At 74.8% G+C, this 57,326-nt stretch carries 44 protein-coding genes and 1 pseudogene (1 of these 45 running past the window's edge); 19 read left to right on the top strand and 26 right to left on the bottom strand.

Features of this window, described 5'->3' with window-relative positions:
- Positions 1-1,142, bottom strand: partial view of an aminotransferase class V-fold PLP-dependent enzyme gene (locus tag ACWDYF_RS20850; protein WP_381744352.1) — the 5' portion only. It extends 103 nt beyond the left edge of the window; only the first 1,142 of its 1,245 coding nucleotides appear in the window; its start codon is at positions 1,140-1,142; its stop codon lies off the left edge, out of view.
- A gap of 404 nt (positions 1,143-1,546) precedes the next feature.
- Between ACWDYF_RS20850 and ACWDYF_RS20845 the strand changes: the two genes are divergently transcribed.
- The 3 genes from ACWDYF_RS20845 (at position 1,547) to ACWDYF_RS20835 (ending at position 3,780) form a co-directional block, all read left to right on the top strand.
- The gene (locus ACWDYF_RS20845; RefSeq protein WP_381744353.1) at positions 1,547-2,749 is read left to right on the top strand and encodes a cytochrome P450; all 1,203 of its coding nucleotides are present in this window, start codon (positions 1,547-1,549) and stop codon (positions 2,747-2,749) included.
- Positions 2,746-3,036 carry a ferredoxin gene (locus tag ACWDYF_RS20840; protein WP_389464793.1) on the top strand — a complete coding sequence of 97 codons (291 nt, stop codon included), beginning with the start codon at positions 2,746-2,748 and terminating at the stop codon, positions 3,034-3,036. The genes ACWDYF_RS20845 and ACWDYF_RS20840 overlap by 4 nt, the downstream gene beginning before the upstream one ends.
- Positions 3,037-3,174: 138 nt before the next feature.
- Positions 3,175-3,780: a TetR/AcrR family transcriptional regulator gene (locus tag ACWDYF_RS20835; protein ID WP_389464795.1), complete on the top strand. Its 606-nt coding sequence runs from the start codon at positions 3,175-3,177 to the stop codon at positions 3,778-3,780.
- Positions 3,781-3,798: 18 nt separating this feature from the next.
- Here the strand turns inward: ACWDYF_RS20835 and ACWDYF_RS20830 are convergent, their stop codons facing one another.
- From ACWDYF_RS20830 to ACWDYF_RS20820, 3 genes are read right to left on the bottom strand one after another with little or no spacing between them, the layout of a single operon-like run.
- Positions 3,799-5,292, bottom strand: a complete 1,494-nt coding sequence (locus tag ACWDYF_RS20830; protein WP_389464798.1) for a glycosyltransferase — start codon at positions 5,290-5,292, stop codon at positions 3,799-3,801.
- On the bottom strand, positions 5,289-6,107 hold the full coding sequence (locus ACWDYF_RS20825) for a glycosyltransferase family 2 protein (protein WP_389464801.1): 819 nt from the start codon (positions 6,105-6,107) through the stop codon (positions 5,289-5,291). The genes ACWDYF_RS20830 and ACWDYF_RS20825 overlap by 4 nt, the downstream gene beginning before the upstream one ends.
- 41 nt (positions 6,108-6,148) lie before the next feature.
- On the bottom strand, positions 6,149-7,345 hold the full coding sequence (locus tag ACWDYF_RS20820) for a glycosyltransferase family protein (protein ID WP_389464804.1): 1,197 nt from the start codon (positions 7,343-7,345) through the stop codon (positions 6,149-6,151).
- A gap of 570 nt (positions 7,346-7,915) precedes the next feature.
- Here ACWDYF_RS20820 and ACWDYF_RS20815 point away from each other — a divergent pair.
- The 5 genes from ACWDYF_RS20815 to ACWDYF_RS20795 all read left to right on the top strand — a co-directional run bounded on the left by ACWDYF_RS20815 (position 7,916) and on the right by ACWDYF_RS20795 (position 12,245).
- Positions 7,916-8,587 (top strand): ABC transporter ATP-binding protein, encoded by a 672-nt coding sequence (locus ACWDYF_RS20815; protein ID WP_389464806.1) that lies wholly within the window; start codon positions 7,916-7,918, stop codon positions 8,585-8,587.
- Positions 8,584-9,264 carry a hypothetical protein gene (locus tag ACWDYF_RS20810; RefSeq protein ID WP_389464809.1) on the top strand — a complete coding sequence of 227 codons (681 nt, stop codon included), beginning with the start codon at positions 8,584-8,586 and terminating at the stop codon, positions 9,262-9,264. Before ACWDYF_RS20815 ends, ACWDYF_RS20810 begins: the two co-directional genes overlap by 4 nt.
- Positions 9,265-9,470: 206 nt before the next feature.
- On the top strand, positions 9,471-10,556 hold the full coding sequence (locus tag ACWDYF_RS20805) for a hypothetical protein (RefSeq protein WP_389464812.1): 1,086 nt from the start codon (positions 9,471-9,473) through the stop codon (positions 10,554-10,556).
- A gap of 58 nt (positions 10,557-10,614) precedes the next feature.
- Positions 10,615-11,430 (top strand): geranylgeranylglyceryl/heptaprenylglyceryl phosphate synthase, encoded by an 816-nt coding sequence (locus tag ACWDYF_RS20800; protein ID WP_026252855.1) that lies wholly within the window; start codon positions 10,615-10,617, stop codon positions 11,428-11,430.
- Positions 11,427-12,245, top strand: a complete 819-nt coding sequence (locus ACWDYF_RS20795) for a Moenomycin biosynthesis protein MoeN5 (RefSeq protein ID WP_389464816.1) — start codon at positions 11,427-11,429, stop codon at positions 12,243-12,245. Before ACWDYF_RS20800 ends, ACWDYF_RS20795 begins: the two co-directional genes overlap by 4 nt.
- Positions 12,246-12,270: 25 nt before the next feature.
- Here the strand turns inward: ACWDYF_RS20795 and ACWDYF_RS20790 are convergent, their stop codons facing one another.
- From ACWDYF_RS20790 to ACWDYF_RS20760, 7 genes are all read right to left on the bottom strand, one after another.
- Positions 12,271-13,863 carry a carbamoyltransferase C-terminal domain-containing protein gene (locus ACWDYF_RS20790; protein WP_389464819.1) on the bottom strand — a complete coding sequence of 531 codons (1,593 nt, stop codon included), beginning with the start codon at positions 13,861-13,863 and terminating at the stop codon, positions 12,271-12,273.
- Positions 13,860-15,224 carry a glycosyltransferase family protein gene (locus ACWDYF_RS20785; protein WP_389464822.1) on the bottom strand — a complete coding sequence of 455 codons (1,365 nt, stop codon included), beginning with the start codon at positions 15,222-15,224 and terminating at the stop codon, positions 13,860-13,862. Before ACWDYF_RS20785 ends, ACWDYF_RS20790 begins: the two co-directional genes overlap by 4 nt.
- The gene (locus ACWDYF_RS20780; protein ID WP_018569827.1) at positions 15,214-16,725 is read right to left on the bottom strand and encodes a B12-binding domain-containing radical SAM protein; all 1,512 of its coding nucleotides are present in this window, start codon (positions 16,723-16,725) and stop codon (positions 15,214-15,216) included. Before ACWDYF_RS20780 ends, ACWDYF_RS20785 begins: the two co-directional genes overlap by 11 nt.
- Positions 16,726-16,891: 166 nt before the next feature.
- Entirely contained in the window at positions 16,892-18,409 is a 1,518-nt protein-coding gene (locus ACWDYF_RS20775; protein WP_389464826.1) for an asparagine synthetase B family protein, read from the bottom strand.
- Complete coding sequence (locus tag ACWDYF_RS20770) at positions 18,406-19,626, bottom strand: glycosyltransferase family protein (RefSeq protein ID WP_389464829.1); 1,221 nt, start codon at positions 19,624-19,626, stop codon at positions 18,406-18,408. Before ACWDYF_RS20770 ends, ACWDYF_RS20775 begins: the two co-directional genes overlap by 4 nt.
- Positions 19,616-21,550: an asparagine synthase (glutamine-hydrolyzing) gene (asnB, locus tag ACWDYF_RS20765; protein ID WP_389464832.1), complete on the bottom strand. Its 1,935-nt coding sequence runs from the start codon at positions 21,548-21,550 to the stop codon at positions 19,616-19,618. The genes ACWDYF_RS20770 and asnB overlap by 11 nt, the downstream gene beginning before the upstream one ends.
- 17 nt (positions 21,551-21,567) lie before the next feature.
- Positions 21,568-22,638 (bottom strand): NAD-dependent epimerase/dehydratase family protein, encoded by a 1,071-nt coding sequence (locus ACWDYF_RS20760; RefSeq protein WP_389464835.1) that lies wholly within the window; start codon positions 22,636-22,638, stop codon positions 21,568-21,570.
- Between the two features lie 328 nt (positions 22,639-22,966).
- Here ACWDYF_RS20760 and ACWDYF_RS20755 point away from each other — a divergent pair, with 328 nt between their 5' ends.
- Entirely contained in the window at positions 22,967-24,691 is a 1,725-nt protein-coding gene (locus tag ACWDYF_RS20755; RefSeq protein ID WP_381744367.1) for an ABC transporter ATP-binding protein, read from the top strand.
- The gene (locus ACWDYF_RS20750; RefSeq protein ID WP_389464839.1) at positions 24,688-26,610 is read left to right on the top strand and encodes an ATP-binding cassette domain-containing protein; all 1,923 of its coding nucleotides are present in this window, start codon (positions 24,688-24,690) and stop codon (positions 26,608-26,610) included. The genes ACWDYF_RS20755 and ACWDYF_RS20750 overlap by 4 nt, the downstream gene beginning before the upstream one ends.
- A gap of 12 nt (positions 26,611-26,622) precedes the next feature.
- Here the strand turns inward: ACWDYF_RS20750 and hemA are convergent, their stop codons facing one another.
- A complete protein-coding gene (hemA, locus tag ACWDYF_RS20745; protein ID WP_389464841.1) occupies positions 26,623-27,849 on the bottom strand; it encodes a 5-aminolevulinate synthase in 1,227 nt (408 codons plus the stop codon).
- 247 nt (positions 27,850-28,096) lie between these two features.
- Here hemA and ACWDYF_RS20740 point away from each other — a divergent pair, with 247 nt between their 5' ends.
- Complete coding sequence (locus ACWDYF_RS20740; RefSeq protein WP_389465118.1) at positions 28,097-29,659, top strand: long-chain-fatty-acid--CoA ligase; 1,563 nt, start codon at positions 28,097-28,099, stop codon at positions 29,657-29,659.
- 509 nt (positions 29,660-30,168) lie between these two features.
- On the opposite strand, the gene ACWDYF_RS20735 is transcribed toward ACWDYF_RS20740, so the two are convergent.
- The 3 genes from ACWDYF_RS20735 to ACWDYF_RS20725 form a co-directional block, all read right to left on the bottom strand.
- Positions 30,169-31,140 (bottom strand): trypsin-like serine peptidase, encoded by a 972-nt coding sequence (locus ACWDYF_RS20735; protein ID WP_389464843.1) that lies wholly within the window; start codon positions 31,138-31,140, stop codon positions 30,169-30,171.
- Between the two features lie 133 nt (positions 31,141-31,273).
- Positions 31,274-32,038: a glucose 1-dehydrogenase gene (locus ACWDYF_RS20730; RefSeq protein WP_389464846.1), complete on the bottom strand. Its 765-nt coding sequence runs from the start codon at positions 32,036-32,038 to the stop codon at positions 31,274-31,276.
- 82 nt (positions 32,039-32,120) lie between these two features.
- Entirely contained in the window at positions 32,121-32,906 is a 786-nt protein-coding gene (locus tag ACWDYF_RS20725) for an SDR family NAD(P)-dependent oxidoreductase (RefSeq protein WP_381744375.1), read from the bottom strand.
- Between the two features lie 160 nt (positions 32,907-33,066).
- Here ACWDYF_RS20725 and ACWDYF_RS20720 point away from each other — a divergent pair, with 160 nt between their 5' ends.
- Positions 33,067-33,705: a TetR/AcrR family transcriptional regulator gene (locus ACWDYF_RS20720; RefSeq protein WP_389464851.1), complete on the top strand. Its 639-nt coding sequence runs from the start codon at positions 33,067-33,069 to the stop codon at positions 33,703-33,705.
- 123 nt (positions 33,706-33,828) lie between these two features.
- Here ACWDYF_RS20720 and ACWDYF_RS20715 read toward each other — a convergent pair whose 3' ends face one another.
- The 3 genes from ACWDYF_RS20715 to ACWDYF_RS20705 all read right to left on the bottom strand — a co-directional run bounded on the left by ACWDYF_RS20715 (position 33,829) and on the right by ACWDYF_RS20705 (position 37,529).
- Complete coding sequence (locus tag ACWDYF_RS20715) at positions 33,829-35,166, bottom strand: dicarboxylate/amino acid:cation symporter (protein ID WP_389464854.1); 1,338 nt, start codon at positions 35,164-35,166, stop codon at positions 33,829-33,831.
- A gap of 333 nt (positions 35,167-35,499) precedes the next feature.
- On the bottom strand, positions 35,500-36,438 hold the full coding sequence (locus tag ACWDYF_RS20710) for a serine hydrolase (protein WP_389464858.1): 939 nt from the start codon (positions 36,436-36,438) through the stop codon (positions 35,500-35,502).
- On the bottom strand, positions 36,435-37,529 hold the full coding sequence (locus tag ACWDYF_RS20705) for a LysR family transcriptional regulator (RefSeq protein ID WP_389464863.1): 1,095 nt from the start codon (positions 37,527-37,529) through the stop codon (positions 36,435-36,437). Before ACWDYF_RS20705 ends, ACWDYF_RS20710 begins: the two co-directional genes overlap by 4 nt.
- A 141-nt stretch (positions 37,530-37,670) precedes the next feature.
- Here ACWDYF_RS20705 and bla point away from each other — a divergent pair, with 141 nt between their 5' ends.
- The gene (bla, locus tag ACWDYF_RS20700) at positions 37,671-38,606 is read left to right on the top strand and encodes a class A beta-lactamase (protein WP_389464866.1); all 936 of its coding nucleotides are present in this window, start codon (positions 37,671-37,673) and stop codon (positions 38,604-38,606) included.
- 103 nt (positions 38,607-38,709) lie between these two features.
- Here bla and ACWDYF_RS20695 read toward each other — a convergent pair whose 3' ends face one another.
- Positions 38,710-39,600: an alpha/beta fold hydrolase gene (locus ACWDYF_RS20695; protein WP_389464870.1), complete on the bottom strand. Its 891-nt coding sequence runs from the start codon at positions 39,598-39,600 to the stop codon at positions 38,710-38,712.
- Positions 39,601-39,704: 104 nt separating this feature from the next.
- Here ACWDYF_RS20695 and ACWDYF_RS20690 point away from each other — a divergent pair, with 104 nt between their 5' ends.
- Entirely contained in the window at positions 39,705-40,136 is a 432-nt protein-coding gene (locus ACWDYF_RS20690) for a winged helix-turn-helix transcriptional regulator (RefSeq protein WP_389464873.1), read from the top strand.
- 7 nt (positions 40,137-40,143) lie between these two features.
- Here ACWDYF_RS20690 and ACWDYF_RS20685 read toward each other — a convergent pair whose 3' ends face one another.
- On the bottom strand, positions 40,144-41,622 hold the full coding sequence (locus ACWDYF_RS20685; RefSeq protein ID WP_037890494.1) for a glutamate-cysteine ligase family protein: 1,479 nt from the start codon (positions 41,620-41,622) through the stop codon (positions 40,144-40,146).
- 365 nt (positions 41,623-41,987) lie between these two features.
- On the opposite strand from ACWDYF_RS20685, the pseudogene ACWDYF_RS20680 reads away from it, so the two are divergent.
- Positions 41,988-42,248 (top strand): annotated as a pseudogene (locus ACWDYF_RS20680) (SDR family oxidoreductase); the annotation flags it as partial.
- A 97-nt stretch (positions 42,249-42,345) separates the two neighbouring features.
- Here the strand turns inward: ACWDYF_RS20680 and ACWDYF_RS20675 are convergent.
- Both ACWDYF_RS20675 and ACWDYF_RS20670 read right to left on the bottom strand, forming a co-directional pair.
- On the bottom strand, positions 42,346-43,917 hold the full coding sequence (locus ACWDYF_RS20675; RefSeq protein ID WP_389464878.1) for an amidohydrolase: 1,572 nt from the start codon (positions 43,915-43,917) through the stop codon (positions 42,346-42,348).
- 137 nt (positions 43,918-44,054) lie between these two features.
- Positions 44,055-45,548, bottom strand: coding sequence for an APC family permease (locus tag ACWDYF_RS20670; RefSeq protein ID WP_389464881.1), 1,494 nt, complete (start codon positions 45,546-45,548; stop codon positions 44,055-44,057).
- A gap of 150 nt (positions 45,549-45,698) precedes the next feature.
- Between ACWDYF_RS20670 and ACWDYF_RS20665 the strand changes: the two genes are divergently transcribed.
- Positions 45,699-46,304, top strand: coding sequence for a TetR/AcrR family transcriptional regulator C-terminal domain-containing protein (locus tag ACWDYF_RS20665; RefSeq protein WP_381744385.1), 606 nt, complete (start codon positions 45,699-45,701; stop codon positions 46,302-46,304).
- Positions 46,305-46,346: 42 nt separating this feature from the next.
- On the opposite strand, the gene ACWDYF_RS20660 is transcribed toward ACWDYF_RS20665, so the two are convergent.
- Positions 46,347-48,542 (bottom strand): SpoIIE family protein phosphatase, encoded by a 2,196-nt coding sequence (locus ACWDYF_RS20660; protein ID WP_389464886.1) that lies wholly within the window; start codon positions 48,540-48,542, stop codon positions 46,347-46,349.
- Between the two features lie 180 nt (positions 48,543-48,722).
- Between ACWDYF_RS20660 and ACWDYF_RS20655 the strand changes: the two genes are divergently transcribed.
- Positions 48,723-49,172 carry a DUF523 domain-containing protein gene (locus ACWDYF_RS20655; protein ID WP_381744387.1) on the top strand — a complete coding sequence of 150 codons (450 nt, stop codon included), beginning with the start codon at positions 48,723-48,725 and terminating at the stop codon, positions 49,170-49,172.
- A gap of 216 nt (positions 49,173-49,388) precedes the next feature.
- Here the strand turns inward: ACWDYF_RS20655 and lanL are convergent, their stop codons facing one another.
- Positions 49,389-52,271, bottom strand: a complete 2,883-nt coding sequence (gene lanL / locus ACWDYF_RS20650) for a class IV lanthionine synthetase LanL (RefSeq protein ID WP_389465121.1) — start codon at positions 52,269-52,271, stop codon at positions 49,389-49,391.
- 246 nt (positions 52,272-52,517) lie between these two features.
- Between lanL and ACWDYF_RS20645 the strand changes: the two genes are divergently transcribed.
- Both ACWDYF_RS20645 and lpdA read left to right on the top strand, forming a co-directional pair.
- Positions 52,518-53,408 (top strand): DMT family transporter, encoded by an 891-nt coding sequence (locus ACWDYF_RS20645; RefSeq protein WP_389464890.1) that lies wholly within the window; start codon positions 52,518-52,520, stop codon positions 53,406-53,408.
- A gap of 124 nt (positions 53,409-53,532) precedes the next feature.
- Positions 53,533-54,930, top strand: coding sequence for a dihydrolipoyl dehydrogenase (gene lpdA, locus ACWDYF_RS20640; RefSeq protein WP_381744390.1), 1,398 nt, complete (start codon positions 53,533-53,535; stop codon positions 54,928-54,930).
- A 91-nt stretch (positions 54,931-55,021) separates the two neighbouring features.
- Here lpdA and gap read toward each other — a convergent pair whose 3' ends face one another.
- Positions 55,022-56,020 carry a type I glyceraldehyde-3-phosphate dehydrogenase gene (gene gap / locus ACWDYF_RS20635; protein WP_389464895.1) on the bottom strand — a complete coding sequence of 333 codons (999 nt, stop codon included), beginning with the start codon at positions 56,018-56,020 and terminating at the stop codon, positions 55,022-55,024.
- 158 nt (positions 56,021-56,178) lie between these two features.
- Entirely contained in the window at positions 56,179-57,135 is a 957-nt protein-coding gene (locus tag ACWDYF_RS20630; RefSeq protein ID WP_389464898.1) for a GlxA family transcriptional regulator, read from the bottom strand.
- Positions 57,136-57,326: the final 191 nt, after the last annotated feature.

Raw genomic sequence — 57,326 nt, 5'->3', positions numbered from 1 at the left:
ACCCGCAGGTATCCGATGCCGTCGAAGCTGGTGAAGGCCGTCTCCGCGCCCAGTTCGGCGGGGGCCCGGTCGCGCAGCGCGTCCGCCGCGAGCCGGCTGGTGCCCAGCGGCTCGGGCAGCCGGACCAGGCGCATGCCGGGCACGGGCATGCCGACGTCGGCGCTCGGCACCCCGGCCGCGGATCCGGCGAACGCGGCGCCGATCACCCGGGCGCCGTACTCCGCCAGTTCGTCCATGTAGCGGCGGGCCGCCGCCCAGCCCCAGGTGTGCTCGACGAAGTCCAGCGCGACGGGCGCGGCGAGCGGTCCGGTGGCGTCCAGGGTGCCCTGCTGGTCGAAGCGGTCCGGGAACGGTTCGTGCGCGGCCCAGGAGTCGATCAGCGGGTGGAGGCGGTCGCGCAGCGGACCGCGGGCGACCAGCGCCGCCGTACCGCGGGGCGCGCAGCCCCACTTGTGGAGGTTGCCGACCCAGGCGTCGCAGACCAGCCCGTCCAGCGGGGCGGCGAGCAGGCCGGGCGCGTGCGCGCCGTCCACGAGCAGTGTCACGCCCCGCCGGGCCAGCTCCGCCCCGATCCGCTCCACCGGCATCCTGCGCGCCGTCGCGGAGGTGATCTGGTCCAGCACCACGAGCGCGACGCCGTCGTCGGCCTCGGCCGTGACCGCCTCGTACGCCTGCTCGGCACCGGCGGCCAGCGGCACCCGGGCGGTGCGCACCCGGCGGCCCCAGCGGCGGGCGAGGCGTTCGGCGCCCATGGTGACGGCGCCGTAGCCGTGGTCGGTGACGACGATGTCCCCGCCGGGGCGCTCGGCCAGGGCCGCGTAGACGACGCTGGCGCCCGCGCTGGCGTTCGGCACCAGCGCGAGGTCCGTGGCGTCGGTGCGCAGATGGCCGGAGATCGCGCCCCGGGCGGCGGCGATCCGGCCGGGCAGGCGCGGGAACCACACGACGGGCGCCCGCTCCATCTCGGCCCGCAGCGCGTGCTGCCGCTCCTGCGCGACGAGCGGGACCGCGCCGAAGGAGCCGTGGTTGAGGTGCAGCAGGGCCGGGTCGAGGGACCAGGCAGCGGCGGCGGGCCGGCCGTCCGCCAGGAGCAGGGGGGCCGGCGCGGTGGCGGTCGCGGCCCTGGTCTCGGTCTCGGTCACGTCACTCCCGCTTCCCCGGCGCCCGCGGCGGCCCCCGGGACTCGCGCAGCCGGGCCGCCCGGCCGCCTGTTCCGGCTCGGTCGGTCCGCACACCCTACGTGCCGCAGGCGCGCCCGCCGCCGCCGGTCCCCGGCCGCCGCGGGGGTCCGGCCGGTCCGGATACGGCCAACTGAAATGCGTCCGAAAGCAATATTGCATCCGACTGCAAGATTGCCTACGGTCGAATACGGACGAAATGTGATGCTCCGGGCGGCCGCGGGGCGGACGGGGCGCCCCGCCCGGACCGCGTACGACCAGGCACGACAGGTCAGGCGCGACAGGACAGCACGACGGGCGGGACCACCGTCCCGGCGCCCGTCCGGAGAGCCCTTGCAGATGGTTTCCCCCACGAGAGGCGGCACCTCATGGCCATCAGCGATCCTCACCCGTTCCCCTTCCAGGAGACCGACGAACTGCTCATCGAGCCGCGTTTCGAGGAGCTGCGCGCGAGCGAGCCGCTGTGCCCGGTGCGCCTGGCCCACGGCGAGCCCGCCTGGCTGGTGACCCGGTACGAGGACGTGAAGACCGTCCTGGGCGACGCCCGGTTCAGCCGGGCCGAGGCGACGGCCCGGGACGAGCCCAGGACGCGCTACCACCGCGGTCTGCCCGGCAACATCCTGGCGTTCGACCCGCCCGAGCACACCCGGCTGCGCCGGGTGGTCGCCAAGGCGTTCACCGCGCGCCGCGTCGAGGAGCTGCGGGCGCGGGCCCGGACGATCTCCGACGACCTCGTCGACGCGATGACGGGTCGCGGCGCGCCCGCCGACCTGGTGGCCGACTTCGCGCTGCCGCTGCCCGTCACGGTCATCTGCGAACTGCTCGGCGTGCCCGTCGAGGACCGCACCCGGTTCCGCCTCTGGTCGGACGCCCTGCTGTCGACCACCCGCTTCACCCCCGAGGAGGTCGAGCGCTACGCCGACGAGCTGTCCGACTACATGGCCGCACTCGTCGCCGAGCGGCGCAAGGAGCCCAGCGACGACCTGCTCGGCGTGATGGTGGCGGCACGGGACGAGCAGGACCGGCTCTCCGAGGAGGAGCTGGTCGCCATGGGCGTCAGCGTCCTGGTCGCCGGGCACGAGACCACCGCCAGCCAGATCCCCAACTTCGTGTACACGCTGTTCGAACACCCCGCCGAGCTGGCCCGGCTCCGCGCCGACCCGGACCTCGTGCCGCAGGCCGTGGAGGAGCTGATGAGGTTCGTGCCCCTGGGCAGCGGCGGTGTCGCCCGCTACGCCCTGGAGGACGTCGAGCTGAGCGGCGGCGTGGTGCGCGCGGGCGAACCGGTCGTCGCCTCCAACGCGTCCGCCAACCGCGACACCGCCGTCTACAGCTGTCCCGAGCGGCTCGACCTCACCCGCAAGGAGGCGTCGCACGTCGGCTTCGGCCACGGCCCGCACCACTGCCTGGGCGCCCAACTGGCGCGTATGGAACTGCAAGTGGCCCTGCGCACCCTGCTCGGGCGGCTGCCCGGCCTGCGCCCGGCCGGCACCGGCGAGGACTTCGTGTGGAAGACGGGCGCCGGGGTGAAGGGCCTCCAGAAGATGCTCGTGACCTGGGACCCGTCATGACCGCCCGGGACGGCCTGTGGGAGCGGGGCGCACCGGCACCGGCACCGGCGCCCGGACCGGACGAGGAGGCGTGGCGGGTGCGGGTCGACGAGAAGGCGTGCATGGCCACCGGCATCTGCGCGGGCGTCGCACCCGGGCGCTTCCGGGTCCGCGACGGCGCCTCGCACCCGGAGGCGGAGATCACCGCGCCCGCGCCGGAACTGGTCGACGCGGCCGAGTCCTGCCCCATGGAGGCGATCCTCGTGACCGATCGCGACTCCGGTGCCCGGATCGCCCCGCAGGAGTAGCGGGCGGCGGGAGCGGCGCGCGGCGCGGCGGCGGGCGTCACCGCCGGCCGCCGCGCCGCGCGGGTCCCGCCCGCCGGGCCGCACCGGTGGCGCCCGGCGCCCGGCCGCCCGCGCCGCCGCTGCGACTACGCTACGGCCATGAGCGGCGAGGCGAGGGTGTCCCACCGGGAGCGCAGCAAGGCGAGACGGCGGGAGGCCATCAGGCGCTCGGGCATGCGCCTGTTCGCCGAGCAGGGCTACGACGGCACGACCATCGCCGACATCGCCGAGGCGGCCGACGTCGCACCCCGGACGGTCTCCCTGTATTTCCCCTCCAAGCACGACATCGCCCTGTCCGTGCCCGACGAGATCGCGGCCCGGCTCACCACCGTCTTCAAGGACCGGCCCGACGCCGGGTTCCTCGACGTCGTCGACACCTGGCTGCTGGGCGAGGCCGACGCCCTGGACCCGGAACTCGTCACGCTGCTCACCGCGATGTACGAGGCCAACCCGGCTCTCCGGGCGCACGGCAGCAGCCAGATCACCGAGGCCGTACGCATCACGGGCCCCGCCCTTGCCGCCGCCACCGAACTGCCCGCCGACCACCCGATGAACGCGGTCGTCGGCGCCGCCGTGGGCGCCGCCCTCAGCCAGTACTTCGCGACCATCCTCCAGAGCGAGGACGCCGGAGGCACGCACCGCCGGTTCATGGCCTGTCTGCACGCCCTGATCGACACGGCCCGGCAGGGCGCCCCCGGCACCTGAGGGCGGACGCCCCCGCGCTCACAGATAGGCGACCCCCTGCTCCACGCTGCCCGCCAGGAAGCCCGCGAGCCGGGCGCCGTAGCGGACCCAGCGGCGGCGCAGACCGGGGGAGCGGGCGAGGTCGGGGGAGTGCAGCAGCAGCCAGGACCAGTTCATCAGGACGGTCGTGCCGTCGCGCCGCCGGAACCCGGCGTGCCGGTAGGCGTCGTACAGACGGGCACCGGAGCGGCCGTAGTTCCACTTCTGCCGGGCCAGGGAGGACAGTTCGGCACGCAGCCGGTAGTGCATCCGGGCGTCGGGGGCGTAGCCGAGCCGGTGGTGGGACAACCGGACCCGCCACGACAGGTCCATGTCCTCGCCGCCGCCCACATAGTTCTCGTCCCAGCCGCCGACGGCGTCCAGCACCTCTTTCCACGCCGCGCAGTTGGCGCCGCGCGCGAAGGGCAGGAAGTCGGTCTGCGCGGTCATCGGCAGCGGCTGCTCGTCTGCGTGGGCGGGGCTGAGCAGGGCGGTGTCCAGGCTGCCGCCGATCAGCGCGGCGTCCGGCGCCGCCGCGGCCAGCGCCGCGAGCCAGCCCTCGGCGGCCACGTCGTCGGCGTCGCAGAAGGCGATCAGATCGCCGCGCGCCTCGGCGGTCCCGCGGTTGCGGGCGTAGCTCTCGCCCGCCCGGTCGCGGGCGTCCACGATCCGCAGCGCGGGCAGCACCGCACGCGCGGCGCGGGCCACCTCGCGGGTGCCGTCCGCCGAGCCGTTGTCGACGACGAGGACCTCCCAGGGCCCCTCGTACGTCTGGCGGCCGAGGGCGTCCAGTTGGGCGGGCAGCGTGAGCGCGCCGTCGCGCACCGGGAGCACGACCGAGACCAGTTCGGGGCGGCGGCCCGGCCGGGGCGGCTCGCTGTCCCCTTCGGCGGCGCGCGAGCCCAGGGAGGCGGCGCGCAGGACGTCGGCGCGCGCGGCACGGGCCGCCGCGCCGGTGGCCGCGCCCTCGCCGGTGCGGCGGCGCACCAGCAGCCGGGGCACGGTGACCCTGGCGTACCGGCCGCCGCCGCGCACCGGTCCGTCCGGCTCGCCGAGCAGGTCGCGGCGCACCGCGTAGGCGACGTCGGCCCCGCCGGGCACCTCCGGCGGCAGCGTGATGCCGTCGATCAGACCGCTCTCCCGCAGCCGCAGCACACCGCACTCGATCAGGGCCGCGTCCTCGGCAGCCGCCCGCGCCAACTGCTCCAGCCAGCCCGGCAGCACCTCGTCCCGGCCCTGGAGGAACGCCACGTACGGGGTGCGCGCCGCACGGGCCGCCGCCGTACAGGCGTCGCCCGCCGCACCGGGGGCCGCGCGGACCGGGCGCACATCGGCCGCCTCCGGCGCCGGGCCGCCCCCGGTGACCAGGACGACCGCGGCGGGCGGCGGCGACTGCCGGGCCACGGACCGCAGGGCGGGCTCCGCGTCGCCCTCGGGCGCCGCCACGACCACGGTGAAGTCCGCCGCGCTCACGGTGCTCGTCCGCGCGCTCATCCGGCCGGTGCCACCGGGTGCAGGGTGAACTCGACGTCGTTGGGCGGGGCGACCAGCAGCGGCAGCAGCTCCTCGCGGGTGCGGGCGGCGCGGCGGCGGGCCTCCTGCGCGTTCATGGCCTCGGTGTAGGCCCGGCGCCGCGCGGAGCCGAAACCGGTGTCCGGCGCCTGGGTCAGGGAGTCGGGCCAGATCCGGTAGCGGTACAGGACACGGCGCACGCTGCGCAGCCGGAACAGCCGGGCCGCCCGGAGATGGAAGTCGGTGTCCGCGCCCAGCCGCACGGTGCCGTCGAAGCCGCCGAGCCGTTCGAGCACCTCGCGGCGCACCACGCTGGAGGGGTGCAGCAGGACGGTCGAACGGCCCAGCCGCAGCCACAGGTTGCCGTTGCGCGGCATCCGGCGCCGCCCCGAGCCGTGCCCCTCGGCGTCGATGTACTCGTAGGCGCAGCCGACCAGATCGGCCCGGTCCCGCTCCAGCAGGGCCAGTTGGTGGCGCAGCCGGTCCGGCATGCTGATGTCGTCGGCGTCCTGGAAGGCCACGTAGGGGGTGTCCACCCGGCGCAGCACCTCGTTCTTCAGGCGCAGATGCCCGACGTTGCGGGAGGCGCGCAGGACACGGAGGCGGGGGTCACCGGTGTACGGGCGCAGCGCCTCGGTCCAGCTCTCGCCGGGCGTGCAGTCGTCGACCACGACCAGCCGCAGATCGGGCCGGTCCTGGCCGAGGACCGAGGCGACGGCGGCGCCCAGATAGGCCGCGCAGTCGTAGTGCGGCAGGATGACGGTCACCGCCGGATCCCCCTGTGCCGTTGCCCGCACCGCAGTCTCCTTCCCGGGCCGCGCCACGCGGCCGTCCCATGTCAGTGCCCGGCCGCCGGTACGGCCCCGGGCCGCCCCTCGGCCGCCGGGCTGCGGAAGTCACCGTCGTCGCCCCACGGCACCTGCCGCAGCGGGCGCCCCAGGGCGCCGCGGGCGGCCAGGCCCGCGGCGACCGAGCAGAACCACGCCGCCTGCACCGCCTTGACGGCCCACCGCTTCGCGCCCCGCACCGGTCCGCCGGAGCCGTCCCAGGGCGCCAGCGGCCACAGGCCGTGGAAGAGGACCTCGGTGAGGTAGACGCGAGCGGCGGGCCACGGGTGGTCGGCCGTGCAGGTCACATGGCTGTACAGGGAGCGGCGCAGCCGCCGCAGCGTGTCGTGGGCGCGGCCCACCCGGTAGAAGGAGCCCCGCGCCTCGGGCAGCACCTCCAGGTCGTGCCACGGATCGGGCGCGGCCGGGTCCAGGAGGGCGAAGAGCACATGGCCGTCGTCCGCGAGCCGCCGGGCCGGGATGCCCCCGGCCAGGACATCGGCGGCCACGAGCATGCAGGCCGCCGCCGGGTACGGCGCGGGCGGCGCCGTCACCCGGGAGACGCGGTCCATGGTCAGGGCGGCGGCCGAGGCGCGCGGCAGCGCGGACAGGTGCGCGCCGACGGCGCCGGTGGCACCGCGCTCCAGGAAGCGGTCGACGAGCCGGACCAGACAGCCCGGGGCCAGCCGTACGTCGTCGTCGGTCCACAGCCAGCCCGTGTGCCCCAGCGGCCGGGCCAGCCGCAGCGCCGCGTTCACGGTGCGGATCTTCCCGGGACCGGGCAGCGCGAAGCCGACCACGTCCGGCGGGGCGGGCGCGCCCGCCCGCACTGTCCCGGTCTCGTTCCCGGCCCCGGGCCCGGTCAGCTCGCGCAACCGGCGCACCGCCTCGGCCAGTTCTCCCGGGCCGTACTGCATTCCGAGCCAGAGCGTCAGCGGCAGCTCCGGGCGGGCCGCGCGGACTTCGGCGAGCGCGGCCAGCACGTGCCGCAGCGCGGTGCGCTGTTCAGCGGGACCGCAGCGGGCGACATAGGTGGGCAGCAGCACCCCGAGCCCGCCGCCGGGCAGCGAGGCCGGCGCGTCGTGGCCGGGCAGCACCCGGCCGCCGCGCACCAGCGCCACCGGTCCGTCGGGCGCGGGCACCGGATCGAATCCGCGGGCCACCGCGCGCTGCCACCACAGGCGGCCGTCCTCGATGCCCCCACGCATACCCGTCCCTTCGCCGGACCCACGCCCCGCGGGGCGAGAAGGAGTGGATTTCACGACCGCCGCATCACGCGGGGAATACGGCGGATTTCGACAGGGCGACGGGCGTACGCTAACCAGCGCCGCCGACTGATCACAAGAGCGGGTGTCCCGCGCACTCCGGTGGAGGGCGCTCTGGCCGAAATGACCGTGGTGCGGTTGTGTGTTTTCGGTGAATTCGCCGGACAGCCGCCGGAACACCCGGAGGAGACCCTGGCCGAATTCCATGGGAAGGCCGACGAGAATGCATGGAACGGATCAAGAGAACGACCGAAAAAGGCCCGGATGATTTTTACCCGGGGCACGCGATACGCGGGACGGAAGAAGTGGCGCACGGGTACGGCGGAACCCGCGGCGGCGGACCGGTCCGCCCGGGTCCGGCGCCCCGGCGGCGGGCCGGACGGGCCGGGTGCGGCACACTGGCCGTCCGGCATCCGGCGACCCGGCCCCAGCCGGCCGCGGACCCGCAACCACCGGCACACAGGCCCGAGTTCCGCGCCACGCGCCGCGGGCGACGGCGGGAGGGTGACACCCATGGAGTACGCACCGAACGCCGCACAGCGGCCGGCGGGCACGTCCGGCGACGCCGGACGCGACGTCCTGCTGCACGCGCGCGGCATCGTGAAGCGCTACGGCCGCCGCCGCGTCCTGGACGGCGTCGATCTCGCGGTCCGCTCCGGCGAGGTCGCGGCGGTCGTCGGCAGCAACGGGGCGGGCAAGTCCACGCTGCTGAAGATCTGCGCCGGGCTCGTCCGTCCGGACAAGGGACGGGTCACCGTCGCCGGACGGCTCGGCTACTGCCCGCAGGACGCTGGTGTCATGGACTTCCTCACACCGCGCGAGCACTTCACCCTCTTCGGCGCGGGCGCCGCCATGAGCCGCCCCGACGCCGACCGGCGCGGCCGCGAACTCGCCGCCCGGCTGGACTGGCCGGTGGCCCGCACCACCCTCGCCAAGGACCTCTCCGGCGGCACCCGGCAGAAACTCAACGTCGTCCTGTCCGCGCTCGCCGACCCCGAGGTCCTGCTGCTCGACGAGCCCTACCAGGGCTTCGACCGCGGCTCCTACGTCGACTTCTGGCAGAACGTGTGGCGCTGGCGCGAGGAGGGCCGGGCGGTCGTCGTCGTCACCCACCTGCTCCACCAGCTCGACCAGGTCGACCACGTCCTGGACCTCACCCCCGCGACCCGGGGGGCCCGCCGGTGATCCGCACCCTGCGCATGGCCGAGATGACGCTGCGCGAACTGCTGCGCCGCCGCGGCGTCCTGGGGCTGCTCCTGCTGGTGCCGCTGGTGTTCTACCTCGGCCGGCACGACCAGGCCGGGCAGGCCATCCGCTTCGCCAGCCTCGGCGTCGGCTTCGCCGTCAGCACCGCCGCCCTCTTCTCGGCCGTGACCGGCCGTCAGCTCGCCCCCCGCCTCGCCCTGTCCGGTTTCCGGCCCCGCCATATCTTCCTGGGCCGCACCCTCGCGCTGACCGTCGCCGGACTGCTCGTCTCCGCGCTGTACGCCGTCGTCGTGACCACCGACCAGCAGGTGGCGCACCCGCAGGCCGTGGCCGCCGAACTGGCCCTGACCACGCTGGTCGCGGTCCCGCTCGGACTGCTGCTCGGCCTGGCCGTGCCCCGGGACCTGGAAGGGACCCTGCTGCTGATCTGCGTCATCGGCGCCCAGATGGTGGTCGACCCGGCCAAGAGCGCCGCGAAGGCGCTGCCCTTCTGGTCCACCCGGGAGATCATCACCTACGCCGTGGACGGCGCGGCCGACGGCTCCCTCACCTCCGGAACCGCGCACGCCCTCGTCGTGGCGGCGCTGCTCGCGGTGGCGAGCGGCACGGTGATGTCCGTACGGCTGCGCCGCCGCGCCCACATGCGATTCGTGTGAAGACCCCGCACGCGGTGTTCTCCTCGGCGGTGCCCGGCCGGTACGCTCCCGGCCCGGCACCGCCGGTGTGTTTCCGCCCGGGAAAATCCGGCCCTACCTCGCCCAAACGAACGCGTGTAGGATCGGGAAATCCTCCGGCCGCCGCCGCATGAGCGCGCGCCGGCTCGGTGGCCCGGCTCGTCGCCTCTCCGCGGAAAGGAGAGTACGTGAACGGCGCTCAGCGATTACCTCTCGATGAACCGGTGCGGCAGGCCCTGTCGGCGGCCACCGAATTCCTCCGGTCGGCCCGCGACGAGAACGGCTGGTGGAACGACTACGAAGTCCGCGGCCCCGGACAATTCTGGGCCACCGCCTTCGTCGGTGCCTCCCTGGCGGAATTGCCCGAAGGACCCGCACGCGCAGCGGCGGCCGGGGCATGGCGGCTGCTGCGCGGCTCCCGGGGCCCCACGGACGGCTGGGGCTACTGCCCGAAGGTGCCCGGCGACGCCGACATCACCTCCTGGGTCCTGCGCCTGGCCGAGGCACTCGGCGAGGACGACGACCCCCGCGCCGGTGAGGGATACCGCTTCGTGGCCGCCCACCTCCAGCCCGACGACGGCGTCTCCAGCTATCTGCCCGAGACCGCTCAGCCCTTCCTGGAACGCGTGGCGCCCCGCTGGGACGCCTGGTACGCGAGCCACCCCTGTGTGACCGCCGCGGCCGCCGGACTGCGCGGACTGCCGGTGCGCGCACGGCTCCTGGACCGGCTCCGCCGCATCCAGCGCCCCGACGGCGCCTGGCCCGCCTACTGGTGGCCCGACCGCGAGTACCCCACGGCCCTGGCCGCCGAGGCGCTCACCGCGGGACGGCCCGCACCGCCCAGCCCCTACGCACGCCACGCCGCCCGCTGGGCCGCGCGGCGCATCGGCCCGGACGGCGCGGTGCGCACCGCGCAGGAACCCCGGGGCTCCGCCTTCGCCACCGCCTTCGCGCTGCGCGCCGTCACCGCCGGGGGCGGGGCCGCGACGGCGGACGCCGGACACCGGGCGGTGCAGTACCTGACGGACAGTCAGAGAGCGGACGGCAGCTGGCATCCCTCCGCCTGGTGCCGGGTCCCCGGCCCCACCGAACGCGACCCCGACGCACGCGAGCGCTGGGAGCGCGGCCGCAGCGGCAAGGCCGCACTCGGCTCCCTGGTCCTGGACAACAACGCGCTCTACACCACCGCGTCCGTCGTCGCCGCACTGGCCAGAGCCGGTGCCGCCGTCGCCCCGCCGGCCCCGCGGCGGCCGGACCACGCGCCCCGCGCGTGACGGCGCCGGGCGCACCCGGCGACCGGACCCACGACCGGACGACAAGGGGGTAAGGCCGGTGAACACCACACCGCACCCGGTCCCGCACGACCCCGTCCGCACGGCGCCACCACTGCTCGGCCCGGGGGACGTCCTCACCCGGCTGCGCGGTCACGCCCGCGGACCGGTGCACATCATCGACCCGTTCAAGGTGCCCCAGGAGGAGGCCGTGGAGAAGGCCAAGGTCCTCGACGACCTGGGCTTCCCCGCCCTCATCCTGGCCAGCACCGACTACGAGTCCTTCGAGACCCGTATGGACCCCTACGTCGCGGCGATCAAGGAGGCCAGCTCCCTTCCGGTGCTGCTGCACTTCCCGCCGCGCAAGGGCCTGGGCTTCCCGCTGGCCCGCGGCGCCGACGCCGTGCTGCTCCCGGCCCTGCTCGGCTCCCGCGACGACTACTACGTCTGGAAGAGCTGCCTGGAGACCGTCGCCGCCCTGCCCGGCCGGGCGGAGCGCGCCGACTGGCCCGAACTGCTGCTCACCGTCGCCCTCACCTTCGGCGAGGACCGCAGGACCGGCGACCTGCTCGGCACCGTACCGGTCGCCACCGCGGGCACCGAGCAGATCGACCGGCACATCGCGGTCACCCGCAGCTTCGGCTTCCACCTGGTCTACCTGTACTCGCGCCACGCACGGGTGCCCGCCGAGGTGGTACGCCGCTTCCGCGACCGGCTCGACCCCGGCCAGATCCTCTTCGTCAGCGGCAACGTCCGCCGCCGCGAACAGGTCGACGCCTATCTGGAGGCGGGCGCCGACTACGTGGGCTTCGCCGGGGCGCTGGAACACCTGGACTGGCGCACCACCCTCACCGAGATGGCGGGAGGCACCCGGTGACCCTGACCCTGCCCGACCCGTACACCACCGCCATGCTCGCCACCGAGTCCGCCAACCGCGACCGGGTGACGGACTTCGTCGCCCGCAACGGCGGATCGCCCGAACTCGTCGCCCACACCGCCGCGTTGCGGCTCTATCTGCGGGTGCCGCACTTCCTGACCGAGTGGATCGGCGACCCGCCGCTGCGCGCCCGGGTCGCCCGCGCCCTCGCTCTGGACATCGTCGCCATGAAACTGCTCGACGACCTCATGGACGACGACACCGGGCTGAGCCGCGTCGAACTCGCCTGCCTGTGCCTGCATCTGCACCTGACGGCACTGCGGGAGATGTGCGCCCTCGCCGAGGACCCCCGGTCCGTCACCGACCTCCTGGAGCACGACTTCACCACCGTGTGCACCGGCCAGATCCGCGTCAAGAGCCACCGCGCCCGCGACCTCGACGGCTGGCGGGCCGGTGCCAGCACCTACGGGGCGTCCTTCCTCGGCTGCTACGGGGCGCTGGCCGCGATCTGCGGCCGGGCGACCGGATCCGTGGGCCCCGCCCGCCGCTTCGCCGAGGCGTTCGGCACGATCATCACCATCGCCGACGACCTCACCGACTACGACCGCAACGGCGAACGGGCCGGGAACCTCGGACACCTGATGCGCACCGGCGCCGTTCCCGCCGCCGAAGTCGCCGCGCTGCTCGGGCAGTTGCGGGCCGACGCCCTGGACGCGGTGCGGGAGCGGCCGGCCGCCCTCGGCCTGGAGGCGGTGACCGAGCTGTACACCACCGACGTCCTGGACCGGCTGCTCCCGCTGCACACGGTGCCCTGACCGCCGCGCGCGGCGCGGCGGCGGCCTACCGGGATCCGTCCCGGTGGGCCATCACCTCGTCGAAGACATACAGGTCGACGCCGCTGTCCGCGAAGTCCTCCAGCACCTGCGCCGCCGTGTGCGCGATGGCCCGGCCGGGCCCGTTCAGGGACGTGTTGATCAGCGCGGGCACCCCGGTGGCGGCCTCGAAGGCGGCGAGCAGCCCGTGCAGCCGCCGCTCGCCCGGCCCCAGGGTCTGGACGCGGCAGGTGCCGTTGACATGCCGGGCCTCGGGCGCGGTCCCCTCCGGCAGCAGATACTCGAACAGCATGTACGGCGAGGGGTGCGCGCCCGGGAACAGCTCGGCGAAGCGCTCCTCGCGCATCACCGCGCCCAGCGGCCGGTACCACTCGCGCCGCTTCAGCTCCTCGCTCATCCGCTTGCGCATCCCCGGCACCGCCGGACTGCCCAGCAGGGAGCGGTGTCCGAGCGCGCGCGGCCCCAGTTCGGCTGCGCCCTGCGTGTACGCCACCACACCGCCCTCGGCCAGCACCCGCACCACGGCCCCGGCGTCGTACTCCCGGGGCGTCAGACCCGCGGCGTCCAGCGCGTCCAGGACGTCGGAGCGGGCCTCGCCGGTGCCGTTGCCGTAGACGCCGACAGGGTCCGGCCGCTGACCGAGCACATAGGTGAGCGCGTACACCCCGGCCCCCGCCAGATGGCCCGCGTCGCCGCAGGCGGGCGGGATGGTGAGGTCCCGGCCGAAGGCGGTGCGCAGCGCCGAGTTGGCGACGATGTTCAGCGCGCAGCCGCCGCCCAGCGCCAGCGGTCCGACCCCGGTCGCGGTGCGGGTGGCGTACCGGTCGAGGACCGCGTGCACGGCCTCGGTGAACAACTCCTGGAAGGTGGCCACCACATGGGCGGCTGTCTCGAACTCCGGGGCGAACTCGGGCCGCAGTGCGAGCCGGGCCCGTACCTCCTCGGCCAGGCCCAGATCGTGCATCACGCGCGGGTCGACGGCCGCCAACTGCTCGCGGACGGCCGGATCGGGAGTGCCGTAGCCGCCCAGCGCCATCACCTTGCCGGCCACGCTCGGGCTCTTGCCGAAGCCCAGCAGGTGGCCGATGGCCGTCCAGCCGAAACCGTTGCCGTACCAGGGCAGCGGGTCCTTGGCGAGCCAGGTCAGCTCCGTGCCGTCCACCCGGAACAGGGAGCTGCGGGTGAGCTGGCCGCGGCCCTCGTTGACCAGGACCAGGGTGCCGTCCTCGTGCCCGGCGTAGTGCGCGGCCAGCGCGGCGTGCGACACCTCGTGGGTGACGACCACGCACTCCACCCGCCGCCCCAGCAGTTCGCACACCGTGCGGTGGTGCGGCGCACCCGCCTGGATGCGCCGCATCGCCTCGTCCAGGTCGGGGATCTTCAGCAGCGCGCTGCGCACCGGTGTGCTCACCGCGACCAGTGCGATCCCGTCCGCGTCCACACCCGGCTGGGACAGCACATGGCGCAGGGCGATGTCGCTGCGGTGGTCGTGCTTGACCCGGGTGAGCCGTTCGGTCTCGACGGCGAACGCGAGCCGGCCGTCCTCGAAGTAGCCGACGCCGGTGTCGTGACCGGCGGAGTGCAGGGACAGTACCTTCATCGGCGCTCCTGGTCAGCGGGGGAGGGGGTGCGGACCGCCGAGTACGGGGCCCACTCGATGCGGCGCAGCGGCCGTCCGGCCAGCCCGCGCAGGTACAGTTCGGCGCCCACGCCCGCGAACCACGCGAAGTACAGCCACTTGACGGCCGCTTTCCGCACGCCGTGCCGCAGCCCCCGGGAACCGTCGAAGCCGGTCAGCGGCCACAGCCCGGAGAACAGGACGTGCCGGAAGTAGTACCGGGCCACCGGCAGCGGCCAGTCGGCGAGGTCCACGAGGTGGTTGAGCAGCAGCCGCCGGATCCGGCGGCGGGTCTCGCCCGCCGGTCCGGCGACGAAGTAGTGGCAGCGGGCGTCCGGTACCAGCCGCAGCCGGGCGAGCGGATCGGGCAGGTCCGGGTCGAGCAGGCGGAAGCAGATGTAGCCGTCGTCGGAGACATAGCGGCCCGGCAGCCCGCCGGACACCACGTCGGTGGCGACCAGGATGCAGCAGCCGTGCGGGTAGGTGGTCGCGGGCGCCGCGACGGCCTTGGCGCGGGCCAGCAGCCTTGAGGTGGCGAACTCCTTGGTGTGCGGCACCTTCGTGGCGCCCACCGCGCCCCGGCAGCCGGCCGCCAGGAAGTCGCGCGTCAGCCGGGCCAGACAGCCCTCGTCGAGCGTCACGTCGTCGTCGACCCAGCCCACGCCGACGCAGCCGAGCGCCTCGGCCACCTCGATCGCGGCGTTGAGCGTACGCGGCTTGCCCGGACCGGGCAGCGAGAGGCCGCACACCGGCAGCCGGGGCAGCCGGTCCCGGGCCCGGCCCACCAGCGCCCGCAGCCGCCGCAGCGCCTCGCGCTCCTCCTCGGCGCAGGACCACTGCATGCCCACGAAGAGCGCGAACGGGGCCTCGGGGTGCGTCGCACCGGCCTTCGCGAGCTGGTCGAGCAGGGCGTCGAGCCGCTGCTCCTGCTCGGCGAGCGTCCCCCGCGCCACGTACGTCGGCGCGACCAGCGCCAGCGCGGGCGGCACCTCGCGCCGCAACGCGGCGGCCACGGCCCGTACTTCGTCCGGGGCCGCGAGGGTGCGTCCGGTGCCGTCCGGCGCACCGGACGTGTCCTGCCCGCCCTGCCCGGCCTGCCCGCCGGGCTCCTTCGGGCCGTCCCGGCCGTCCCGGCCGCCGCCGTCGTCGTCCGGCAGGACGTGGCGGACCGGCACGGCCCAGGACGGCGGCGGGCGGAAGCCGCGGGCCATGGCGCGGCGCGGATGGCGCAGCCACCAGGGTTCGGCGCGGCGGGCCGGGGAGCGGGCGGGGAGCGGGGTGTTGAGGCGGGGCGGCGGGCCCGGGCGGGGGCGGGTGTCCGGGCCCGGCGCGTCAGAAGTCACGGTCGGTGTTGGAGGTCGACCGGGCCAGGCTGCGCAGGCCGTCCAGGGTGTTGCGCCACTGGCCGGTCGCGGCCATGTGGCCCAGCAGCGGCTTCACCATGGTGCGGCGCAGGAAGAACGCCCGGTAGGCGGCCTGGGCCCGGTGTTGCGCGTCGGGCACCAGATAGCCGATCCGGCTGTCGAACTCGCCCTGCACGAACCTGTCCCAGTAGTCCTTCGGGATCCGGCCCGCGGCCACCGACTCGGTGTGCAGCGGGGTCCCGGGCAGCGGGGTCGCCGTGTAGAAGCTCGCGTAGTCCAGCGGGATCCGGCAGGCGAGGTCGATGGTGCGCCGGAACTGCTCCCGGCTCTCGTCGAGCCAGCCCACGATGAAGTAGCCGAACCCCTTGATCCCGGCCTCGTGCGCCGAGGTGACGGCCTTCTCGATCTTGGCGATGTCGCTCTCCTTGCGCATCCGCCGCAGGATCTCCGGGTCGCCGTGCTCGATGCCGAAGCGCAGCCGCACGCACCCCGCCCCGGCCATCGCCTTCAGCAGCGGCTCGGGCACCAGGTCCACTCGGGTGGGCGCCTCCCAGCGCACCTTCAGGCCCTGTTCGCCGATGAGCGCGCAGATCTCCCGGACCCGGCCGCGGTGCAGGGTGAACACGTCGTCGTAGAACATGATCTCCTTCACCCCCCAGCGCTTCTTCAGCTCGGTCATCTCCCCGACCACGTCCTCGGGGCTGCGGTACATCGACTTCTTGTCGACGGCCTGCTTGAAGCAGAAGCTGCACTTGAAGGGGCAGCCGCGGCTGGAGATCATCGTGGCGAACGGCCGGGGCGCCATGATCGAGTAGTAGCGGTCCATGGGCAGTCCGCCGCGCTCCGGCCAGCCGACCTCCTCCAGGTTCACCATGGGCGCCGCGCCGCCGTCGCTCTCGCGGCTCACCAGACCGCGGATGCCGTCGGGCCTGTCGCCCTGCTCCAGCGCCTCGGCCAGCTCGGGCATGATCGTGATGCCCTCGCCGACACCGACGTAGTCGATGCAGTCGTGGTGCAGGTTCTCGCGCGCGTAGACCTCGGTGTGCGGGCCGCCGAGGATCACCTTGGCGCCGGTGCTCTTGGCCACCTGGCAGGCCTCGACGGCGCCGGGCAGTCCGGGCGTGGTGGTGCTGACGCCGACCAGGTCGGGCGCGAAGTCGGCGAGCAGGCGGCGCAGTCCCTCGGCGTCCAGGCCGAGGGCCGGGGTGTCGACCTGGATGACGTTGTGGAAGCCGGCCGTCTTCAGCGCGGTGTGGATGTAGCCGAGCCCGAGGTGCGGCAGCACTCCGGCCCGCTTCTGGATCTGGGTGATCTGACGGGTGTTCAGGCACAGGTCGTGATGGCGGACCAGCGCGATGCGCAGACCGCGGCGGCGCCAGCGGGGCAGTCCGGGGCGGGCCGCCGGTGCCGTGGCGGCGGTCGAACAGCTGCCCGACCCCGCTGTCGGACCGGTGCTGATGACGGGCAGTGTCTTCCGCATGGTGTCCCCTCCTTCGGGGGTCGTGCCGGACCGGCCGGTGGGGATCACCGGCGCGTCCGCTCGGCGGGCGCGGTGCAGGAACGGCGGGAAGCGCAGGCAGAGCAGGGAGAGCAGGCAGAGCAGAGGAGAGCCGGGGTGTGCTGGGGTGAGCAGGGTGTGCGGGGGTTCAGGAGGCCCCGGGCGCGTGTCCGGACGCCAGGGACTCCAGCTGGAGCAGGTACAGGGCCAGCGGCTGGAGGCGGCTGACCCGTCTGGGCGCGCCGGGCCCGCGCCCGGCGGCCAGCAGCCGCGGCAGGACCCGGTCCCCGCCGCGCCGCCAGCCCGGCTCGGCCCACACCGTGTGGCCCAGCAGCCGCGCGAGGTACGCCAGCCGGTGCGCCACCAGCGACGGCCCGTGCCGCTGCGGCACGGCGGAGGCGAAGCCGAGACCGGCGTGCTCCGGGAAGGCGCGCAGCAGCGCCCGGTCGTGCAGCGTGCCGTCGATCTGGTGCGGGTGCGGCACCGAGGACAGATGGTCCACCAGGGCGTGGTCGAGGTAGGGGGTGTGGATCAGGAGCCGGTCGCCGCCGAGCGCGAAGGGGGCCAGCGCGATGGAGCGCCGGGTGCGGTTGTGGAAGAAGAAGGAGCCCAGCGGGAAGGCGGCCGGGGCGTGCCGGGCGAGTTCCGCGGCCAGCCGGTCGCGGGCGCGCGCCCTGCTCCACAGCCGGGCGGTGCGCGGTCCGAGCAGGTGCTCGACATGGGCGCCGGTGCGGCCCGCCGCCAGCAGCCGGTCGGCGAGTTCCGGCAGCGCGGCCGGATCGTAGGGGTTCTCCCGGATCAGCGCGATGCTCGGGTTCTGCGCCAGCTCGCCGCCGCCGAGCCCGTCGTAGGACAGGCCGCCGCGGCGGCGCAGAAAGGCCAGCAGCGGCAGCGTCCAGGCGCCGTCGAGGGTGCCCATGCCCTGGCCCGGGTTCGCGGTCAGCTCGGCGCGGAACTGGGAGCGGGGCCGGGGCAGGACGCGGTGCGGCAGACCGAGCCGGGCGGCGAGTTCGCCGGCCACCCGGGCGTCGGCGCCCGGGTCGGGCGGGAACTTGGCGCCGCTGACGCAGAGCCGGGGAGGCGCGCCCTGCCGGCACAGTTCGAGCAGGATGTGCCGGGAGTCCCGGCCGCCGCTCAGCGGGAGGTCGTAGGGCTCCTCGGGCAGCCGCCGGGCCACGGCGGCGCGGAAGAGGTCGACGAACCCGTCCACGGCCTCGTCGCGGGTCATCGCGGCGGGGCCGGGCGGCGGGGGCGCCGCCGAGCGGACGCGCAGCCCGCCGTCCGACCAGGTCAGGGTGGCGGCGGGCGGCAGCGCCCGGACGGCGGCGAAAGGCGTGTCCTCGCCCAGGAAGAAGCCGAGGCGGACGAAGACGGCCAGGGCGTCGTGGTCCAGCGCGGCGGGCTCCCCGGGGACGAGCAGGGCGAGCGGGTCGGGCGACAGGGCCAGGGAGTCGGCGCCGGCGCGGTAGTACAGCGGATGGACGCCGAACCGGTCGTTGCGGGCGCGCAGCCGCTCGCCGTCCCAGCTCCAGGCGGCGAAGACGCCTTCGGGCGGCGGCCCGTCGGCCAGTGGATCGCCGTCCAGCACATGCCCGAGCCGGACCTCCTTGTCGCCCTCGGCGCGCACCCCGTCGGGTCCGGCCACCAGCCTGAGCAGGGGTTTCACCGTGCCTCCAGCAGGGGCCGCACCGCGTCCCCGATCCGGGCGGTCACCGCGTCCTGGTCGAGGACGGACTCCGCGAAGGAGACGGCCGCCTTCTTGTGCGCCTCGATGGCGGCGGGCCGGGCGAGCCAGTCGTCGACGGTGCGCAGCAGTTCCTCGGGTCCGGCGCAGGCGCGGCCCAGGCCGTGCTCGTGGATCAGCCCCGGCACCCACCGCTCCATCGGCAGGCCCGACTCCAGCATCAGCACCGGGATGCCGAAGTAGGCCGCCTCCAGGGTGGTGTTGGGGCCCGCCTTGGAGATGAGCAGGCCGTGCGGGGAGCGGGCGGCGCGGTCGATGTAGTCGAAGTACTGGGTCTGGGTCAGCCGGCTGTGGAAGCGCCAGTGCGCGAGCCGGGCGGCCCCGGCGGCGGCCCGGTGGGCGAGGCCGGGGTCGTCGTAGCCGACGAAGACGAGGTCGGTGTCCGGGTGGGTGTCCGCGATGTGCCGCACCAGTTCCGGATAGATGTCGCCGCCCCGGTTGCAGAAGACGATCAGCCGGGGCCGCTCCGGATCGTCGTCGCCGCCCCAGGGCGCCTCCGGGCCGCCCGTCTCCTGGGCGGCCCCCGCGGTCATGAAGTCGCGCAGGTCGTGCTGGGCGACCAGCGGGCCGACCACCCGCACCCGGGCGGGGTCGCCGCCGCAGTCGGCCAGCAGCCGGTCGCGGGCCCAGTCGAACCCGACCAGGGTCAGGTCCGGGTACGGGCTGCGGTGCAGGGGCAGTTGGAGCAGCCCCGGGTTGGTGACGTGGCTGACCACGCGGGTGCGCACCCCGGACAGCCGTACGGCGGCCACGCACAGCCTCGCCACGAAGCCCTTGGTGCCGACCACGACGTCCGGCGCGGTCCGCGCCAGATGTGCGGTGAGCGGGGCGATCGCGGCGCGCTGCGCGGGCGTGGGAGCGGCCTCGAACCCGGCCGGGAATCGCTCCTGGAGGCGCCCCATGAGGCCCATGTAGCGCTCGGTGCGGGTCGCGGCGTCCGGGCTGGTCAGCGAGATGGTGCGGATCTCCGCGCCGGCCTCGCCGAGCCAGGGCAGGATCGGCTCCGCCTCCAGCAGGGCGGTCTCCGCCTCGACGGCGGTGCGCAGCGCCCGGGAGAAGCGGGTGGCGGCGAGGTAGTTGCCGAACTCCCCCCAGGTCCGGGGGGAGAGCACCTGGATGGTCGGGCGGTCAGGGTGCACGGTGGGTCTCCTCGGTGAGGGCGAGGGGTGCGGGCGGGGCGGCGGCCCGGCCGCGGTACCAGAGCTGGTGGACCAGCAGGGCCCACAGCTTGCGCGAGGTGTCGCGCCGGCCGCTCAGATGGTCGTCGGTCAGGACGCGCACGGCCTCCGCGTCGAACAGGCCGTCGGCACGCAGCGCGGCCGGCGCGAGGGTGTCCAGCAGCAGCGGGCGCAGCTCCTCGCGCAGCAGGGCCGCCAGCGGGGCGCGGAAGCCCAGTTTGGTGCGGTGCACGATGGACTCGGGCAGCCACGCGGACGCCACCCGGCGCAGCAGGTACTTGCCGGTCAGGCGGCGCAGCTTCAGCGCGGTCGGCAGGGAGTTGCCGTACTCGACCAGATCCAGGTCGAGGAAGGGCGCGCGCACCTCCAGGGCGCTGCGCATGCCGCCGCGGTCGGTCTTGGTGAGGATGGTGTCCCGCAGGAAGTGCGCGAACACGGCGAGCTGGCTGCGCTGCACACCGCTGAGGCCGTCCTGCCCCTGGAGCAGCCGGGAGATCTCGGCGAACGGATCGGGCCCGGCCAGGGCGGCGGCGCGGGCGTCCGGCGTGAGCAGCGCGGCCGACTCGTCCGGCCGGAAGGGCGCCGTGGACAGGTAGAAGCGGTGCTCGGGCGCCGCGTCCAGCCCCCGGGCCAGCAGCCGCAGCGCCGCCGTGGCGGGGAGGTTGCCCGTCCGGGCGGGCAGCACCCGTACGAGCGCGCCCAGCAGCGCCTGGAGCCGGTGCGCCGGCATCAGCCGCAGCAGCACCTCGATGGTCCGCTCGGCCTGGAAGTAGCGGTAGCCGAGGAGGAGTTCGTCCGCGCCGTCGCCGGTGAGCACCCCGCGCACCTGCTGCCGGGCGGCCCGGCACACGATACGGGTCGGCAGCAGCGAGGGATCGGCCAGCGGCTCGTCGGCCGCCGCGTACTCGGACTCCACCACATCGGCCAGGTCGCGGCCGGTGACGCGGACCGTGTGGTGCTCGGTGCCCAGATGGCGGGCGACCGCGCGGGCGTGGCCGCTCTCGTCGAAGTCCCGGTCGGCGAAGCCCGCGCTGAACGTCGGCACCGGGCGGCCGGGGGAGAGCTGCTGGGCCACCGCCGCCACCGCGCTGGAGTCCAGGCCGCCGCTGAGCAGCACGCCCAGGCGCCGTTCGGTGCTGGTGACCCGGCGGGCCACGGCCGTCCGGAACAGCTCCTCGAACCGGTCGGCGGCCTGCCGCACCGGCACCCGTGGCCCCGCACCGAGCCGCGGCCGCCAGAACTCCGTCTCCACGAGCTTGCCCTGACTGACCGTCACAAAATGGCCGGGGCGCACCTTGTGCACGCCGGACACCGCCGAGCCGGGAGCGCAGAACGCCTGGAAGGTGAGGTACCCGGCCAGGGCGGCCGGGTCCGGGGTGCGCGGGGCGGCCGGATGGCGCAGCAGCGCGGTCAGTTCGGAGGCGAAGGCCACTCCGCCCGGCACCCGGGTGTAGTAGAGCGGCTTCTTGCCCATCGGGTCGCGGGCCAGCACGGTCGTCGACGTCCGCGCGTCGTGCAGCGCGAACGCGTACATGCCGCGCAGCCGCTCCAGTACGGCCGTGCCGTGCCGCTCGTACAGCTCGACCAGGACCTCGGTGTCGCTTCCGGTGCGCAACCGGACGCCGTCCGCCCGCAGTTCACGGCGCAGCTCCGGGTGGTTGTAGATCTCCCCGTTGAGGACCAGCACGGTCGAGCCGCCGGCCGAGCGCAGCGGCTGGCGGCCCTGCCCGGGGTCGACGAAGGTCAGAGCGCAGTGTGCGAAGGTCACCCCCCGGTGGTGGCACCAGCTCGACCCGTCCGGGCCGCGGTGCGCGACGGCGGCCAGCATCCGCCGGGCCGTGGCCAGGGACGCGTCCTGTCCGCCGCCGGTGTCGCTGAATCCCACGAAGCCGCACATACCGGCTACGACCGGTCGGTGGGCGTCGTCCCGGTGCGGCCGCCCGGCCCGGACGTCCCGGCGGCCGGTGCGGGGGGTGCGGGCGGCGGTGCGGCGAGGGCGTGCCGGGCCCACTCGACCTGGGTGGCGAGCCCGGTCCGCAGCGGGGTGCGCGCGGTGAACCCGAGCAGCCGCTCGGCCCGGCCGACGTCCGCGGTGGTGCACCGCACGTCCCCGATCCGGGCCGCGCCGTAGCGCACATCGAGCCGCGCCCCGGTCAGTTCACCGGTGAGCGCGAGGATCTCGTTGACCGAGGAGGCGCTGCCCGTGCCCACGTTCAGCACGGTGCTGCACCGGTCGGGGGAGGCGGCCGCCAGGGTCAGCGCGCGCACGATGTCGAGGACGTACACGAAGTCGCGTACCTGGGTGCCGTCGCCGTACACCTCGACGGGCCGTCCCTCCAGGGCGGCACCGATCACCCGGGAGATGAACATGTCGGGCCGCTGCCCGGGGCCGTACACGGTGAAGAAGCGCAGCGCGCCGACGCTGAGCGCGGTGTCGCGGCGCGCGGCGAAGGCCAGCGCCAGCCGCTCGGCGGCCAGCTTGGTGACCCCGTAGGGGGACAGCGGACGCGGCAGGTCGTCCTCGCTCATCCGGCCCTCGGCACCGCCGTACACGCTCGACGAGGACGCCATGACCACCCGCGGCACCCCGGCGCGCACACACGCGTCCATGAGGCGCTGGGTGGCCAGCACATTGCAGTGCAAGTACTCCGGGAATTGCGTCCAGGACGGCCGCACACCCGGTAAGGCGGCCAAGTGGAAGACCACTGAGGCGTTCTCGAGACAGGACGAGAGATCGGCGAAGGCGAGATCGGCGTGGACCGCGCTCAGCGCACCCGCCGCCGCGGTCGGCGGAATTTCACGCCCGGTCCAGGAGGCTTTTCGATCAATACCCACGACATGTGCACCACCGCGCCGGAGATCCTCCACAAGATGTGCACCGATGAAACCGGCCGCACCCGTGACCACCACTTTCCCGGCGGGTCCCGGAACGTTCCCGGACGCACCGTCCGTGTCCCGCGCGTCACACGGCATGAGAAATCCCCCTCGCGTCGAACGAACCCGATTGTTCAAGGCGGTGCTCCGTACCGGCGCCGGCCCCGGGCGCGGACGGCCGTCACCATGGGACCTCGGACGCCCCCGGAAAAGACACAGGGCCAAGGAATTGTGACCGAAAACAGTCGGCCCGCCCCGCTGCCGAACGCGATCATTCGCGATCAATTGGTCCGGAAGACCCGTGGAGTCTAGCAGTGCGCCGAAACCGCAGCAACGGTCCGCATTCCACCGTACGGCGTGATTCCCAATGCGCGGGCCGGACTTTATCCTGGGGCCTTCCGCCGCCCGGCGAAGGGGGAGGACCGCTTTGGCAGCCAGTCCGTTACGGCAGCTGTCCCCGCTGATCCGCTATCTGCGCGGCGAACGCCCGGCCGTCCTGCTGCTCGCGGTGCTCGTGCCGCTCGGCGTCGTCCTCCAACTGGCCGCCCCCTACCTGCTGCGCCGCTTCGTCGACAGCGCGCTCACCCAGCGGCCCGCCCAGGCACTGCTCACCGTCTCCCTGTGGTACCTGGCCGCCGCGGTCGCCCTGCTCGCCGCGACCATCGGCGCCGACGCGCTGGCCTCCCGCCTGGCCTGGCGCGCCACCAACCGGCTCCGGGCCGACCTCGTCGCGCACAGCCTGCGCCGCTCCGCACGCTTCTACCAGCGCTTCCCGCCCGGTGAACTCGTCGACCGGATCGACTCGGACGTCACCCGCCTCGCCTCCGTGATGTCCGCACTGCTCCTCGAAGTCGCCGCGCAGGCCCTGCTGGTGGGCGGCATCCTCGCCGCGCTCTTCCTGCTCGACTGGCGTCTCGCCCTGGTCTTCGCGCCCGTCGCCGCCGGTACGCTCGTCCTGCTGCGCCGCCTGGTCGGCCGGGCCATGCCGTTCGTCGCCGCCCGCCGCCAGTCCTCCGCCGAACTCCTCGGCTTCCTGGAGGAACGCCTCGCCGCCGCCGAGGACCTGCGCGTCAACGGCGCCTGTGACGCCACCCTGGCCGACCTGGAACGGCGGCAGGCCGAGCTGTACCGGCGGGCCCGCGACGCGGCGCGCGTGTCCGTGCGCCGGCCCGCCACGGTCCAGGGCCTGTCGACGGTCAGCGTCGTCCTCGCCCTCGCCGTCAGCGTGTGGCTGCACTCCGCGGGCCGCCTCACCACCGGCACCGCCTTCGCCGCGCTCTCCTACGCCATGCTGCTGCGCCGCCCGCTGCTCGCGATCACCACCCGCTTCCAGGACCTGGAGGAGGCCGCCGTCTGCGTACGCAGGCTGCGGGACCTGCTGCCCCGGCGGCCCCCGGCGCACCCCGACGCCACGGCGCTGCCGCCGGGACCCCTCACCGCCGCCCTCGACCGGGTGACCTTCTCCTACGAACCGGGCGAGCCCGCGCTGCGGGAGGTCTCCTTCCGGCTGGAACCCGGCGAGCGGCTCGGCATCGTCGGCCGCACTGGGAGCGGCAAGTCCAGTGTCCTGCGGCTGCTGTTCGCGCTCCACCACCCCGAGCGGGGCGCCGCCCGCGTCGGCGGCGCGGACGTGCGCACCCTCGATGCGGGCGTACTGCGCCGCCGGGTCGCCCTGGTCACCCAGGAGGTGCAGGTCTTCCACGCCAGCCTCCGGGACAACCTGACCTTCTTCGACCCCGCCGTCGACGACGGGCGGGTGCGGGACGCGCTCCGGGAGGCCGGACTCACCGACTGGTGGCGGGCCCTGCCCGACGGGCTCGACACCGTGCTCGGCACCGGCGCCCGCGGCATGTCCGCCGGAGAGGAGCAACTGCTGTCCCTGGCCCGGGTGTTCCTGCGCGATCCGGCCCTGGTGCTGCTGGACGAGCCCACCGCCCGCCTCGACCCGCACACCGAGGCGCTGCTGCTGCCCGCCCTGGAACGCCTGCTGACCGGCCGCACCGCCGTGGTGGTCCAGCACCGGCCGCACGCGCTCGGCCAGGTCGACCGCATCCTCGTCCTGGACGAGGGCGCCGTCGTCGAGGACGGCCGCCGCACCGCCCTGGCCGCCGATCCGACCTCCCGCTTCCACGGACTGCTGCGCGCCGGATGAGTGCCGCCGACGCCCCCGAGAACGCCGAGGAATCCGAGGACACTGAGGAATCCGACGACACGATGGACACCACCGACACCCCTGCTGCCTCCTCCGCCGCCACCGAGGCCACCGCGCCACCGTCGCCCGCGCCCGCCACCGGACCCCCGCCGGACGGCGGCACCCGCTCCACGCTGCGCCGCCTCGCCGCCGCACTGCGCGGTTCGGCCGCCGCCTACTGGACCCTGACCGGCCTGTGGGTGCTGCTGCGGGCCGGCACCCTGGCGGTCGGCCTCCTCTTCCAGCGCCTGTTCGACGGCTTCGACCGCGGCGACGGGGTGTGGCTCCTGATCGCCTGGGTGGCCGCCGTCGAGACGGCCCGCCTGTGCCTCCAGTTCGCCGTGATGATCAACCGGCTGGAGCCGCGCGTGCAGTACGGCACCACGGCCCGGCTGCGCCGCGAGCTGCTGGGCTCCGCGCTGCGCCGGCCGGGAGCCGCCGCCACCACCGCGCCGGGGGAGACGCTGCGGGCGGTCGGCGAGGACGTGGACGAGACCGGCTTCTTCGTCGCCTGGGCCCCCACCAACCTCGCCCACTGGCTGTTCGTGATCGCCTCGGTCACCCTCATGATGCGCATCGACGCCGTCGTCACCTGCGCCCTGCTCGTCCTGCTCGTCCTGATCACGGCGGTGACGGGCGCCGTCCACGGCCGCTTCCTGCGCTACCGGCGGGCCACCCGCACCGCCTCAGCCCAGGTCGCCGGAGCCCTGCGCGAAGCGGTCGGCAACGTACGCGCGGTGCAGGCCGCCGCCGCCGAGGAGCATGTGGCCGCGCACATCAGGCGGCTCGACGACGCGCGCGCCCGAGCCGCGGTGCGCGAGGAACTCTTCGCCGGTGTGCAGCGCACGGTGATCGCCAACGCCGCACCGGTCGGCGTCGGCGTCGTCCTGCTGCTCACCTCGGGCCGGGCGGACCACGGGGCGTTCAGCGTGGGCGACCTGGCGCTGTTCATGTTCTACCTCCAGATCCTCGCGGAGGCTCTGGCGTCCATCGGCATCCTCTCGGTCCGGCTGCAACGGGTCTCCGTGGCGCTCGGCAGGATCGCCGGGTTCCTCGGCGGGGCGCCGCACGACCCGCCCGGGGAGGCCGGACCCGGCGCCCCCGTCCGGAAGGCCGGTCCTGATCCGGCCCCGGACCCGGACCCGCACCCGCCGCTGCGCGAGCTGACCGTGCGCGGGCTCACCGCCCGCCACCCCGGCACCGGGCACGGCGTCCACGACGTCGACCTGAGCGTCGTGCGGCACGGTGTGACCGTCGTGACCGGCGGTGTCGGCGCGGGGAAGACCACGCTGCTGCGGGCCGTCCTCGGACTCCTGCCGTGCGAGCGCGGCACCGTGCTGTGGAACGGCGAACCGGTCGCCGACCCCTCCGCGTTCCTGGTCGCCCCGCGCTGCGGCTACACCCCGCAGGCGCCCCGGCTGTTCAGCGGCTCGGTCCGCGACAACGTGCTGCTCGGCACCGCCGACGACGACGGCGCGGTGCTGTCCGGCGCGGTGCGCACCGCCGTCCTGGGCCCCGACCTGGCCGCGATGCGCGACGGCCCGGACACCGTCGTGGGACCACGCGGGCTGCGGCTCTCCGGCGGCCAGCTGCAACGGGTCGCCGTGGCCCGCATGCTGGCCCGCAGCCCCCAGCTCCTGATCCTCGACGACGTCTCCAGCGCCCTCGACCCGGACACCGAACACCTGCTGTGGCAGCGGCTGCTGGAGCGGCGGGCGACCGTGCTCGCCGTGACGCACCGGCCCGCGCTGCTGCGCGCGGCGGACCGCGTGGTGGTGCTCAGGGACGGGCGGGTCGAGGCGGCCGGGACCCTGGAGGACGTCCTCGCCGCGTCGCCCGAGATGCGGCGCGTCTGGTCCGGCGGCCGCGGCGGCCGGTGACGGGTGGGCCGCTCACGGCAGCCGGGCGACCTCGCGCTCCGCGCTGTCGCGCGGGGCGTCCAGCTCGGACCAGACGGTGTCCAGGGCGGCCGCGAACTCCCGTACCTCGTCCGGCTCGTGCACCGCGGACGGCGCGATGCGCAGGATCTCCTCGCCGGCCGGGACACTCGGCGCGTCGACCGCCTGCACATAGATGCCGTGCCGCTCCAGCAGCAGGGCCGACATCCGCTTGCACAGCCGGTCCTCGCCCACCAGGGCCGACACGATGTGCGTGCGGTCGGACAGGAACGGGATGCCCCGCTCGCGCAACAGGGCGTGCAGCAGCCGGGCGTTGACGGCGAGCCGCTCCCGCTCCCGTGTACTGCCGCGCAGATGGCGTACGGCGGCCAGGGCGCCCGCCGCGACCGCCGGGGGCAGCGCGGTGGTGAAGACGAAGGAACGGGCGTACGCGCGGACCGCGTCCAGCAGCACGGTGGGCCCGGCCACATAGCCGCCGGTCATGCCGAACCCCTTGGCGAGCGTGCCCATCACCAGGGTGAAGGAGCCGGCGAGGCCCTCCCGCGCGGCGATCCCCGCGCCCTCGGGCCCGTACATGCCGACCGCGTGCACCTCGTCGAGGAAGGTCACCGCGCCGTGCCGCTCGGCGGCCTCCGCGACACCGGCCAGCGGGGCGATGTCCCCGCGCATCGAGTGCACCGACTCGGTGACGACGAGTTTCGGCCGCTCCGGGGCCACCGAGGACAGCAACTCCTCCAGATGCGCGCGGTCGTTGTGCCGGAAGATGAACTTCTCGGCCCCGCTGTGCCGCAGTCCGTCGATGATCGACGCGTGGTTCAGCCGGTCGGAGAAGACGGCGCAGTCGTCGATACGCCCGGCGAGGACGGACAGCGCCCCCTCGTTCGCCGAATATCCGGAGGTGAACAGCACCGCGTCCTCCTTTCCGTGCAGCGCGGCGAGTTCTGCTTCGAGAGCGACGTGATAGTGGTTCGTGCCGCCTATGTTGCGTGATCCGCCGGACCCCGCTCCGTATTCGTCGACGGCGCGCTTCATCGCGGCCAGGACCTCCGGATGCTGCCCCATACCCAGATAGTCGTTGCTGCACCAGACCGCGATTTCGCCATGGTGTGCGGTGGTGGCGGCGGGGAATCGACCGGCGATGCGGCCGAGCTGGAGGAACTCCCTTTTGCGCGCGGCTGTTTCCTCGGCGAGACGAGCGAAGAAATCGATGTAGTCCGACATGTCCGGGCCCACTCCCTGTCGCTTCCCAACCGGCGCGGGCCATCGTAGGATGCGCCGCGTCACTTGCACAGTGTGCGTTGCCCGCTCCTGACACCGTTCGAAGCGGAGTGCCGATGACCGAATGTGAAGCCGCCCCCGCAGATGAAGATTCTTTTCCCGGATATCCGGAATTCGGCGGTCGCGGTACCGGAAAAGTGAAGAATTCGTGCCCGGCGTGCCCGGCTCCTCCGGCGGCGGGCGGCCGTTGATGACGGGCGGCGCGACCCTCTCGGCGGCCCATGTCCTCGGAGAATCGGCCCGGCAGTGGCCCGATGCCGTCGCACTGGTCGCCGACGGCACCCGCCTCGGCTACGGCGCGCTGTGGCAGGACGCCCTGCGCCATGCCGCTGCGCTGCGCGGGCAGGGCATCGGACCGGGCGACCGCGTGGCCCTGCTGCTGTCCAACACGGCCCGCTTCCCGAAGGCGTACTACGGAGTGCTCGCCGCCGGTGCCACCGTCGTACCGGTGAACGCCCTGCTGAGGACGGCGGAGATCACCTACATCCTGCGGCACTCGGGCGCGCGGGCGCTGCTCTGCGAGGGCTCGCTGCTGCCGGAGGGGGAGCCGGCGGCGCGGGCGGCGGGCGTACCGCTGCTCACGACGGCGGCCCCCGGCCGGTCCCCGTCCCTCGACGAACTCGCGGCACAATCAACCCCGTTGGACGCCGCCGTGCCGCGCGCCCCGGACGACATCGCCGTCGTGCTCTACACCTCCGGCACCACGGGCCGCCCCAAGGGCGTCATGATCAGTCATCTCAACCTGGTGCTGAACATCGACACGACGATGCTCGCGCCGTTCGCGATGCGCCCCGACGACGTGGTGCTGGGGTGCCTGCCGCTCTTCCACACCTTCGGGCAGGTCTGCGTCATGGGCACGGGCCTGCGCGCCGGGGCGCGGCTCGTGCTGATGCCCCGCTTCGACGCGCACGCGGCGCTCGACCTGATGACCGCCGAGCGCTGCACCGTCCTCATGGGGGTGCCGACGATGTACGTGGCGCTGCTCCAGGCGGTGCGCGACGGCGGCCGGCGCCCCGCCCTGGACCGGGCCTACTGCGGCGGATCGGCGCTGCCCGCCCGGGTCCTGGAGGACTTCGAGGCCGTCTTCGGCTGCCCGGTCCACGAGGGCTACGGTCTGACCGAGGCGTCCCCGTGCGTCGCCTACAACCACCCCGGCCGCCCCCGGGTGCCCGGCACCGTGGGACATCCCATCCGCGGCGTCGAGGTGCGGATCGCCCGGCCGGGCACCGCGGAGCGGATCGAGGCGCTGGCGGCGGGCGAGACCGGCGAGATCGTGGTGCGCGGCCACAACGTCATGGCGGGCTACCTCGACGACCCCGCGGCGACCCGGGCCGCCGTCGTCGACGGCTGGCTGCGCACCGGCGACCTCGGCGTGCTGGACGAGGACGGGCGCCTGACCGTCGTCGACCGGACCAAGGACACCATCGTGCGCGGCGGTTACAACGTCTATCCGCGCGAGGTGGAGGATCTGCTCGCCGCCCATCCCGCGGTGGCCCAGTCCGCGGTGGTCGGTGTGCCCGACCCCCGGCTGGGCCAGGAGGTGTGCGCCGTGGTCGTCCCGCGCCCGGGAAGCGCACCGGACGGCCGTCTGGCGGCGGACATCATCGCCTGGAGCAGGCAGCGCATCGCCGCCTACAAGTACCCGCGCCGCGTCGAGTTCGTCACCGCGCTGCCCCTCGGCCCCAGCGGCAAGGTCCTCAGGCGCCTGCTCGCCGAGGAGTTCGCCGGTGCTCCGCCGGCCACTGACGTCTGACAGGCGGCGCACACCGCCGGGCTGTCACAGCCTGCCTCCGAGCGGCTGACGGCCGGTGTGCGGACGGGGGAAGTGCGCGGGGGCCGCGGTCGGTGGCGGGCTCCCGCACCCGCACGGCGGACGTCCCGCACTGCCCGGGGGCGCGGTCCGGGCGGACACCGCGTGACGTGGCACCTCTCCCTATCGGCTCCTGGAAGGAACCGCTCGCCGCGCTGTCCCGGGACACCGAGACCTACAGCGTGGCGACCACCGACGGCATCGACATCTTCCAGTACTGGCGCGACGGCGCGTGCGTGGAGAACTTCGAGCCCGGTGCCGAGCACATCCGGCCCGAGCGGACCGGGCCCTGGTGGGACCGGGTGGAGGCGGCCCTCGCCGCGCACGCGGGCGAGGGCGCCGGGATGGCGCCCGTGGTGGCGCTCGTCCTCGGCCGCCTCGGCATCGCGCTCGACGACGACACCCTCGCCGGTGAGGGACCGGTGCCGCCCGCGGGCCGTTCGGCGGTCCGCTCAGGACGACGGGCCCGCGGGCGCGGCGCCGGTCGTCGCGTCGCGGTAGAGCGCGCGGGTGGCGGGGCCGAAGACGGCGCTGTAGGAGACCTGCGAGGTGTTCCCGCCGGTGTGGTAGCCGCCGATCACGCCGACCACCGCCCAGCCGCCGAACCACGGCACCAGCATCGGCCCGCCGCTGGTGCCGCCCACGAACGCGTCGCACGGGATGCGCGGGAAGGTGCCGGGTTCGGCCGGATCGTCGCTCACCCAGGCCGTCGTCCGGCTCCAGCACTCCAGCGGCCGCTCGGCCCCCGCCGGATATCCGATCATGCGCACCGGGGCGTGCTCGTACCCGGTGCCGGTGAGCAGCCGCACCGCCCCGACCGCGTCCTCCAGCGTGGTCCCGTCCTCGTTGGGCCCGGTGACGGCGAAGGCGAAGTCGTACTCGGCCCCGGCCTGCGCGCCCAGATCGTAGTACTGCCGGGGGACGTAGACACCGTTGTCGCGGACCGGGAAGACGCCGAAGGGCTTCACTCCGTCGTGGAACTGCGGGACGAAGGCCAGATGCCGCTTCGGTGAGGCGCCCGAGTAGCCCTTCAGGCAGTGCCCGGCGCTGAGCACGAGCGAGCGGCCGGGGCTGTGCACCACGGAGCCGCTGCACGTGCGGCCGGTGCCGGTGGAGTCGGTCCAGAAGAACGTCCCCGCCTGCGGGATGCCGGTGAAGCTCCGGCTGGACGGGATGTGCTCACCGGGCCGCGGTCCGTCCACCGCGGTGGGGGCGGCCCGTCCGGAACCGGCGCCCTGCGCGGCGGAGGCGGACAGGGCCGCCGCGGTCCTGGCCGGTGTCCAGTAGGCGTCGAGCCGGGCCGCGGCGGAGGCCGGGCCCGCCGTCTCCGGGGCGGCGGAGGCCGCCGGGGAGAGTCCGGCGCAGAGCAGCAGGGCCGACGCCCAGGCGGCGGTGAGTCGGGCGATCCTTGTACGGCGCACCATCAGTTCCCCTCGGAGCGGACACAAGTGACGGTTCACCATACGGTGGCGACGCGTCCCCGGGACCGCCCTCGCACCGGGTGTCGGCACGTGTGGCAAGTCCGCCGCCCGAGCGGCCCGCAGGCGACCGCCCGGCTCACTCGCCCATGACGTACCGCACGGTCGGACCGGTGGTCCAGCCGCCGTCCACGGCGAGTTCGGCGCCCGTCACGTACGACGCCGCGTCGGACAGCAGATAGACGACGGCGCTCGCGATCTCGTGCGGCTCGCCGACCCGGCCCATCGGCGTGTTGGGGTACCGGCCCTCGCCACGCTCGATGCCGACCGAGGCGGTCATCGGGGTGTATGTCATGCCCGGGTGCACCGAGTTGACCCGGATCCGGGCCGTGCCCAGCTCCACCGCGCCGATCTTCGTCAGCCCGCGCACCCCCCACTTGGAGGCGCCGTAGCCGGCCGTCAGCGCGAGTCCCATCAGGCCCGCCGCGGAGGAGATGTTGACGATCGAGCCGCCCCCGGCCTCCTTCAGGGCGGGGATCACGGTCCGCATGCCGATGAAGACACCCGTGAGGTTGATGTCGAGCACCTTGCGGAAGTGCTCGACCGACTCGGACTCCAGCAGCGCGCCGGTCGAGATGCCGGCGTTGTTGACGAGCCCGTGCAGCGCGCCGAACTCCGCCACGGCGAAGTCGGCGACGTCCTGCCACTCGCGCTCCGAGGTGACGTCGTGGCGCCGGAAGCGGGCGGCGGTGCCCAGCCCGGCGGCGGTGGCCTCGCCCTCCTCCTCCAGGACGTCGGTGATCACCACGTTGGCTCCGGCGGCGACGGCCTGCCGCGCCGCCTCGGCCCCGAGGCCGCGCGCTCCGCCGGTGACGAGGACGGTCCTGCCGGTGAGGTCGTTCATGATGTGCTCCTTGGGGGTCGGGATCCGGGTCGGGCTCGGGGTCCGCGGGCGCGGACGCCCGTCCGGGCCCGCGGACGGCCGGTCAGAAGTGGGTGCCGCCGTCGACGCGGACCTCGGTGCCGGTGATGAACCGGCCGTCCTCGCTCGCGAGCATCGCGACCACGGACGCCACCGTCTCCGGGCCGGCGAAGCCCTGGCCGAGCGCCGGGGAGAGCTTCAGGAACAGGCTCATGTCGGCGTCCTCGGGCAGCCCGGGGCCCGCGCTCTGCCCGCTGGCGCCGCTGCCGTCGGTCATGCCGGAGGAGATGGAGCCCGGCTGCACGGCGGTGAAGCGGATGCCGCGCCCCGCGTACTCGGCGGCCAGCGCGTGTGTCATGGACTGGATGCCGCCCTTGCTCGCCGCGTACGCCGCCATGTACGGGTGCGCGAACACCGCCGACGTCGAGCTGAAGTTGACGACCGCGGCGTCCCGCCCCGCCAGCAGCGCGGGCACGCACTCGCGGATCACCAGGAAGGTGCCGACGAGGTTGACCCGGAGGACCCGGGTGAAGGCGTCCAGCGTCGTCCGGTCGGTGTGCGAGGAGCGCAGGATCCCGGCCGCGTTGACCAGGACGTCCAGACCGCCGAGCGCGGCGACGGCCGAGGCGGCTCCGTCGCGTACGGACGTCTCGTCGGCCACGTCCATGACGAGCGTGGTCAGCCGGTCCGCGTGGGCGCCGGCCTTCGCGACGGTGTCCTTCAGGCCCTGCTCGCTGACGTCGGCGGCCACGACGGTGCCGCCCTCCGCGAGCAGGCGCAGCACGGTGGCCTGCCCGATGCCCGAACCACCGCCGGTGATCAGCGCGCGGCGGCCTTCATAGCGGTTCATGTGTGTCTCCAGCCCGGCCCCGGAACGGCTCACGGGGCCCTACGGCACCGGCCCTCTTGCCGCCGGTGCTCTCGATGCCGTCACGGTACGCCTCGATGGCACGATTTGCCACCTCGTCCAGATGTGCCGGACGACACGTGCGAGGCGTAGGATTCCGCGGGTGAGCACCAAGCCGTCCGCCACCCTGACCGAGCGCCGCAAGGCGGCCACACAGCTCGACATCGCCCACGCGGCGGCCGAGCTCTTCGCCACCCGGGGCCCCGACGGCACGACGGCCGAGGAGATCGCCCGGCGGGCGGGCGTCGCGCTGCGCACCTTCTACCGCTACTTCCGCTCCAAGCAGGACGCGGTGAGCCCGCTGCTCGCCGACGGCGCCGACCGCTGGCGGGCGCTGCTGGCCGCCGCCGAACCGGGGACCCCGCTCCGAGAGGCACTGGAGCGCGCGGCCGGGCAGGCCCTCGCCACCCCCGACGAGGACGCCGTACGGGCGCTGCTGCGCACCCGAGGGCTGCTGCGCGCGGCGGCGGACGACCCCGCGCTGCGCGCCGTCTGGTACCGGGTGAACCAGGAGTCCGAGGAGCGGCTCGTCCCGGTCCTCGCCCGGCTCGCGGGCCCGGACGCCGACCCGCTCGACGTACGCCTCGCGGCCGCCGCCGCCACCGACGCCATCCGGATCGCCCTGGAGACCTGGGCCGCCACCGACGCCGGCACCGAGGGCCCCGCCTCCCCGACCGCCCTCGCGACCCGCTGCCTGCGCGCCCTGACGGGCGGCACGGCGCCCGGGGAGCGGCGCGTCTAGCACTGCCCGGGAGGCGCGGCGCGCCGTGCTGCAAAAACGTTCCGCCCCCGCCGGGTCAGACCCGGCGGGGGCGGAACGTGGAAGTGTGTCCCGGAGCGGAGCCGGGCGGGAGGTGCGGTGGGGTCAGCCGGCCGCGGGGGCCACCTGCCGGGGGTCGTCGTAGACGCTCTCCACCTCGTCGACCGGAGAGGCCGAGGCGTTGTCGTACTTCGCGTGGTCGAGGATGTTCTCGCGGGCGGAGACCAGGACCGGGATGAGCGCCTGGCCCGCGACGTTGGTCGCGGTGCGCATCATGTCCAGGATCGGGTCGATGGCGAGCAGCAGACCCACGCCCTCCATCGGCAGTCCGAGGGTGGACAGGGTGAGCGTCAGCATGACCGTCGCTCCGGTCAGACCGGCGGTGGCCGCCGAGCCGATCACCGAGACGAAGGCGATGAGCAGGTACTCCTTGACGCCCATCTGCACATCGAAGATCTGCGCCACGAAGATCGCGGAGATGGCCGGGTAGATCGCCGCGCAGCCGTCCATCTTGGTCGTCGCGCCGAACGGCACGGCGAAGGAGGCGTAGTCCTTCGGGACGCCGAGGCGGATCGCCGACTGCTGGGTGACCGGCATGGTGCCGACCGAGGAGCGGGAGACGAACGCGAGCTGGATGGCCGGCCAGGCGCCCTTGAAGAACTGGATCGGGTTCAGCTTGGCGACGGTGGCGAGCAGCAGCGGGTACACGCCGAACAGCACCAAGGCGCAGCCGACGTAGATGTCCACGGTGAAGGTCGCGTAGTTGCCCAGCAGGTCCCAGCCGTACTGCACGATGGCGCGGCCGATGAGGCCGGCGGAGCCGATCGGGGCGAGCAGGATCACCCACCACAGGGCCTTCTGGAGCAGTTCGAGGATCGACTCGGACAGGGTGAGGATCGGCTGCGCCTTGGCACCGATCTTGAGGATCGCGATACCGGCGACCACGGCCATGAAGACGATCTGGAGGACGTTCAGCTCGGTGAAGGGCGTGACGACGTCCGTCGGGATGATCCCGGTCAGGAAGTCGAGCCAGCTGCCGGAGTGCTCCGGCTTGGCACCGTCGGCCGCGGTGAGGTCCGAGCCGGAGCCCGGGTTGGAGACCAGGCCGATGACCAGCCCGATCACCACCGCGATCAGCGAGGTGATCATGAACCAGAGCAGGGTGCGGCCGGCCAGGCGCGCCGCGTTGTTGACCTTCCGCAGATTGGTGATGGACACCATGATCGCGAAGAAGACCAGCGGCGCCACGGCCAGCTTCAGCAGCTGGATGAAGATGCCGCCCACCTTGTCGAGCGTGGTGGCGAGCCAGGCCACGTCGTAGGTGCGGGCGACGAAGCCGAGGGCCAGACCGACGACGAGGCCGATCAGTACCTGGGCCCAGAAGGGGACGGGTATCCGGAACCCTGACTTCGAGGGCTGCGGATCAGCGGTGTTCGCGGACACGGACACACTCCAGTAGGAACGCGTGGGGGCGGGACGAGCGGGACGTACATACAGGAAGCAGCGACCGTGGGAGGGTGTCAACGGCGCCGCTGCATCGGGGAGTTCGCGGTCAGGCGCGACAAGCCGCGGACAGGCAGCGGCAGAGATCGACGTGCAGGCGCGCCACGAGCGGTACGCCCGGGGCGGCGCGGCGAGCGCCGTGGTCGGCGTCGGCGCGGTGCGCGGCTGCTGTCTTCATGGCAGAAACGTTAACACTTGTACTTTGAGAACCTCAAAGCGAGTCTTTGGTCAGCCGGGCGCCGAAGGTCTCGCCGTGCCCGCGCCCCGCTCGGTTCAGCGCCGCAGCGCCTCGAACGCGTCGCGCGCCGCGGCCCCGATGGCGAGGTCGATGTCCGGGGCCAGCGCGGCCCGCCGGTCGGAGCGGGTGAGCGCGGCGACGGCCACCCGGTGCCCGGAGTCGGCCTCCACCACCCCGACCTCGTGCCGCAGATGCAGGAACGTGCCGGTCTTGCCGCTCACCCGCAGCGTGTCGGAGCGCAGCTCGCTCGCCAGCCGCTGGGTGAAGAGCTGCGCCCCCATCAGCCGGCGCAGCTCCGCGGTCGCCGGGGGCCGGGAGATCTCGTCCCGCCATACGCGGTGCAGCAGATCGACGAGGGCCGTGGCGGTGCCCGCGTTGGCGTGCGCCGGGTCCAGCGTCCGCAGGGTGTGCCGGCCCGAGCGGTCGTCGCGCACGGCCAGCTCCAGGGCGAGGGAGAAGTCGTTCCCCGCGGCTCCGGCGGCGCACTCGTACATCAGGTTCATCCGGTGCCGTACCCGCAGGTCTCCGCAGTCCCAGGCGCGCAGCCGGGCGTCGACCTCCGCCACCGGGACCAGATCGAGGAGCGCGTCCGCGCCGGCGTTGTCGCTGACCGACATCATCAGGTGCAGCAGGTCACCGACGGCCACGGTGGCGGGGTGCCGGAACGCCGCGAGCCCCGTGGGGCCCACACTGCTGGTGGCCGGGTCGACCGTCACCGGGAGCGCGGCGTCCAGGTGGCCGGACGCGATCCGGTCCAGCACCACCAGGGCGAGCGGGACCTTGACGACCGAGGCGAGCGGCACGGGCACGGCGGCGTCGAATCCGAGCTGCGCGCCGGTGTCGATGTCCCGGGCGAGGAACGAACCGCGCACACCGAGCGCCGCCCAGTCCGCCGCGACGGCCTCCGCGACATCGAGCAGCGCGCCCTCACCGACGAGCTGCGCGGGGCGGCGGTACGGGGGACCCGCGCTCATCCGTGTGCCGCCAGCCGCGCCGGGGCGTCCGCGTCCCGGTCCCCGTCTCCGCTCCCGCCGCCGTCCCCGTCCCCGGCGGCCGACCGGGCCGCCGCCGCACCCGGCGCCGCCGCGCCGGCCCCGGACGCCAGCACGGTCGCCAGCCAGTGGGGCACCTGGGCGGCGGCCGGCTGCCGCTCGCTCGCGCGCGGGGCGTACCCCCGGTGCAGCGAGGTGTCGTGCAGCGGCGCCCAGGTGAGGCCGTGCAGCCGGGCGAACGGTTCGGTGCACAGCAGCCGCACCCGCCCGGCCAGGGTCTCCGCGAGCGCGGTCGCGACCGGACCGGCCGGGCGCAGCAGGCCCTCGGGCAGCCCGGCGCGCGCCATGGCGCGGCCGAGCCGGTCCGCGGCGAACGGCACCTGGTCCTCGGCGAGCAGGAGCAGCGCGAGCGGCGCCCGCCCGTGCGCCGTGCCACGGCCCCGCCGGGGCCGCAGATCCTCCAGATGGACCGCGCCCGCCGCCCGGGACGCGGGCGGGCCGCCGGGCCCACCGCCGTCCCGCGCTCCTGATCCGGCCGGTGCGTGCGGTGGGTGCGGTGCGTCTGGTGTGGACGGTGCGTCCGGTGCGGGCGTGCTGCCCAGGCCCAGCGGCACCCGCAGCGGCGCGTTCTCCGGGGGCACCCGCACCAGCGCGTACGCCAGCGAACCGTCGGCCAGGCCCGCCTCCCGCCGCTCCGGCGGCAGCTCCTGCACACCGAGCGCGACGCCGTGCTCGGCGCCCGCGCGGATCACGCGCGCCAGGGCGGCCGGTCCGCAGTCCACCGGCATCCCGACGGTGCGCACCGCCGAGCGCCGGGCCGACCGCGCGGCCCGCCGCAGCCGCTCGGCCCGTTCCAGCACGTCCTGGGCGTACGGCAGCAGCAGGACGCCGAACTCCGTGGTCGCCACCTGCCGGTGCGAACGGTCGAAGAGGAGTCCGCCGAAGTGCTCCTCCAGCGTCTTGATCCGGCGGCTGAGGAGGGGCTGGGCGATCCCGAGGCGGTCGGCGGCCCGGGAGAAGCTCGCCTCGTCGACGGTCGCGACGTACGCCTCCAGGTGCGCGAGCAGATCCATGGCTCTTTCATATCAATAAGTTATGGGATCTTCAATGTTCACTCTTGGACATGAGTGGGCTCCCGCTGCTTCGCTGTCCGCGTCGGCGGCCCCGGGCGGCCGACGGGGGAACAGCGAACGGACGACGGGAGAACTCCGCACATGACCAGTGACAGCCCTCTGCGGCGGCGCGGCCTGCTCAAGGCCGGTGCCGTCCTCTCCACCGCCGGGCTCGCACCCGCCGTGACGGCCGCCCGCGCGACGGCGGCTCCCGCGGCCGGATCCGCGGCGGCGTCCGGTGCCCGCCGGGCCACGGACGCGCTGCGCGCGCTGGAGGAGCGCTACTCCGCCCGCCTCGGCGTCCACGCCCGCAACACCCGCACCGGGCAGAGCGTCGGGTACCGGGCGGGGGAGCGGTTCGCCCTGTGCTCGACCTTCAAGGTGTTCGCCGCCGGGGCCGTGCTGCGCGACCACGCGGGCAGCGCGCCGCTGGACAAGGTCGTCCGCTACCCCGACCGGGACATCCTGCTCAACTCCCCGGTCACCCAGGAGCATGTCGGCAGCGGCATGACCGTCGGCGAGCTGTGCGCGGCGGCGATCCGCCACAGCGACAACTGCGCCGGGAACCTGCTGCTGCGCGAGCTGGGCGGCCCGGCCGGGCTCACCGCCTTCTTCCGTTCGCTCGGTGACCGGGTGAGCCGGCTCGACCGCTGGGAGCCCGACCTGAACAGCGCGGGCCCCGGCGAGCTGCGCGACAGCACCACCCCTGAGGCGCTCGGCGCGAGCCTGGAGCGGCTGACGGTGGGCGACGAGCTGCCCGGCGCCGCCCGCGAACAGCTCCTGACCTGGCTCAAGGGCAACACCACCAGCGACAGGCGCTTCCGCGCCGGACTGCCGCGGGGCTGGGTCGTCGGCGACAAGACCGGCACCGGGGACTACGCGTCCGCCAACGACATCGGCGTCGCCTGGACCACCCGCGGCACCCCCCTCGTGCTGGTGGTGCTGACGTCGAAGGACGCGCCGGACGCGACCGTGGACGAGGCGCTGATCGCCGATGCGGCCGCCGTCCTGGCGGACGTCCTCGCCCCGGGCGAGTGACGGAGGCGGGCGCCCTCGCGGGGGCGCCCGCACCCGGTCAGCGGCCGCTCCCCGCAGAGCGGCCGCTGGCCGCGGCCACCGTCCCCCTCGACCCGGAGGACGGTCACCGCCCGGCGGCCAGGAACGGCAGCAGCAGTTCCAGCAGCGCGTCCGGGCGGTCGAGCGGGACGATGTGCCCGCAGTCCGCGAGGACGTGCCCGGTCAGACGGTCCGCGTACGGCCGTAGCTGGCGTTCCAGCGCGCGGCCCACCGGATGGGCGCCGATCGCCAGCGCGGGAACGGTCAGCCGGGCCCCGGCCACCGCCGCGCGGAGCTGCCGGCCGGACACGGCCGTCGCCCGGTACGGACCGAACGCGCCGCGCAGCGCCTCCGTGCCGGTGTACGCCGCGACGAACGCGTCCCGGACGTCGGGCCGCACCCCGCGGCCCAGCGTGCCCCGGTCGAGGAACCACTCCACATACGTCCGCTCGTGCCCGGCGAGCACGGACTCCGCCAGCCCCGGCTCGCCGTGGAAACCGAACCACCAGGGCGGGCCCTGGGCGAGGAACTCCTCGGCACCGGGCAGGCCGCCCAGCAGCGATTCCATCACCACCAGCCGGCGGACGAGGCCCGGCCGCCGCATCGCCAGCAGGAAGGCGGGCGGGGTACCGGCGTCGATGCCCACCACCGCGGCGGAGGCCACGCCCAGCGCCGCGAGCAGCTGTTCCGCGTCGTCCGCCAGGGTGCCCGCGTCGTAGCCGTCCGCGGGCCGGTCGCTGTCCCCGAAGCCGCGCAGATCGGGGGCGATCACCCGGTGACCGGCGGCCAGCGCGCCGATGACGTCGGTCCACAGCCGCCAGGTGTGCGGGAAGCCGTGCAGCAGCAGGACGGCCGGGCCCCGCCCGGCCAGCGCCACGTTCAGCCCGACACCGCCCGCCCTGACCCGGCGCAGTGTGACCTCGGCGGGCCCGGAACGCGTGGCCAGCGTGACGGTCGTGGGGGACAGGGCACCCATGGGCGCTCCCTCGGGTAGCTGGTAACCAATGGTGACAAGGCAACGGTAGGTAACTAGGCTGAGCGGTCCAAGACGGCACTTTCCCCTCAGGTGGTGAGCTCCAGGTGACCTCCCGGGCCACGGGCCCCGCCGCTCCCGGCCCCGCCCGCGGACGCGGCGACGTGTTCGACCCGCACTGCCCGACCCGTGGACTGCTCGACCGGATCGGCACCAAGTGGACGTCGATGGCGGCCAAGGTCCTGGCGGAGCACACCCCGGGCGGACATGCCCCGGGCGAGGTGCGCTTCGGGGAGCTGCGGCGGCGGATGCCGGGCGTCTCGCAGAAGATGCTCTCGGTGACCCTGCGGAACCTGGTCCGCGACGGCCTGGTGGCGCGCCGCGTCGAGCCCTCGGTGCCGCCCGCCGTGCACTACCGCCTCACACCTCTGGGGCGGTCGCTGGAAGAGGTGCTCGCGGCCGTCCGGACCTGGGCCGAGGAGCACATGGCCGAGGTGGACCGCGCCCACGCGGCGAGCCGGGAGGACGACGGAGGATGAGGCGCCGTCAGTCCACCGGCCAGGTGTGCACCGGCGCGTTGAGGTGCATGTAGTCGGTGTAGACCTGCGTCATCCGGCGCAGGGACTCATGGCGCCCGGCGCCGCCGGCCGTGTCGAGCCGGTGGAACATCTCCTTCTGCCAGACCGCGCCGTTGCGCCCGGTCACGCACCGCTGCTCGATGACACCGAGCAGCGGCTCCCGCCAGGCCGCGTCCATGCCGGAGCGCTCAAGTCCCTCGTGGGCCAGCGGCAGCAGGCGCCGCAGCACCAGTTCGGCCACCGGGACCTCGCCGGTACCCGGCCAGTACAGCCTGCTCTCGATGCCGTGCCGCGCCGCCGTGTGGAGGTTGTCCTCGGCTGCCGAGAAGGACATCCGCGACCACACCGGCCGGTCCTCCTCCACCAGGGCCCGGGTGAGCCCGTAGTAGAAGGCCCCGTTGGCGAGGGTGTCGGCGACGGTCGGCCCGGCCGGCAGCACCCGGTTCTCCACCCGCAGGTGCGGCTTGTCCTGGGAGACGGCGTAGACCGGGCGGTTCCAGCGGTAGATGGTGCCGTTGTGCAGGGTCAGCTCGGCCAGCTCGGGGACGTCGCCCCGGTCCAGGGTCTCGCCGGGGTCCTGCTCGTCGCAGAGCGGCAGCAGCGCGGGGAAATAGCGCAGATTCTCCTCGAAGAGGTCGAAGACGCTGTTGATCCACCGCTCCCCGAACCAGACCCGGGGCCGCACCCCCTGCACCTTGATCTCCTGCGGGCGGGTGTCGGTGGCCTGCTCGAACAGCGGGATCCGCGTCTCGTGCCACAGCTCCCGGCCGAACAGGAACGGCGAGTTGGCCGCCAGCGCGACCTGGACCCCGGCGACCGCCTGCGCCGCGTTCCAGTAGCCGGCGAACTCCTCCGGGGACACCTGGAGGTGGAACTGGGTGCTGGTGCAGGCGGCCTCGGGCGTGATCGTGTCGGCGTACGTCCGCAGCCGGTCGACGCCGTCCACCTCGATGTGCAGGTCCTCGCCCCGGGCGGCGAAGACCTGGTCGTTGAGCAGCCGGTAGCGCGGGTTCTCCGACAGCGCCTGCTGCCCCACGTCCTCCTGCCGCAGCGTGGGCAGGATCCCGATCATGATCAGACGGGCGCCGACCGACCGCGCGCGCCGGTCCGCGTGGTTCAGCGCGCCGCGGATCTCGGACTCCCAGGCGTCGGGCCCGCCCGCTGTCAGGGTCCGGGGCGGGATGTTGGTCTCCAGGTTGAACCGGCCCAGCTCGGTGGCCCAGGCGGGGTCCGCGATGGCCTCCAGCACGTCGACGTTGCGCATCGTGGGCTCGGCCCGGTCGTCGACCAGGTTCAGCTCGATCTCCAGGCCCACCTGCGGACGCTCGGACTCGAACCGCGACGCGCGCAGCATCTGCGCGAACGCGTCGAGGCAGTCCTGCATCTTGATCCGGTACCGGCGGCGGTCCTCACGGGTGAAGACCATCGCCGGGACGTCCCGTCCCATCGGCGCTCCCCGGTCGACTCGGCCTCTCCTCGGGCACCTGCTCTCGGGCGTCTGTCCTGCGGCGCCCGCCGTCGGGCACCGCCCCGGGCGCCTCACCGCCCGGCTCACCCCAGCGTCGCATCACCGGCCCGCTCCGACCACGCGGGACCGGCGCACCCCCGTGTCCGGCCGCCCCGGGCCCGGTCCGTGTACCACCCGGGCCCGCTGCGCGCCGGTCGGCGGCCGCGCCGCGCCACCCGGCGCCCCGGTGCGCCGCGCGCCGTGATTCCCGCACGGCACGGCACACGCGCGGCACACGGCTGGTACACGCGAGGAGGACGTCATGGTCGACACCCCGGACAAGACGCTCGACGGCAAGATCGCCTTCGTCGGCGGTCCTGAAGAAGCCGATGACCGAGATCACGGAGGAGGAGTACGACCGGCTGTTCGCGGTCAACTCCAAGGCCGCGTTCCTCGTCACCTCCCTGCTGGCCGCCTGCACCGGCCTCTACGCGCACAAGTCGTCGGCGATGCACGGCGAGCTCACGAAGATCGAGGACATCGTCCCGTGGGTGCGCCAGCTGCTCACCGACGGCTGGTGGGCCAACGGCCGGACGCTCTTCCTCAACGGCGGCCACACCACACGTCGACGGCGGGCGGCCTGGCCCGCGACGGTCCGGTGCGCGTCGTACGAAGCGGCCGTGGTACGTGGCGCTGCGCGGAGCCGACGGCCCCGGAGCGGGATCACATCCCCCGGTGCACGATGTGCCCGCCGGTCACCGTGAGCCGCACGGGTGCCTCGGCGACCTCGTCGGCCGGTGCCTCCACGGGGTCAAGGCCCAGTGCGGTCAGGTCGGCCCGGAACCCCTCGCGGATCCGCCCGGCGCGGGCCTGCTCCCCGGCGGCGACGGCCGCGTGGGTGGTGCAGCCCTCCAGGGCCATGAGACCGGTGAGCCCGGCGCGCGCCGAGGCCGCTCCCCGGGGGGCCCGCGCGGTGGCCAGGACGGCGCGGACGTCGTGGTGGGCGACGGGCCAGTCCGAGCCGAGCGCGACGACCGCGCCCGCGTCGCGCAGGTCGCGCAGCCGCCAGGCCCGCAGCGCGCGTGCCTCGCCCAGCCGCAGGGACCACTCGTCGGAGTGGTCGGCGCGGGTGTACGCGGTGTGCGGGGGCTGCATGGAGGCGATCACGCCGAGCCGGGCGAAGCGCGCGAGGGTGCCGTCCGGGACCGACTCTATGTGTTCGACCCGGTGGCGGAGGCGGGCGCCCGCGCCCAGTGTCTCCACGGTGTCCAGGACATGCCGCACCGCCGCGTCCCCGATGGTGTGCGTCGCGGTGCGCACCCCGGCCCGGTCCAGGTAGCGCACGGCGTCGCTGTAGGCGGCCGGGTCCGGCCAGAACGCCTCGGTGCCCTGCCCGTGGCAGTCGGGGTGCTCCAGCCAGGCCGTGCCGCCCTCGACGGTGCCGTCCATGAAGAACTTCACCCCGGCGATCTCCCAGTGGCGCCCGCCCCGGCCCTGGAGCGCGACCAGTTCCGCCGGCTCCCGCTGCCCGGCGCCCGGCATGCACCACGGCGCGAAGCGCAGCCGCAGCGGCAGCACGGTGTCCTCGGCGACCTCGCCGACCAGGTCGGGGTCGCCGAGGTCCATGACATGGGCGCCGGTGAGTCCGGTGGCCGCCATGGCGGACAGCAGTTCGACCAGTCGGGCGCGCCGCGCGGCCTTCGACGGCTTGGGCATGACCGCGGTGACCAGGTCCATCGCGGCGTGCTCGACCAGATGCCCGGTCAGGCGCCCGTCGGGGTCCGTGGCGAGGTGGGCGCGCTGGGCGAAGGCGCGCGGGCCGGTGACGCCCGCCGCCTCCAGCGCCGCCCCGCTGGCCAGGGCCGAGTGCGCGTCGTACAGCCGCAGGAAGGCAGGCGCGCCGTCCAGGACGTCCTCGATCAGCGCGCGGTCCACGGGCCTGCCGCCGAACACGTTGTGGTCCAGGCCGAAGCCGACGACCCAGCCCTCCACGCGCTCCGCGCGGGCGAGCGCCGCCCGCAGTCCGCCGAGGTCGCGGACCGCCGACAGATCGGTGCCGGTGGTCATCTCCAGGCCCATCACGGGGTGGCTGTGGCAGTCCACCAGGCCGGGTACGACATGCGCGCCCGCCAGGTCGACGACCTCGGTGGCGGGGCCCCGCCAGTCGCGTACGTCGGTGTCGTCGCCGACTGCGGCGATCAGGCCGTCGCGGACGGCGACCGCGGTGGCGTGCGGACGCCCGGGGTCGAGGGTGCGGACCCGGGCACCCGTGAGGACGAGGTCGGCGGTGGGCATGCGGAGGACTCCTCGGTCGATGGAACGGCGGTGCGGTGGAGCGGAGTTGAGGCTGACGGGGGACGGGGGACGGGGGACGGGGGACGGGGGACGGGGGACGGCGAAGGGGGAAGGGGGAAGGGGGGAAGCGGGCGGGCTCAGGGGGCGTCGGCCGCTCCGGTGTCGTCGGCCGGTTCGGCGGCGAACCGCTCGTAGACGCCGGGCCGGTGGCGGCGCAGCCAGCGGGCGAGCGGGAAACCGGCGAGGAAGATGAGCGGGACCACCGCCACCAGCGCGGTGTTCACCGCCGCCGACGCCCCGGTGAACAGATCGAGATGGGTGACGACCAGCACGATCGCGGCGGACAGGAGCACCGCGGCGGTGACGGGCGCGACCACCGTGCGCAGCACCCCCTCGTGGTGGCTGACACGCTGGAAGTACAGCGGCACGGCCAGCGCGGCGAGCAGTTGCAGCACCAGCAGCCCCAGCATGCCGGGGGTGTTCACCCACAGCAGCAGTTGCTGGTAGGGGTCCGCTCCGGCGGCGGCGAAGGCGAGCACCACGGCCGCGCCCAGCACGGTCTGGGCGATCCCGGTGACGTAGGGGGAGCGGTGGCGCGGGTGGACGCGGGCCAGCGCCCGGGGGAGCACGCCCTCCTCGGCGAGGGCGAGGCCGTAGCGGTTGATCGCGTTGTGGAAGGCGAGCAGGGACGCCAGGACGCTGGTGACGATGAGGACGTGCATGGTGTCGGCGGCCCAGCCGCCCACGTAGGTGCTGATCGCGGAGAAGAACAGCCCGGCCGGGTCGTCGCCCGCGGCCCGCACCACCTCGGCGTCGCCGAACGCCTGGATCGCGATCCACACGACGAACGCGTAGAACAGGCCGAGGAAGCCGACGGCGAGATAGGTCGCGCGCGGCACCGTGCGTGCCGGGTCGCGGGCCTCGCGGCGGTAGATGACGGTCGACTCGAAACCGGTGAACGCGGCGAACGCGAAGGCGAGCACCGCCGCCATGCCGGGCACCAGCACATGGGACGGGGCGAAGGAGGACGCCGACAGGCCGTGCGCTCCGCCCTTGAGGAGGACACCGGCGGCGAGCAGCACGAGGATGCCGGTCTCGGCGGCGAGCAGGACGCCGAGGATCTTGGCGCCGAAGTCGATGGAGCGGTAGCCGCCGTAGCCGATGAGCAGCAGCCCGGCGAGCGAGACGGGCAGCCAGGGCACATGGGCGCCGGACAGGGCGTGCACGGTGTCCTGCGTGGCGGTGCCGAGCAGCCCGTAGACGCCGATCTCCATGCCGTTGTAGCCGAGCAGGGCGAGCAGCGCGGCCCCGATGCCGACGCGTCTGCCGAGCCCGCGGGTGATGTACGCGTAGAAGGCGCCGGCGCCCCGGACGTGGCGGCTCATGGCGGTGAAGCCGACGGCGAAGACGGCCAGGGTGAGCCCGGCGAGCAGATAGCCGACCGGGGCGCCGACGCCGCCGAGCAGGATGGCGAGCGGGGCGACCCCGGCCATGACCGTGAGCGGAGCGGCGGCGGAGACCACGAAGAAGGCGATGTCGCTGGTGCCCAGCGTGCCGGGACGCAGGGTGGGCGCGCCGGGCGCGGCGGCGCCCGGATCGCTGTGGCGGGGGCTTGGGGTGGTGACGGGCATGGGCGGTGAGCCCTTCTGGCGGCGGGCGGCGAGGAGGGGGAGGGCAGGCGTGCGGGATCTCCGGAGCCCGTAAATCTAAAGGCTTTCGGTTTCCGCAATGTAACCTTCCGTTCGAACGGATGGGAAGACCCCCGAGGGAGGAACCACGACATGGGGCGCCCGCGCACGGCCCTGCTCGACCGCGAACGCATCACCACGACGGCACTCGGACTCCTGGACGCCCAGGGCGAGTTCAGCGTCCCGCAGATCGCGCGGCGGCTGGGGGTGCAGACCGGCTCGGTGTACCACCACGTGGACGGCCGGGACGGCATCGTGGAACTGGTGCGGGAGCGGATCAGCGAGGCCATCGACACCGCGCCGCTGGACACGCGCCCCTGGGACGTCGCCCTGGCGGGCTGGGCCCGCTCCTACCGCGCCGCCTTCGCCGCGCACCCGCGCGCCATCCCGCTGCTGATGACGCACCCGGTGCGGGCCCCGCGCGTCCTGGAGCAGTACGAGCGGGCCGTCGCCCTGCTGCTGGAGGCGGGCTTCGCCACGGCCGACGTCATGCGCGTCATCACCGCCCTGGAGAACGCCGTCCTCGGCTCGGCGCTCGACCTCGCCGCTCCTGAGGCCATGTGGGAGATCACCGACGCCGCCGCCACCCCGCGGCTGGCCGAGGCCCTGGACGCGGTCCGCGGCAACCGCGCCGACCAGGCCTTCGAACTCGCCCTGGAGGGCGTGCTCGACGCCGCCCGGAGGCTCCCGGAGCGGTGAGCCCGCGCCGCCTCCCGCCGCTCGGGACGGCCGCCGCCCCGGTCACGCCCGCCGCGGCGGCCCGGACGGCGCGCCGGTGGCCCTGAGCAGCAGCAGCGTCGTGTCGTCGGCGCCCTGGCGGTGGCCCTGCAACAAGGTCTCGGCGACCTCGTCCAGCGGCGTACCGGGCCGCCCGGCGGCGGCCAGGCGGCCGGCGAGCCCGGACAGCACCCGCTCCGGGTCGGAGCCGGGCACGTCCGTGAGACCGTCGGTGTACAGGGCGAGCACCGCGCCTTCGGGCAGGCACAGCCGCAGATGCGGATAGGCCGCCGCCGGATCGATGCCCAGCAGCAGCCCGCCCGGCGCGTCCAGGGCCTCCACCCGCCCGTCCGGGTGGCGCAGCAGCGGATGCGGATGCCCGGCCCGCGCCAGGACCAGGCGGTGGCGGCGCGGATCGAGCCGCAGGAACACGGCGCTGGCGAGCAGTTCGGTGTCGAGCGCGGTCAGCAGCCGGTTGGTGAGGCCGAGGACCCGGCGCGGATCGGCGCCGCCCGCCGCGTGCGCCCGGACCGCGGTACGGATCTGGCCCATGAGCGCGGCGGCCGGACCGTTGTGCCCCTGGATGTCGCCGATGACGGCGGCGGCCCGGTGGTGGCCGAGGGTGATCAGGTCGTAGAAGTCGCCGCAGACGGTCATGCCCTCGGCCGCGGGCAGATAGCGCACGGCGGTCTCCAGACCGTGGATGCGCGGCAGCCGCCGGGGCAGCAGCGCGTCCTGGAGATCGCGGGCCAGGCCGCTGGCGGTGTCGTACCGGCGGGCCCGCGCCAGCGCCTGCGCGATCAGCCCGGCCAGGGCCGTGAGCGTGGCGCGCTCCTCCGGCGCGAACCGGCGCGGCCGGTCGTACGACAGGACGCACGCGCCGACCTCGCGGTCCGGCGTCAGCAGCGGCAGCACCGCCCAGGCGGCGCCCGGCGCGAGCGCGGCGTGCCGCGGATAGCGGCGGGCGATGTCCCGGCGGGTCTCCAGGAAGAGCGGTGTCCCCGTGGCCAGGGCCCGGGTGCCGGGCGTCTCCGCGTCCGCCGCGGGGCGGTCGATACGGTCCAGGGCGCCGGGCGGATACCCGTGCGCGCCGACCACCCGCAGCCGCCCGTCCCCCTCCAGCGCCAGCAGCACCGCGCGGGCGGCGCCGAAGACGGGCAGCATCTCCTCGGCGACCAGCCGCACCACGTCCCGCACCCCGGTGGCGTCGGCCAGCGCGCCCACCAGGTGCAGCACGTGGTAGACACCCGCCAGCCGGTCCGGCGCCCGCGGCCGCAGTTGCTCGAAGGGCTGCGGCGGCCGGGGCTCGGGCGGCCGGGGTTCCGGACCGGTCTCCGTGACGCGCGCCGTGATGCCGGAGGCGTCCGGATACAGCTGGAAGCGCAGCCACCGGTCCGGGGGACGCAGCACCGTGAACGCGGCCGGCTGCCGGCTCATCGCCGCCGCCCGGTACCACTCCTCGTACACCGGATGGTCCAGCCACGGCAGCGCCCGCCACACCACCCGGCCCACCAGCTCCGCGGCCGGCAGACCCAGCAGGGCCGCCGCCGCGGGCGTGGCGAGCGTGATCCGGCCGTCGGCGTCCAGCGCGCACACCCCCTCCGGCAGCCGCGCCAGCGCCGAACCCTCCGGCAGCGGGCCCGCCGGGGGCGCGGTGCCCGGCAGGACCAGGGGACCGGCCGACGGCCGCACCGGCGCTCCGGAGGCCCCGGCGTGCGCGGCGACCCGGGCGAGCGCCGAGGCCGCGGCGAGCAGCCGTTCGCGCTCGGCGGCGCTCAGCCGCCGCTCACGCGACCCCGCCCAGTTCACGAACAGGCCGCCGTGCACCTCGCGGCCCACGAGGAGCGGACGGCAGGCGAACGCCAGCGGGTACGGCATGATCAGCGCCGTCCGCGGATAGCGCAGGGCCATCTCCTGCGCGCCGTCCACCCACACCAGCTTCCGCTCGCGCACCGCCTCGGCCACCCCGACCGGGGCGTCCAGCCGGATCCGGCGCCAGGGTCCCGCGAACTGCGGCGGCAGACCGGTGTAGACGGCCAGTTCCAGCGCCTCACCGGCCGCGTCCAGCAGATACACCCCGCCGCCGTACGCGCCGAGCCCCGCCACCGCCCCCGTCAGGCACACGCCCAGCTCGTGCAGGACCGCGCGGTCCCCGCCCGCGGCGCGGGAGTACTCCGGCTCCGTGTCCGGAGCACCGCGTACAGCGGAGTCATCGCACATAGGCACCACCCTGCGGGCCGCCGCGGACCGCTCGGGTCCGGGCCGCGACCGGTCGCCGGGGGCCGGGTGCGCCCGGCGCCCGACTCCCACTATTCCACCAGACATCCGGACGGACGGCCCGGCCTTCGGCCCCGCACACCGCCCGCCCGCCCCGCCCGGCGCGCTCGCTACCCTGGAGGCATGGAAGCGATCCTGGTCAGCGCGTGTCTGCGCGGGGTGCCCTGCCGGTTCGACGGACGGCACAAGGCGTCGGCCGTGTTCGCCGAGGCGGTGGCCGGACGGGACGTCGTCCCCTTCTGCCCGGAGGTCGCGGGCGGCCTCGCCACCCCGCGCCGCCCGGCGGAACTGGTGGGCGGCGACGGGCACGACGTGCTCGACGGGACGGCGCGGGTCGTGGACGACACCGGGCAGGACGTCACGGAGCAGTTCGTGGCCGGTGCCCGCCGGGCCCTCGCGGTCGCCCGGCGCACCGGCTGCGGCGAGGCGCTGCTGATGCCGCGCAGCCCCTCGTGCGGACGCGGCACCGTCCACGACGGTTCGTTCACCGGGGAACTGGTGCCCGGGGACGGGGTCACGGCCGCGCTGCTGGAACGCGCCGGGATCACCGTGCGGCCCGCGCCCGGGGTCTGACCCCGCCCGCACGGACGGCGGCCCGCGCGCGGACACGGCGGCGGTGGCCCGCACCCGCCGTCGCGGGTGCGGGCCACCGTGCGGTACCGCGGGGTGCGCCGGGTCAGCAGACCGTCGTGAAGGTGGGCACCTGGGCCGCGGCCCGCGGGATACACGGGGTGTCCTCCTCGGCGGCGATCTCCTGGGGCAGGCGCTGCAACTCGTCGAGGTCCTGGGTCATCTGCGATCTCCTCTCGTGAGTACCCCGGACTCCCCGGGCGGGAGCGGGGCGTCGCACGGTCCGCGCCCTGGCGCGCGCACCGCGGTCGAAGGGGCTGCCCGGGGCGGATCCGGCAGCCAGAGGCGCGGCCCGCCGTGCAGCAGCCGCAGCAGGAAGCCGAGGACCCCGCCGAGACCGGTGTGGTGGCCGGTGCTCACCTCGCGCAGGGTGTCGTCGGCCGGGAGGAGCAGTCCGCCGCGCAGCGCCGTACGGCTCAGGACCGCCTCGACGGCGTCGTGCGCGCGCCCGCGGTACCGGTCCTCGCCCGTGGCGTCCGCCAGGTCGAGCAGCAGTTCCGCGTTGCCCGCGACGCCGTGGCAGGAGGAGGGCGGCAGCAGCCGGCGGTCGGCGTGCACCGCCTCGGCGGCGCCCCGCGCCGCCCGCAGATACCGGCCCTCGCCGGTGGCCTGCCACAGCCGGAGCAGGAGGACGCCGACACCGGAGGCACCGCTGCACCAGTTGGTCAGGGGCACGGTGTCGTCCGGGCCCGCCGTCCAGCGCAGCGCGCCGCGGTCCTCGACGGCGGCCGCCGTCAGCGCGTCCCCGGCCCGCACCGCCGCCTCCAGGTACCGGTCCTCGCCGGTGGCCCGCGCCGCCTCCAGCAGGAACGTGCCGATGCCCGCCGTGCCGTGCGCGAACCCGTGGTGGACCACGGGCCGGGCCGCCGGACCGTCCTCGGAGGGCACCGTCCAGCGCGGCCCCGAAGGGCCGTCCGCGGCGGCGGCGAGGATCCCCTCGGCGCAGCGCCCGATCCGCTCCCGGAAGCGCTCGTCCCCCGTGCGCGCCAGGAAGTACGCCTGGGCGAGCCCGGCACCGGCCGTCCCGTGCACCACGTCCGGCACGGGTCCGGTGACCGGGACGCGCAGCGCCGTGTCCCGGGCCGCCGCCACCAGCTCGCTCTCGCCCAGCAGCAGCCCGGCGTCCAGCAGGGCCCAGGCGGTGCCGGAGCGCCCGAAGTGCAGTCCGGGCAGCAGCCGGGGCTCGCGCGCCGCGCGCCGCAGCGTCCGGTCCGCCACGGTGCGCACGGCCGCGCGCAGCCGCTCGTCCCCGGGCCGGGCCCGTGCGGCCGAGGCCAGCACCCCCAGCAGCCCGGCGGAGCCGTAGTAGAGGTTGCAGGGGTCGGTGGTGGCGGCGAACCCCTCGGCGGGCCAGAGCCGTTCGGGATCGTCCGGGCGCAGGGTGTCCAGCAGATGGCGCAGTCCGTCGCGCAGCAGGCGCTCCGCGTCCGCGCCGGGGGTGGCGGCCGGTCCGTGCGGGGCGCGCACGAGCCGGGGACCGGCCGGGTGCGCCGCCGGGCCGTCGGTGAGGAAGGCCCGCGCCCGCCGGAGGGACCAGCGGCGCTCCGGCTCCTCGTGCAGCAGCCCGAGGACGAGCGGGGCCAGGCGGCGCGCGGTCGCGCTGTGCCGGGCGACGGCGGCGAGGCGGCCCGCCAGCCGCACCCGCGCGGACCGCACGGGCGGCAGATCGGGCGCCAGCAGGGGTTCCGTGCCCGTCGCCAGCAGGAAGAGCACGGCGCCCAGCGCGTACAGGTCGGCCTCGGGGGCGGGCAGCGCGCGGCAGCCGGGGCGCGGGTCCCACTGCTCCGGGGCGCCGTAGCCGTGGGTGCCGCCGCCCGGCGCGGGGTGACCGGCGCGTGTCGCCAGCTCCAGGTCGACCAGGCGCAGTCGGCCGTCCGGCGCGACGAAAACGTTGTCAGGGGTCAGATCGCGCAGCACCACGCCGTGCGCGTGGACACGGGCCAGTACGTCCGTCAGCCGCCGGGCCAGGTCCAGCACCGCCTCCCACGGCGGCGCCGCGCCCCCGCTCCTGGCGCGCAGGTTCCACAGCCGCAGCGGGACGCCCTCCAGGAACTCCTCCACCAGGAACACATGGCCGTCCTCGGGGAGGAAGGCGACCTTGCGCGGGGCCAGGCCGAGCGGCGCGAGCAGGTCGAGCATCTCGCCCTCGTTGCGCAGCAGATCGCGTACGTCCGTGCCGAGCGGGGTCGCGTCGATGTGCGCCCGGCCCTGCTTGACGACGACCTCGGCGCCCGTGAGCCGGTCGGTCGCCCGGAAGACACCGCCCTTGGTGCTGTGCCGCAGCGCCCGCCGCACGACGAACCGGTCGCCGATCACCACGGACGGGGGCTGCGCCGGACGGGCGGAGGACGCCTTCGGGGGAGCGTCCGTCCGCGCGGCCCGGTCGGCTTCCGCCGCCCGGCCGGCCGCGGCGGCCTCCTCGAAGGGGTCGGGAATTCCGGCGGGGGGCGTGTACCAGGGCTCGCGGACGTCGGGCACCCGCCGCCCGGCGGCATCGACGACGGTCGGCCGGTAGACACCGTTGTCACCGAGGACCCGGGCGGCCCGGAACCCGCCGTACCGGTAGTGCACCAGGCTGCCCGGACGGAAGGGCCGGTCGGAGAGGATCCGGGGACCGGCCAGGCGGGCGGTCGCCTCGTGCAGCTCGGCCGCCAGCGCGGCCAGGTCCCGGCCGCCGTCCGGATAGACGGTGATGAATTTCCCCGCCGAAGCCCGGTCGTATTGCCGGGACACCAATTCGCGGACCCGTTCCGCGGAAGCCGCGACTTTGAAAGCGATGCCGTGCGGGACCAGTATTCCGGCGACTTTCCCAAGGATTTCCGCGGCACCGGCCGGTGTGGCCGACACATGGATTTTCCAGCCTTGCCCGGGAAGCTCTCCGCCGACCGGTTCCGCCTGGCACCACAGGTCGTCCCGGGTGATCCGCCAGATGCGGCCGCCGGTGGCAGGCTCCTGCGTGAACGGCGTGAGGACGGCGACGGGGTCGAAGAGGGAGGCCGGACGGTCCGCCCGCAGTGGGTGTCCCGAGACCTGGTCCACCATGTCCGACGTCACCCCGCAGCCTCCGAGTCCGGTGTTTCCCGTAGGTGGAACGCTGCTGCGATCATCACCGTCCGGAGGAGCCCGGAAACCATATGGCCAGGCAAAGAAAGGGCAAATCCAGAAAGCGGGAACTGTCTTGTCGCGGAAAAGGCCGATGGTGCCGTAATTTCCCAATTTGGTGGAGCGATCGGCGTATCGCCGTGTCGTGAGGATGCCCCTGGCCGCGGAGGCGCGAAGGATGCTCCCATGGGACTCGTCCTGCCCGTGCTCTTCGCACTGCTCGCCGCGGCCGGCAACGCGACCGCCACCGTCGCGCAGCGCCGGGCCGCGCTGACCGTGCCCCGGTCGGCCGGACCCGGACCGCGCCTGCTGCTCGGCCTGCTGCACCGGCCCGTCTGGCTCGCCGGGGTGCTCGCCGTCGTCGCCGCCGGGGTGTGCCAGGCCCTCGCGCTGGCGACCGGCCCGCTCTCGCTGGTGCAGCCGCTGTTCGTGCTGGAACTGCCCCTCACCCTGGTCCTGGCCGCGCTCGCGCACCGCCGCCGCCCGTCGGGCGTGCTGCTGCTGAAGCTGACCGTCGTCGTCGCCGGACTCGCGGTGGCGCTGCTGTGCGCCGCCCCGGCGGGCAACCGCACCCATGTGGCCATCGACCGCTGGCTGCCCGTCCTGGCGGCCTGCGCCGCCGCGGTGGCCGTCCTGGCCGCCGCGGGGACCCGCAGACCGCCCGGCGGGCTCCGCGCCGCCTGCCTCGGCACGGCCACGGCGGTCTGCTTCGCGCTGACGGCGGGTCTGATGAAGACGTCCGTCCACCTCCTCGCGGAGAGCGGCCTCGGCGGGTTCCTCACCGCGTGGCAGACCTACGCCTTCGGCGCGTGCGGACTGGCCGCCGTGCTCCTGCTGCAACACGCCCTCCAGGGCGGTCCCCTGGTCGCCTCCCAGCCCGCCCTGACCCTCGGCGACGCCACCGTGAGCTTCCTGCTCGGCGTGCTGGTCTACGAGGAACACGTACGCGCCGGATGGTGGCTGCTGCCCCAACTGCTCGGCGTCGCGCTGATCGTGGCCGGTGTGCTCGCCCTCGTCGGCGAGGAGGACCGCGCCCCGGACGAGGCCCCGGTCCCGGGCGGGCCGCCGTCCCCGTGACCGCCCGCGTCACCGCCCCCGCGCGCGGCCCCGCCCGGTGCTCCGCGACCCCTCCGGCAGATGTGGCGCGGGCCTCGCCGGGCGTGAGATCGGGCGGCCCCGGCGGGGTACTAGGCTGACGCGCATGACGCACTTTGATGTCCTCGTCCTCGGCGCAGGCCCCGGTGGATACGTCGCCGCCATCCGCGCAGCCCAGCTCGGCAAGTCAGTGGCGGTCGTCGAAGAGAAGTACTGGGGCGGTGTCTGCCTGAACGTGGGATGCATCCCGTCGAAGGCGCTGCTGCGCAACGCCGAGATCGCCCACATCCTCACGCAGGAGAAGAAGACCTTCGGCATCAGCGGTGACGCCACCATGGACTTCGGCGTCACCCACCGGCGCAGCCGCTCCGTGGCCGAGGCCAGCGCCAAGGGCGTGCACTACCTGATGAAGAAGAACAAGATCACCGAGATCGACGGGTGGGGCACGCTCACCGGTCCCAAGTCGGTGGACGTCAGGAGCGCCGACGGCACGACGGCCTCGTACAGCTGCGACAACCTGATCATCGCCACCGGCGCGCAGGTCAGGATGCTGCCCGGGATGCGCAAGAGCGCCAACGTGGTCACCTACGAGGAGCAGATCCTGGACGAGGAGCTGCCGCGCTCCGTCGTCATCGGCGGCTCGGGCGCGATCGGCGTCGAGTTCGCCTATGTGCTGCGCAACTTCGGCGTCGAGGTGACCATCGTCGAGTTCCTCGACCGCATGGTGCCCACCGAGGACGCCGACGTCTCCAAGGAACTGCTGCGCCACTACCGCAAGCTGGGCGTCGAGGTGCTGCTCTCCACCAAGGTGGACTCGGTGGAGGACACCGGCTCCGGCGTACGGGTGACGGTCAGCCCGGCCGCCGGCGGCGAGTCGCGGGTGCTGGAGGCGGACCGGATGCTCGCCGCGTTCGGCTTCGCGCCGCGCGTGGAGGGCTACGGCCTGGAGGCGGCCGGAGTGCGGCTCACCGAGCGCGGCGCCATCGCGGTCGACGCCCGCGGACGCACCAATGTGCAGGGCGTCTACGCCATCGGCGACGTGACCGGCAAGCTGATGCTGGCCCACACCGCCGAGGCCATGGGCGTCGTCGCCGCCGAGACCATCGCCGAGGCCGAGACGCAGGAGATCGACTTCGCGATGATCCCGCGGGCGACCTTCTGCCAGCCGCAGATCGCCTCGTTCGGCTACTCGGAGGCGCAGGCCCGCGAGCTGGGCCACGACGTCAAGGTCGCGCAGTTCCCGTTCTCCGCCAACGGCAAGGCCCGCGGCATGGCCGAGGGCGTGGGCTTCGTCAAGATCGTGGCGGACGCCCGGCACAACGAGATCCTGGGCGCCCACATGATCGGTCCCGAAGTGACCGAACTGCTGCCCGCGCTGACGCTCGCCCAGATGTGGGACCTGACCGCCGACGAGGTCGCCCGCAACGTCTTCGCCCACCCGACGCTGTCGGAGGCGATGAAGGAAGCCGTCGAGGGCATCGCCGGACACATGATCAACCTCTGAGCCCCGGCCGGAGCGCACGCACCCCGCCCCCGGCACCGCGCCTGGCACTCCGCCCCCGGCACCGCGTACACGGTGCCGGGGGCGGACGCGGTCAGCGGCCGGCGAGCAGTTCGAGCGTGTCGATCACCCGGTTGGAGAAGCCCCACTCGTTGTCGTACCAGGCGACGACCTTGACATGGCGGCCGTCGACCCGGGTGAGGGCCGAGTCGAAGATCGAGGAGGCCGGGTTGCCGGTGATGTCCGAGGAGACGAGCGGGTCCTCCGAGTACTCCAGGACACCGGCGAGCGGCCCCTCGGCGGCGGCGCGGTAGGCGGCCAGCACGTCGTCGCGGGTCACCTCGCGGGCGACGGTCGTGTTCAGCTCGACGATCGAGCCCACCGGGACCGGTACGCGGATCGAGTCGCCCGACAGCCTGCCGTCGAGGTTCGGCAGCACCAGCCCGATCGCCTTCGCGGCGCCCGTCGTGGTCGGCACGATGTTGACGCCCGCGGCACGGGCGCGGCGGGCGTCGCGGTGCGGGCCGTCCTGGAGGTTCTGCTCCTGCGTGTAGGCGTGCACCGTCGTCATGAAACCGTGCTCGATGCCGGCGAGTCCGTCGAGCACCGCGGCCAGCGGCGCGAGCGCGTTGGTCGTGCAGGACGCGTTCGAGACGATGGTGTGCCGCTCCGGGTCGTACGCGTCCGTGTTGACCCCGTAGGCGAGGGTGACGTCGGCGCCGTCCGAGGGCGCGCCGACGAGCACCTTGCGGGCACCGGCGTCCAGGTGGGCGCGGGCGGCCGCGGCCGAGGTGAACCGGCCGGTCGCCTCCAGCACCAGATCGACGCCCAGCGCGGCCCAGGGCAGCCGCGCCGGTTCACGCTCGGCGGTCACCGTGATGCGGTGGCCGTCGACGACCAGGGCGTCCCCGTCCACGGTCACCGGACGGCCCAGCCGCCCGGCCGTCGTGTCGAAGGCGAGCAGCCTCGCGAGCGTGGCGGGCTCCGTGAGGTCGTTGACGGCGACGACCTCCAGGGTGCTGTCGCGTTCGAGCAGCGCACGCAGCACATTGCGTCCGATGCGGCCGAATCCGTTGATGGCGATGCGAGTCATGAGTGGCGCCCTTTCGTCCGTCCCGTTCCCCGTCCGCCACCAGATTCGTCGGCGGCGCCCGGCCGGGACAGCGGCGCGAGCGCCATGGTCCGCAAGGATCGTGCCAGCGGCCGGTGCCGGCGGCCGACGGCGGCGGCACCGGCGGGGACCGCGCGGGGTCACTCGCCCCGGGTGAAGGTGCGCCGGTACTCGCTGGGTGTGGTGCCCAGGACCCGCTGGAAGTGCAGGCGCAGATTCGCGCCGGTGCCCAGGCCGACGGCGGCGGCGATCTGCTCGACGCCCAGCTCCGAACGCTCCAGCAGCTCCCGGGCCATGTCGACGCGGGCCCGCACGATCCACTGCATCGGGGTGTACCCGGTGTCCTCGGCGAACCGCCGCGAGAACGTGCGCGGCGAGACCGCGGCGTGCCGGGCCAGCGCCTCCAGCGTCAGCGGCTCGCCCAGCCGGTGCAGCGCCCACTCGCGGGTGGCGGCGAACCGCTCGCCCAGCGGCTCGGGCACGCTGCGCGGTACGTACTGCGCCTGGCCGCCGCTGCGGTAGGGAGCCGCCACCAGCCGTCGCGCCGCGTGGTTGGACGCGGCCACCCCGAGGTCGCCGCGCAGCATGTGCAGGCACAGGTCGATGCCGGAGGCCGCGCCCGCCGAGGTCAGGACGCTGCCCTCGTCGACGAACAGCACGTTCTCGTCGACCCGCACCAGCGGATGCCGTGCGGCGAGCGCCCGTGTGTAGTGCCAGTGCGTCGTGGCCCGTCTGCCGTCGAGCAGTCCCGTGGCGGCCAGCGCGAAGGCGCCCGTGGAGATGGCCGCGAGCCGCGCGCCCCGCCGGTGGGCGGCGACCAGGGCGTCCACCACCGGTTCTGGCGGGTCGTCGCGGTCCGGGAACCGGTAGCCGGGGACGAACACGACGTCGGCCCACGCGAGCGCGTCCAGACCGTGGGCGACGTGGTACGACAGACCGTCACCTCCGGTCACGAGCCCGGGAGCCGCGCCGCACACACGTACCTCGTACGGCATGCTGGCGCGGGTGGTGAACACCTGCGCGGGGATGCCGACATCGAGCGGCTTCGCGCCGTCGAGCACGAGGACGGCGACACGGCGCAGACGGGAGGCGGACACAGGCCACAGCGTACGGGGCACCTCGGCGCGGGCGGCCCCGGGCACCGCCGGGCGGGTGTGCGCCGCCGGACGGGTGTGTACACCCGCCCCGGGGCCGCGAGCGCGTCCGGGTACGGCCCGGCCGGGCGCGGGGCGGGCCCGTGCCGCCGGTGAACTGGTGTGCCCGCCCGGGTGGTTGACGCGTACCTTGG

The organism is Streptomyces sp. NPDC003284 (assembly GCF_053589675.1).
The sequence above is the reverse complement of the archived record's forward strand: the minus strand, read 5'-3'. Positions and strand labels throughout refer to the sequence as shown.

Bases quoted from the DNA above. Each gene is read 5' to 3' on its own strand.
- ACWDYF_RS20845 (WP_381744353.1), top strand. From the start codon at position 1,547: ATGGCCATCAGCGATCCTCACCCGTTCCCCTTCCAGGAGACCGACGAA.
- ACWDYF_RS20840 (WP_389464793.1), top strand. From the start codon at position 2,746: ATGACCGCCCGGGACGGCCTGTGGGAGCGGGGCGCACCGGCACCGGCA.
- ACWDYF_RS20835 (WP_389464795.1), top strand. From the start codon at position 3,175: ATGAGCGGCGAGGCGAGGGTGTCCCACCGGGAGCGCAGCAAGGCGAGA.
- ACWDYF_RS20830 (WP_389464798.1), bottom strand. From the start codon at position 5,292: ATGAGCGCGCGGACGAGCACCGTGAGCGCGGCGGACTTCACCGTGGTC.
- ACWDYF_RS20820 (WP_389464804.1), bottom strand. From the start codon at position 7,345: ATGCGTGGGGGCATCGAGGACGGCCGCCTGTGGTGGCAGCGCGCGGTG.
- ACWDYF_RS20815 (WP_389464806.1), top strand. From the start codon at position 7,916: ATGGAGTACGCACCGAACGCCGCACAGCGGCCGGCGGGCACGTCCGGC.
- ACWDYF_RS20790 (WP_389464819.1), bottom strand. From the start codon at position 13,863: ATGAAGGTACTGTCCCTGCACTCCGCCGGTCACGACACCGGCGTCGGC.
- ACWDYF_RS20780 (WP_018569827.1), bottom strand. From the start codon at position 16,725: ATGCGGAAGACACTGCCCGTCATCAGCACCGGTCCGACAGCGGGGTCG.
- ACWDYF_RS20760 (WP_389464835.1), bottom strand. From the start codon at position 22,638: ATGCCGTGTGACGCGCGGGACACGGACGGTGCGTCCGGGAACGTTCCG.
- ACWDYF_RS20750 (WP_389464839.1), top strand. From the start codon at position 24,688: ATGAGTGCCGCCGACGCCCCCGAGAACGCCGAGGAATCCGAGGACACT.
- hemA (WP_389464841.1), bottom strand. From the start codon at position 27,849: ATGTCGGACTACATCGATTTCTTCGCTCGTCTCGCCGAGGAAACAGCC.
- ACWDYF_RS20740 (WP_389465118.1), top strand. From the start codon at position 28,097: ATGACGGGCGGCGCGACCCTCTCGGCGGCCCATGTCCTCGGAGAATCG.
- ACWDYF_RS20735 (WP_389464843.1), bottom strand. From the start codon at position 31,140: ATGGTGCGCCGTACAAGGATCGCCCGACTCACCGCCGCCTGGGCGTCG.
- ACWDYF_RS20730 (WP_389464846.1), bottom strand. From the start codon at position 32,038: ATGAACGACCTCACCGGCAGGACCGTCCTCGTCACCGGCGGAGCGCGC.
- ACWDYF_RS20725 (WP_381744375.1), bottom strand. From the start codon at position 32,906: ATGAACCGCTATGAAGGCCGCCGCGCGCTGATCACCGGCGGTGGTTCG.
- ACWDYF_RS20710 (WP_389464858.1), bottom strand. From the start codon at position 36,438: ATGAGCGCGGGTCCCCCGTACCGCCGCCCCGCGCAGCTCGTCGGTGAG.
- ACWDYF_RS20705 (WP_389464863.1), bottom strand. From the start codon at position 37,529: ATGGATCTGCTCGCGCACCTGGAGGCGTACGTCGCGACCGTCGACGAG.
- bla (WP_389464866.1), top strand. From the start codon at position 37,671: ATGACCAGTGACAGCCCTCTGCGGCGGCGCGGCCTGCTCAAGGCCGGT.
- ACWDYF_RS20695 (WP_389464870.1), bottom strand. From the start codon at position 39,600: ATGGGTGCCCTGTCCCCCACGACCGTCACGCTGGCCACGCGTTCCGGG.
- ACWDYF_RS20685 (WP_037890494.1), bottom strand. From the start codon at position 41,622: ATGGGACGGGACGTCCCGGCGATGGTCTTCACCCGTGAGGACCGCCGC.
- ACWDYF_RS20675 (WP_389464878.1), bottom strand. From the start codon at position 43,917: ATGCCCACCGCCGACCTCGTCCTCACGGGTGCCCGGGTCCGCACCCTC.
- ACWDYF_RS20670 (WP_389464881.1), bottom strand. From the start codon at position 45,548: ATGCCCGTCACCACCCCAAGCCCCCGCCACAGCGATCCGGGCGCCGCC.
- ACWDYF_RS20665 (WP_381744385.1), top strand. From the start codon at position 45,699: ATGGGGCGCCCGCGCACGGCCCTGCTCGACCGCGAACGCATCACCACG.
- ACWDYF_RS20660 (WP_389464886.1), bottom strand. From the start codon at position 48,542: ATGTGCGATGACTCCGCTGTACGCGGTGCTCCGGACACGGAGCCGGAG.
- ACWDYF_RS20655 (WP_381744387.1), top strand. From the start codon at position 48,723: ATGGAAGCGATCCTGGTCAGCGCGTGTCTGCGCGGGGTGCCCTGCCGG.
- lanL (WP_389465121.1), bottom strand. From the start codon at position 52,271: ATGGTGGACCAGGTCTCGGGACACCCACTGCGGGCGGACCGTCCGGCC.
- ACWDYF_RS20645 (WP_389464890.1), top strand. From the start codon at position 52,518: ATGGGACTCGTCCTGCCCGTGCTCTTCGCACTGCTCGCCGCGGCCGGC.
- lpdA (WP_381744390.1), top strand. From the start codon at position 53,533: ATGACGCACTTTGATGTCCTCGTCCTCGGCGCAGGCCCCGGTGGATAC.
- gap (WP_389464895.1), bottom strand. From the start codon at position 56,020: ATGACTCGCATCGCCATCAACGGATTCGGCCGCATCGGACGCAATGTG.